Source organism: Sphingoaurantiacus capsulatus, assembly GCF_042648405.1.
Taxonomy (GTDB): Bacteria; Pseudomonadota; Alphaproteobacteria; order Sphingomonadales; family Sphingomonadaceae; genus Sphingoaurantiacus; species Sphingoaurantiacus capsulatus.
Genome location: NZ_JBHRXV010000010.1, coordinates 1 through 56,774 on the forward strand (window position 1 = coordinate 1; position 56,774 = coordinate 56,774).

The following is a 56,774-nucleotide window of genomic DNA, read 5'->3' on the forward strand; positions in this document are numbered from 1 at the left end:
ACAACAAGCCCACTGAGGGAATCCAAATTCGATTCAGAGGAAAATCATCCCGCTCTAGTCGAGGTGCTTCTTGAAGAAGTCGATCGTGCGCCGCCACGACTGCTCCGCCACCAGCTTGTTATACCGCGCCGGCGACGTGTCGTTGTGAAACGCGTGCTGCTGTTCCTGGTACATATGGAGCGCCCAGTCGACGCGCGCCTTGGTCAGCGCCTTCTTGTAGGCGGGCAGTCCGGCGTTGATGCGTTCGTCGTTGCCGGCATATTGCAGCAGCATCTTCGCGCGGATCTTACGCACGTTGCTGAGGTCACCCGGCACCGGGCCGTAATAGGGCACCGCCGCCTGCAGCTTCGATCCCGCCGCAATGGCGAGCGCGTTGACCATGCCGCCGCCCCAGCAGAAGCCGACCGCGCCGATCTTGCCCGTCGACCTCTTGTGCCGGTCGAGGAAGGCGATGCTGCGCAGCCCGTTGGCGATCGTCTCCTCGCGATCGAGCTTGCCGATCAGCTCGCGGGCCTGGTCCTCGTCGGTCGGCGTCCCGCACAGCGGCGACAGGAAGTCGGGCGCCAGCGCGCCGAAGCCGGCGACCGCCACCCGGCGCGCCACGTCGCGGATATGCTGGGTCAGTCCCCGGTTCTCGTGGATCACCATCACCATCGGCACCTCGGCCGGCGCGTCCTTCGGCAGCACGAAATAGCCGCGCATCTCGGTGTCGCCGGCGCCCTTCCAGAAGGTGTCGACATGGTCGATGCGCGGGTCGTCATGCTCAACGATCGCCGCGTGCGCCGGGTTGGCCTCGATCAGGGGCAGCACCGCATAGGCGGCGGCGCTCGACCCGGCGAGCGCGGTCAGCCGCGCCATCAGGCTGCGGCGGTCGAGCGAGACATGCGTGTAATCGTCATAGGCGTCGATCATCGCCTGGGTGACGGATGGCGTCGTGATCGGCGGCGTCGGGTCGGTCATGCGAACTCCCTCACAATCCTCGGCCCCCCGGCCTTGGCGCGCAGCATGGCGGGAAGGGCGGGGAGGGGCAAGACCAACGAAAAACCCCCGCCGGCCAGCAGCGGGGGTTCTCGGTTCAGGTCGCTGACGCCTCAGGCGTCGACAATGCTGTCGCCAACATTGCTGTCGTCGACCTTGCCGTTCTTCGGCGCCTTCTTGCGCTTTGGCTTGGGCGCCGCCGGCGTGACCTCGAAGGCCAGCACCTCGTCCTTCACATGGACGCGCACCTCGCCGCCGTGGACCAGCTTGCCGAACAGCAGTTCCTCGGCCAGCGGCTGCTTGATCTTCTCCTGGATCAGGCGGGCCAGCGGACGGGCGCCGTACAGCTTGTCGTAGCCGCGCTCGATCAGCCACTGCTTCGCTTCGTCGGTGAGCTGGATATGCACCTCGCGGTCTGCGAGCTGAAGTTCGAGCTGAAGCACGAACTTGTCGACGACCATGCTGATGACCGGGGTCGGCAGATAGTCGAACGGCACGATCGCATCGAGACGGTTGCGGAATTCCGGCGTGAACATCCGCTTGATCGCTTCCTCGTCCTCGCCCTCGCGGGACAGGGCGCCGAAGCCCACGCCCTCGCGCGCCATATCGGACGCGCCGGCGTTGGTCGTCATGATCAGGATGACGTTGCGGAAATCGACCGTCTTGCCGTGGTGGTCGGTCAGCTTCCCGTTGTCCATCACCTGCAGCAGGATGTTGAACAGGTCGGGGTGCGCCTTCTCGATCTCGTCGAGCAGCAGCACGCTGTGCGGCTGCTGGTCGACGGCATCGGTCAGGAGGCCGCCCTGGTCGAAGCCGACATAGCCCGGGGGGGCGCCGATCAGGCGGCTCACCGAATGCCGCTCCATATATTCCGACATGTCGAAACGCTGGAGCGGAATGCCGAGGATCGAGGCGAGCTGGCGCGCCACCTCGGTCTTGCCGACACCGGTCGGGCCGGAGAACAGATAGTTGCCGATCGGCTTGTTGGGCTCGCGAAGGCCGGCGCGCGACAGCTTGATCGCCGACGACAGCACTTCGATCGCCTTGTCCTGGCCGAACACCACGCGCTTCAGGTCGGGCTCCAGCGTTGCCAGCACCTGCTTGTCGTCGCTCGACACCGATTTCGGCGGAATGCGCGCCATCGTCGCGATGACCGCTTCCACTTCCTTGGCGGTGATCACCTTCTTGCGCTTGTTCAGCGGCACCAGCATCTGCGACGCGCCGACCTCGTCGATGACGTCGATCGCCTTGTCGGGCAGCTTGCGGTCGTTGATGTAGCGCGAGGACAGTTCCACCGCCGACTTGATCGCCTCGGAGGTGTAGCGGACCTTGTGATGGTCCTCATAATAGGGCTTCAGGCCCTGCATGATCTTGATCGTGTCCTCGACCGACGGCTCGTTGACGTCGATCTTCTGGAACCGGCGCAGCAGCGCCCGATCCTTCTCGAAGTGGTTGCGGAACTCCTTGTAGGTCGTCGAGCCGATGCAGCGGATGCTGCCCGACGACAGCGCCGGCTTGAGGAGGTTCGACGCATCCATCGCGCCGCCACTGGTGGCGCCGGCGCCGATCACCGTGTGGATCTCGTCGATGAACAGCACCGCGTGCGGCATCTTCTCGAGCTCGGTGACGACCGCCTTCAACCGCTCCTCGAAGTCGCCGCGATAGCGGGTGCCGGCCAGCAGCGCGCCCATGTCGAGCGAGTAGATGACCGCTTCCTTCAGCACGTCGGGGACGTTGCCCTCGACGATCTTGCGCGCGAGGCCTTCGGCGATCGCCGTCTTGCCGACGCCCGGATCGCCCACATACAGCGGGTTGTTCTTCGACCGGCGGCAGAGGATCTGGATCGTGCGGTCGACCTCGGCCATGCGGCCGATCAGCGGGTCGACCTTGCCGGCCTTCGACTTCTCGTTGAGGTCGACGCAGAACTGCTTCAGCGCGGATTCGCCGCCCTTGGCTTCCTTGGCGCCGCGCGCTTCCTTCTCGGGCTCGTCGGGCGCCTTGTCGGCGCCGCGCACCGAGCGGCCTTCGTTGAGGCCGGGCGCCTTGGCGATGCCGTGGCTGATGTAGGAAACCGCGTCGAGGCGAGTCATGTCCTGCTGCTGCAGGAAATAGACGGCATGGCTCTCGCGCTCGGAGAACAGCGCGACCAGCACGTTGGCGCCGGTCACTTCCTCGCGGCCCGACGACTGGACGTGCAGGATCGCGCGCTGGACGACGCGCTGGAAGCCGGCGGTCGGCTGCGGGTCGACGCCGCCCTCCGCCTTCAGCGAATTGAGCTCGGTATCGAGATAGAGGGTGACCTGATTTCCGAGTTCCTCGAGGTCGACGCCGCAGGCGCGCATCACCGCCGACGCATGCTGGTCGGCGACCAGCGCGAACAGCAGATGCTCCAGCGTCGCATATTCATGCGAACGGCGGCTGGCCTCGGCGAGCGCGTTGTGGAGCGTGTGCTCAAGTTCTCGGGCAAATGACGGCATGGTCAAGCTACTCCGATCATACAGACCAAGGGTGAACGAACGATTGAGGGAAATTGATCGCGCGTTCGAAACAAATTTCTGACCCCCGATCGGGGAACCGTTGGAACGCGAACGGTCCCGGTGGCGAAAGACTGTTGCGGAAAACGCCGCCTCAGTGCTCAGTTGAACATAGGCAAGATGGGGTTGGCAAATGCGTTCGGCAATCATCCTTAGGGTTATGCTCCTGGCGTGTGCCGCCGTGCCGCAGGCACTGGCCGCGCAAACGGCGGCAAATCCAGCCGCGCCAACCGCTTATCTGACGGCGGCCGAACTGCCCGATCCCAAGGCCTATCTCGCCGCCCCGCCCGCGCCCGGCACGCCGGCCTTCGTCGCCGACCGCGCCGCGCACGAGGCGGCGCTGAAGGAAAAGGACGGCGCCGGCTGGAATCGCGCCAAGGCGCAGCTGAGCTTCCGGCAGCCCGAAGTGCGCGCGCAGATCGCTTGCGCCCTCGGCGCGACGCTCGACCTCGCGCCGACGACGGCGTTCGGCCGGCTGATGGCGCGGTCGGGCGCGACGCTGTCGCTCGCCTCCGAACAGTCGAAGGCAGTGTGGAATCGCGACCGCCCCTATGCCGGTACCAAGTCGCCGGTCGCCTGCGATGCGAAGCTGGACTTCGGCGTGCATTCGCCGAGCTATCCGAGCGGCCACAGCGCCACGGGCTGGCTGTGGGGGTTGATGCTCGCCGAGATCGCACCGGCGCGCAGCGCGACGCTGCTCGGCTGGGGGGCCGGCGTCGGCGCCAACCGCATCGCGTGCGGCGTTCACTACCCGTCGGACATCGTCGCCGGCCGCGACGTGGGGGCGGCCGTCTATGCGCGCTTGCAGAGCGTCCCCGACTTCCGCGCCGACATCGAGGGTGCCAAGGCGGAATATGCCGCTGCGAAGGCGAAGGGCCCGGCGCCTGCTTGCGCGACGGAATGAATCGGGACGTTCGCTTCTTCGCGCGTTAAAGCCTCCCATCGATTGTCCGGGAGGGACGCCTGATCCGTTTCGCCATCTGTCTGCTGGCGCTGCTCGCCTTTGCGATCGCCACCTTGCTGTCGAGCGCGCCGAGCCTGCCGCCGGGCGTCGCGCCCTCGGCCGAAGCGGTGCGGCGCGCGCGTGACGGAGCGATAGAGCTGGCGATGGTGGCGGCGGCCAACGGCACGCCGCGCCGTACCGAACTGGGCATCCGTGACCTCCAGTCGGTGGCGATCCTCCTTGAACATGGTGTCGACGGCGTGCGGCTGCGGCCGACGCTCGCGGTTGGCCATGCCCGGCTCGAAGCCAGCCTGCAGGTCGCGCCGCGAAGCTGGCTCAATCTCGATGTCGGGGTTCGCCCGCGCGGCCCCGACTTCCCCGAGGTAAGTTCACGGATCGGCGCCTGGCGGGTGCCGCCGCCGCTGGTCGACGAGGCGCTGGCGCTGATCGACCGCTGGCTGGCCCGCCGCGGCGAGCAATTGCCGCCGCTCGCCTCGACGATGCGCGGGCTGGTGATCACCCGCGAGCGCGCCTCGGCGACGATGGCGATCCCGGCGCGGATGCTGCGCGCGGTACGCGAACTGGGCGGCGAATCGCCAGCGAAGGTCGACGAGCGGCTTCTGCGCTTCGTCTACGGCCGGCTGCTCGAATTTCAGGTTCGGCAGCCGAAGGCGAGCTTCGCCATGACCTTGCGCCGGACCTTCGGCGACCGCCCGGCCGATGCCGATCCGGTCGCCTGGAATCGCGCCGCCTTCATCGCGCTCGCCATGCACACCGTGGATACCGAGGCGCGGCGGCTCGCCGGCGCCGACGTGATGTATGGCGCGGTGGAGGAGGTGCAGCCACCTGACCTGCGCGTCGGCGGCCGCGCCGATCTCGCCAAGCATTTCGCGCTGTCGGCGGCGCTCACCGCCAGCTTCGACCCGCGCTTCACCCGCGCGATGGGGGAGTGGAAGGAACTCGACGACAGCCTGCCCGGCGGCAGCGGCTTCTCGTTCATCGACCTGACCGCCGACCGCGCCGGCCTGCACCTCGCCCGCGCCGCCGTCGATCCGGCGACCGCGTCAGCCGTGGCCGACGCGCTTGCCGACACCAACGATGTCGCGCTGTTCCCGACCGCCGCGCACGCGCTGTCGGAAGGGCTCGCGGAAAAGGAGTTCAACCGTCGCTACGGCGGCCTGACCGGTGCCAACTATACGGCGGCGGTGCAGCGCGTCGACCGGCTGCTCGAACGGCTGCCGCTCTATGCGCCGTTCGTCGAGCCTAATTGAGCCGTTCGACCGCCAGCGCGGTGGCCTCGCCGCCGCCGATGCACAGCGAACCCACGCCGATCGTACCGCCACGCCGCTTCAGTGCGTTGAGCAAGGTCACCAGGATGCGCGCGCCAGAGGCGCCGATCGGGTGGCCGAGCGCGGTGGCGCCGCCGTTGACGTTGACCTTGTCGGCATTGAGCTGAAGGTCGCGCATCGCCGCCATCGCGACGACGGCGAACGCCTCGTTGATCTCGTAGAGGTCGACCGACTTGGCATCGAGGCCAGTCTTCCGGAACAGCTTCTCCATCGCGCCGATCGGCGCGGTGGTGAACCAGGCCGGCGCCTGCGCGTGGACGCTGTGGCCGAGGATGCGGGCGAGGGGGGTGAGGCCCTGCGCCTTTGCCGTCGATTCGCGCATCAGCACCAGCGCCGCGGCGCCGTCGGAGATCGACGAAGCATTGGCGGCGGTCACCGTGCCGTCTTTGGCGAAGGCAGCCTTCAAGGTCGGGATCTTGTCGAGCCGCGCCTTGCCCGGCTGCTCGTCGATGGTCACCAGCGTCTCGCCGCCGCGGCCCTGTACGGTGACCGGCACTACTTCGTCGGCAAAGTCGCCGCCCTCGATCGCGGCCTGTGCGCGCTTCAGCGAGCGGATGGCATATTCGTCCTGCGCCTCGCGGGTGAACTGGTAATGGCGCGCGCATTCCTCGGCGAAGCTGCCCATCAGCCGGCCCTTGTCATAGGCATCCTCGAGGCCGTCGAGGAACATATGGTCCATCACCTGGCCATGGCCCATGCGATAGCCGCCGCGCGCCTTCGGCAGCAGATAGGGGGCGTTGGTCATGCTCTCCATGCCGCCCGCGATCATGATGTCGGCCGATCCGACGGTCAGCGCGTCGTGCGCGTCCATCACCGCCTTCATGCCGCTGCCGCACATCTTGTTGATCGTCGTCGCCGACACCGCTTCGGGCAGTCCCGCCTTCAATGTCGCCTGGCGCGCCGGCGCCTGGCCCTGGCCCGCGCCGAGCACGCAGCCCATCACGCTCTGGTCGACCGCCTCGCCGGCGACGCCGGCCTGGTCGAGCGCCGCGCGGATCGCCGCGCCACCCAGTTCGCTCGCGGTCAGCCCGGCGAGGTCGCCCTGGAAGCCGCCCATCGGGGTGCGCTTCGCGCCGACGATGACGATCGGATCTGCACTCACTTGTCGTCTCCCATGTCCTGCGGCAGCACATCCAGCCGCGACAGCGGACGGGCGCCCGAAATATTGTCGGCCCAGCCAGACACCCGCGGGTGGACCAGCGACCAGCGCACCGGCGTGAACAGCATGATCGCCGGCTGTTCGGCGGCGATCAGCGCCTCGGCGGATTGCAGCGTGTTCCGGCGCGGGTCGAGATCGGGCATCGTCCGCGTGGCGTCAAGCAAGCGGTCGGCTTCCTTGCTGCAATAGCCGGCGGTTTTCGCCGCGCAGCTGTAGGGCGACAGGAAGAAGAAGCCGCTGTCGACGGGTGACAACCGCTCGATCAGCGCCAACTGATAGTCGTTACCCGTAAGCGCCTTGGCATGCGCCGCCGCCGATCGCGTGACGGTGCGGGTGCGGACGCCGATAGCGGCCCAGTCCTGCGAGACGGCGGCGGCGATGGCGGCGTGCTCGCGCGCGGCGGGCAGGCTGATCTCGATATCGAGCGGCCGGTCGAGATTGTAGCCGGCCTCGGCGAGCAGCGCGCGCGCCTCGTTGCGGCGCGCCTCCACCGGCAGGTTGATCCACGACGGCGCCGGCGGCGCGCCATAGGAAGGCAAATTCGGCGGCACCAGCCCCTCGACCGGCACCACCGCGGGCAGGTCGAGCTGTTCGAGCACCAGCGCGGTGCGGTCGATGGCGATCGACAGCGCCCGGCGGACGCGCACGTCCTTGGTCGCGCCCTTGGCGACGTTCACCTGATAGCCATAGACGCCGTAGGTCGTCTCGATGCGCAGCGCCTGCGGTACCGGCACGCTTTGCGCCTCGGTCAGCCCGGCGATGGTGCCGCCGGTAACCACGTCGGTCGCGCCGCGCCGGAAGCGACCGACCGCCTCCACCGCCTCGGGCACCGGCGTCAGCTCGATCGCCGACAGCGCCACCGCGCTCGCGTCATAATAGAGCCGGTTGGCGGCAAGCCGGATCGGCACGCCCTCGCTGTCGGTCACGCGGAACGCGCCGGCGGCGGGCGGAAACTCGCCCTTGCGGATGATCGCCATGCTCGAATGCGCCAGCATCTGCAGGAACTGCGGCTGCGGCGACGACAGGCGGATCTCGACGATGTTGGGCAAGGGATCGTGGACGCCCAGCGCCTTCGGCGGCTTCTTGCCCGCCATCACCTCGGGCGCATTCTCGATGCGGCGGAGAATGGCTTTCAGCGGATGATGGCTGTCGGGCGCCACCACCCGGCGCAGCACCGCGACGATGTCACCCGAGGTGACGGCGCGGTCATCCTCCCAGCGCGCGTCGCGCAGGCGGAAGATATAGGACAGGCCGTCGTCGCTGACCCGCCACGAGGTGGCGAGGCCGGGGATGACGCGGCCGTCGGCGTCGAAATCGACGAGGCCGACCTGCGTCGCGTTCATCAGCACGTCGCGCGGCCCGCCGATGACGGTGCGCGACGCCTTGGCGTCGAACTCGCCGATCACGTCGATTTTCAGGGTGGCGCCGGGCGCGCGGGCATCGTCGTCGCCGTTGCACGCGGCGAGCAGCAGCAGCGCGGAGAGGGCGCTTACTCGCATCAGCAATTGCTGCTTTCGGTCTCGGTCGCTGCCATGCGCGCCTTCCATAGCCGCTGATGTGCCGCGCGCCCAGTCGCCACGGCGTCGCGAAATCGACGCGCGCGAAATCGCTCGTCAACGACCGCGGATTCAGGGATATTTAACGGATAAGCTAAATAGATAATTCGTTATGGACGCCATCTTCGACGCTCTGGCCTCGGCGCCGCGCCGCCGCATCCTCCTCTATCTTGCCGACGATGATCTGACGGCGGGCGAGATCGCGGCGCGCTTCGACATGAGCAAGCCGGCGATCTCGAAGCATCTGCAGATTCTCGAAAACGCCGGTCTCGTCGGCAGCCGCAAGCAGGGGCAGTTCGTGCGTTACTGGCTGGTGCGCGATGCGCTGGTGGCGACGCTCGAAGGCTTCCTGCGCCGCATCGACCCGCCCGCGGCGCCGCCTGCCGAGGCGAGCGTCAACGAACCGACGGCGGCGCAGGAATTGTTCGCGGAGCAGTTGCGGCGGGCGCGGGCGGCCTATGCCGCCGACCTCAACCTGCCGATCGATGAGGACTAGGCGCCGCTCTCGCCGAAGCGCCCGTCCTGAAACATCAACGTCGCACCCGGCCGCGACCCGAACTCGCCGACTTCGCCGATGAAGATATCATGGTCGCCGCCGGGGTGCTGCGCCCAGGTCGTGCAGTCGAACCAGACGATCGCATCGCGCAGCCGCGCATGGCCGCTGGCGGTATCGACGAGGTCGAGATTGTCAAGCTTCTCGCAATCGGCGCGGGCGCAGCGGCGGGCGATCTCCTCATGCTCGGCGCCGAGGATGCTCACCGTGAAGCCGCTCGCGGCACGAAACGCCTCGGCCGACGCGGTCCCTGACCGCATCGACCACAGCACCAGCGGCGGGTCGAGGCTGACGCTCGCGAAGCTGTTGATCGTCATGCCGGCGATGCCGCCGTCGGGCGTGCGCGCGATCACCAGCGCCACGCCGGTCGCATAGCGGCCGAGCGCGTCGCGAAAGCCGCGGGCGTCGAAATCGGGGGAGGAAGTCATCGCCTGCGCTTTTGAAGCGGCGCGCCGCCGCTGGCAAGCGCCCCGCGAAGCGGCTAAGCGAAGCGGCATGACACCTGCTGACGACGTCATCCGCCTGATCGGCAACACCCCGCTGGTGAAGCTGCGCCGCGCCTCCGAGGCGACCGGCTGCACCATCCTCGCCAAATGCGAGTTCATGAACCCCGGCGGGTCGGTGAAGGACCGCGCCGCCAAGTACATCGTCGAGGATGCGGAAGGCCGCGGCGTGCTGGCGCCCGGCGGCACCATCGTCGAGGGCACGGCGGGCAATACCGGCATCGGCCTTGCCGTTGTGGGCAACGCCAAGGGCTATCGCACCGTCATCGTGATGCCGGAGACCCAGTCGAAGGAGAAACAGGACGCGCTCCGCGCGCTCGGCGCCGAACTCGTGCTGGTCCCGGCCGCGCCCTACAGCAACCCCGGCCATTATGTGCACACCTCGCGGCGCCTTGCCGACGAGACGCCGAACGCCGTCTGGGCCGACCAGTTCGACAACATCGCCAACCGCTTCGCGCACATCAAGACGACCGCGCCCGAAATCTGGGCGCAGACCGACGGCCGCCTCGACGGCTTCACCTGCGCGGTGGGGACGGGCGGCACGCTCGCCGGCGTCGGGATGGGGCTGAAGGCGTTCGACGCGAACATCGCGGTCGCGCTCACCGATCCGGACGGCGCGGCGCTCTACAATTACTATGCGGAGGGCGAACTCTGTTCGTCGGGCAGCTCGGTGTCGGAAGGCATCGGTCAGAGCCGGATCACCGCCAATCTCGAAGGCTTTACGCCCGACGACCAGTTCCGCGTCTCGGATCTCGAGGCGCTGCCGATCGTCTACGACCTCATGCAATATGAAGGTCTATGTGTCGGGCTTTCCTCCGGAATCAACGTCGCCGGCGCGATGAAGCTCGCCCGCGCGCTCGGCCCCGGAAAGACGGTCGTGACAATGCTCTGCGACAGCGGCATGCGCTACCTGTCGACCATCTTCAATCCGGCCTGGCTGGCGGCGCGCGACCTGCCGCTGCCGCCCTGGATGCGGTGAAGCGGTGGACATCAGCGACCAAAATGCCTAATTAGGCTCTTTCGCCGTCGGCTGTTGTATCTTGGTGACAATCGCTTTCGGCCAAGGCATCGTGCGTAGAGATGGCTCCGAAGAGAGCCCTCCGGTTCCGGTACAGGCCGGATCGGAACAAGGACGAAGAGGGTCTATGCATCGCGTTCGTGTCGGTATGACCGGCCTGGCTTTCGTGTTCGTTCTTCTGCTCGTGGCGGCTGCCGGCATGCGGCCGAACCGCTCGGTGGCGCCGGCCAATGCCGAAGGCGAGACCTTGGCGCAGCTCGGCGTCGCGCCGGGGTCGAGCGACATGCTCCGCCGCGCCGCGCACAATGGCGTCGATCAGCCGAAGGCGCCCAAGAAAACGACCCCTAACATCTGACCCGCCAGCACCGACAGCTTCTGATCGCAGCGCTCGCCGTTCTCGCGGCGGGCGTTTTCGCTTTGGGGCTGTGGTGGGCCTTGCGCGACGAGCCGCCGCCACCGCATCCGCTGGCCGGCATCGAAGCCGCCGACATCGTCGCCGTCACCCGTCTGACCGCCGAGGGGCCGCAGGTTGTGGCCGGCGCGGAACTGACCCGCGCGGCTGCCGTGATCGCCGCCCTCAAGACGGCAACGCCGATCCGCGGCGACACCGTCGCCTGGGGCAGCGCCACCCTGCTGCGCGCCACCACCAAGGATGGCGTCCTCCTCTCGCTGCAGGCCAAGCCGATCACCGGTGGCGGCGCGGTGCGGGTAACCGCCGATCCCGACGGCGACGGCGATCCAGCCACGGGCGGCGCCAAGGCGATCCGCAATCTCCGCCTCGCTGCCTATCGCGTTGCACCGGAAGCACTTGCCGTCCTGCGCCCCGCGCCCGAACCGATCTCCGACATCGATCTCAACGCCGAATATATCCGCCAAGGGAAGCGCTAGCTGCTGACTCTCGACAGCCGGGCGATCGTGGATTCTAGTGGGTGGGCGCGCCGGATCGGCGTGGGCGGACATGGGCGAAAACGGGGAGTCGCCGGCATTTTCCGGTTTCCACCGACTTATCCACAGCTTGGACGGCGAGATCAAATCCAGAACAGAAGATTCCGGCTCCAAAACAAGTCCAATAATTTCTTGTATTTGGGTGATATTCCCGGATTTTCCCACAAAATCCCGTTGCTACCCATGAAATACCCATGTTATTCCTGTCCACAAGGGAAGGCGGGGCTTTAACGGCACCCACAAAGCTTCGAAGCACGCGAAAAGGCCTTTCGCGTGAACGGGAAAGCTTTGCGCTCCGACCCTTGGTGAGGGACAGGGACGCCACGCGTGACACGCGATTTCTTCCACGGCTATGCGATGAACGCGGTCGACGCGAAGAACCGGCTGTCGGTCCCCGCTGCCTATCGTGACGTCATCGAGCGTCGCACCCAGACCCGCACCGTCGTGCTTGCCCCTCATCCCCGCGGCCTTCCCTGCCTCGTGGGTTATGACATCGGCCGCACCGCACGCCTGCAGGACCAGATCGACGCGAAGTACGGCGCCGACTATGGCGAGGACCGCGAGAACGAGGCGCGCGCGCTGTTCGGTCTCTCGGAAGACGTCAATTATGACGAGAACGGCCGCTTCATCCTCTCCGCCGATCTGCGAGACTGGGCGGAGCTTGAGAAGCACGTCTTCTTCATCGCCACCGGCGACTATTTCGAGGTCTGGAACCCGCAGATCCTGCTGAAGGAGCGCGGCCAGGACCCGTTGATCGCCCGGCTGGTCAAGCGTCAGCTCGATGCGAAGGGGGCGGCATGACGGCGCCGCACATCCCCGTCCTCCTCGACGAGGTGATCGATGCGCTCGCCCTTCAGGCGGGCGATATCTACGTTGACGGCACCTTCGGCGCCGGCGGCTACACCCGCGCCGCGCTCGCGAAAGGCATCGGCCACGCTTATGGCTTCGATCGCGACCCGACCGCCATCGCCGCCGCCTTCGCCGATGCCAAAGCTTTTGAGGGGCGCCTGACCCTGATCGAGGAATGCTTCGGCCAGATGGACGCGGCGCTCGAAGCGCGGGGCGTGTCGACCGTCGATGCCATCACGCTCGATATCGGCGTGTCGTCGATGCAGCTCGACCGCGCCGAGCGCGGCTTTTCCTTCCAGTCGGACGGCCCGCTCGACATGCGCATGGGCGCCGATGGCCCCAGCGCCGCCGACTTTCTCAACTCCGCCGAAGAGGCCGAGATCGCCGACGTGCTCTATCGCTACGGCGAGGAGCCGAAGTCGCGCCGCATCGCGCGCGCCATTGTCGCCGCCCGCCCGCTGGAGCGCACCGCGCAGTTGGCCGAGATCGTGCGCCGCGCGGTCGGCTATCATCCCGGCGCCAAGGATCCGGCGACTCGCGCCTTTCAGGCGATCCGCATTCACATCAATGGGGAGCTCGACGAGCTCGATGCCGGCCTGCGCGCCGCCGAGCGGCTGCTGAAGCCCGGCGGGCGCCTCGCCGTCGTCACGTTCCACAGTCTCGAAGATCGGGTGGTGAAGCGCTTCTTGCGCGAGCGCAGCGGGAGCAATCCGCGCGAAAGCCGCTACCTGCCCGAGGCGCGGGGTCGGGGCCCCGCGCCAACTTTTCAGACGCCGGCAAAGGCGGTTCGCGCCAGCGACCCCGAGCTGGCGAGGAACCCGCGCGCGCGTTCGGCGACGCTGCGCAGCGGCATTCGTACCGACGCGCCGGCGTGGCAGTGAGGCGGGGGTAATCGCGATGGGTATGCGACTGGGATCGGTTTCGATGATGGCGGCGACGGCGGTGGCCATCCTCGCCTTCAACACGCTGTCGCTCCACGTCTCGGCGGAGCGCGCCAAGGTCGATCGCCTGCAGACGCGCATCGCCGCCGATCTGCGCGACATCCGCGCGCTGGAGGCGGAACTGCGCACCCGCGCCCGCCTGCCGGTGCTGCAGACCTGGAACGACAATGTCCTCGCGATGTCGGCGCCGACCGCGCGCCAGTTCGCTGACTCCCCGGTGCAGCTCGCCTCCTTCGCCTCGCCGATGCCGGCGGCGAAGCCCGCTGCGCCGACGATGCAGCTGGCGCTCGCGACGCCGGAGACCGAGGTGGCGCCGAAGCCGGGGATCGTGAAGGCCGCCTATGAAGCGCCGGCCCCGGTCGCGACCGTCGCTGCGACGGGCCCGCGCGAAATGGTCATCACCTACGGCGCCGCCGATCTCGGCGCCTCGCGCGCCGCGCCGGCCCGCCCGGTCGCGACGCCGGTGAAGGCCGCGAGCGTGACGCCGAAGGCCGAGCCGAAGAAGGCAGCACCCGAGGTCAAGAAGACGGAGAAGCCGGCCGAGCCCGTGAAGCTCGCCGAAGCGAAGCCCAAGCCGAAACCGCCGGCCGCGAAGGCGCCGGCGAAGCCGAGCGACCTCGATGCGCTGATGGGCGCGATCGACAACGCGGCGGCGACCAGCGGCGGCTTCCAGAAAGTCTCCATGCAATGAGCCCGATGGCGCTTCGCCAACAGCAGCGCATCCAGGTGGCGGGCCAGCGGCAGCTGGCCCTTGGTCGTTCACGCCAGCGGCTGATGGTTGGCGTTTTGCTTTTTGTCGCGATCTTGGCGGTGGTGGCGTTGCGTCTTTTCGACCTGTCGCTGCTTCAGGGCAGCAAGCGGGCCGGCGAGCGCGATCTGTTCGCGGCGCTGGTGCCGCCGCGTGCCGACATCGTCGATCGGCACGGCGCCGAGCTGGCGCGCACCTTCGACGCCTATTCGATCGCCATCCGCCCGCAGGACATCGTCGGCGACAAGCGCGAGCTGGCCGAGCGTATCGCCGCCGCCCTTCCCGGCATGACCTACGAGAAGGCGCTGAAGACGCTCAATCATCCGGGCAAGTACCGCTATTTGCAGCGCCGCGTGCTGCCGACCGACGCCAAGCGCGTCAACGCCATCGGTGAGCCCGGCATCCTGCTCGAGCGCGAGCCGGAGCGCCTCTACCCGAACCTCGGCCTCGGCGCGCACGTCATCGGCTACACCAACATCGACGGCCAGGGCGCCGCCGGTGTCGAGCGCGCGTTCGACGAGCGGCTGACCCGCCCGGACGTGCGCGGCAAACCGCTGGTGCTGTCGATCGACGGCCGCATCCAGCAGGCGCTGGAGCATGAGCTGTTCCTCGCCATGCAGAAATTCTCCGCCATCGGCGCGTCGGGCATCGTGATGGATGCCAAGACCGGCGAAGTGCTGGCGATGACCTCGCTGCCCGAACTCAATCCCAACGACGCCGGCCGCGGCTCGATGGAGGCACGCTTCAACCGCGCGACCTTGGGCGTCTACGAGCTGGGCTCGACCTTCAAGCCGTTCACCGTCGCGATGGGCATGGACGCCGGCACTGTCCGCTCGATGGGGCAGATGTACGACTGCCCGAAGGGGCTGAAGGTCGGCCGCTTCACCATCCGCGACACGCACCCGTTCAACCGGCGCTGCTCGGTCGCCGAGATCATGCAGGAATCCTCGAACATCGGCACCGCGCAGATCGCGCGGGAGCTGGGCGCGGCGCGCCAGAAGGAATTCCTGCAGAAGATGGGCTTCCTCGAGCCGGTGTCGATCGAGCTGAAGGAGCGCGGTCGCACGCTGTCGCCGGGCAATAACTGGGGTGAGATCGCCACCATGACCGTCGGCTATGGCCACGGCATCGCGGTAACGCCGCTGCATCTCGCCAGCGGCTATGCCGCGCTGTTCAACGGCGGCATCTGGCGGCCGGCGACAATCCTCAAGGTTGGCAAGGACCAGCCGCTCGCGCCGGGCCGCCGCGTCTTCACCGAGGACACGTCCTACAAGATGCGCGCGCTGCTGCGCGTCGTCGTCACCGAAGGCACTGGCCGCAAGGCCGATGCGCCCGGCTACCGCGTCGGCGGCAAGACCGGCACCGCCGAAAAGGCGATGAACGGCCGCTACGTGCGCAACGCCGTCATCACCACCTTCGCCGGGGTCTTCCCGATGGACGACCCGCGCTACGTCGTCGTCGCGATGCTCGACGAGCCGAAGCCGACCAAGGAGACCTATGGTTTCCGCACCGCCGGCTGGAACGTGGCGCCGGTGGTATCGAAGGTGGTCGGCCGCATCGGCCCCGTGCTCGGCGTCGTTCCCGACGAGAAGCGCGAGCCGAACATGTCGGAGGTGCTGCCCTACATCGAACCCAAGGCGAAGCCCTAAGCGATGCGGCTCGCTCAGCTCCTAGATTCGGAATCTGATTCGCCCGGCGAGGCCGTGACCGGCTTTGCCATCGATCATCGCAAGGTCGCGCCCGGCACCATCTTCGGCGCCTTCCAGGGCACGCAGGTCAACGGCGAGGATTTCATCGCCGCCGCGGTTGCCGCCGGCGCCATCGCCATCGTGACGCGGCCCGGTGTTACCGTCGACGGCGCGGTTCACATCGTGGACGCCGCGCCGCGCCGCCGCTTCGCGCAGCTCGCCGCCCGCTATTTCGCGCCGTTCCCCGGCATCACCGTCGCGGCGACCGGCACCAACGGCAAGACCTCGACCGTCGAGCTGACCCGCCAGCTGTGGCGGATGGCGGGCTTCCACGCCGCCAGCATCGGCACGCTCGGCGTCACCACCGCCGACGATCGTGTGACCACCGGGCTGACCACGCCCGATGTCGTCACCTTCCTGTCCAACATGGCCGGCCTGCAGCGTGAAGGCGTAACCCACGCCGCGTTCGAGGCATCGAGCCATGGGCTGGCGCAGTACCGCACCGAAGGGTTGCCGGTCGCTGCCGCCGCCTTCACCAACCTCAGCCGGGATCATCTCGACTACCATGGCACCATGGAGTCCTATCTGGACGCCAAGCTGCGGTTGTTCACCGAGGTGGTCGACGCCGGCGGCACCGCGGTCGTCTGGGTCGATGACTCGGCTTCGCGCGCTGTGCTCGACGTTGCGCGCTCGCGCGGGCTGAGGACCATTTCGGCGGGTACGCAGGGCGACGACCTCAAGCTCGTCAGCCGCACGCCGACGCAGCTCGGCCAGGCGCTCGAGATCGAGGCGGGCGGCAAGACCCACAAGGTCAACCTGCCGCTGATCGGCGCCTATCAGGCGGCCAACGCGCTCTGCGCCGCCGGCCTCGTCATCGCCACCGGCGGCGACCTCGCCACCACGCTCCAGAACCTCGGCCGCGTGCAGCCGGTGCGCGGGCGGCTGGAGCGGGCGGGGCTCACCAAGGCCGGCGCGCCGATCTACGTCGACTATGCCCACACCCCCAACGGCCTGCGCGCCGCGATCGAGGCACTGCGCCCGCACACTGGTGAGACGTTGCATGTTGTGTTCGGCGCCGGCGGCGACCGCGACACCGGCAAGCGACCGGAGATGGGCGCCATCACCGTTGAGCTCGGCGACAAGGTCTATGTGACCGACGACAATCCGCGCACCGAAGACCCCGCGTCGATCCGCGCCGCGATCATGGCGGCGGCGCCCGGCGCGGTCGAAATCGGCGGCCGTCGCGAGGCGATCCGTGCCGCGATCCAGGCCGCTGGCCCCAAGGACGTCGTGCTGATCGCCGGCAAGGGCCATGAGCAGGGCCAGATCGTTGGTGACCGCGTGCTGCCCTTCGACGACGTCACCGTCGCGCGCGAGGAGGCCGCCGCATGAGCGTGCTCTGGACCGCCGAGGAGATCGCCGCTGCGACAAACGGTATCGCAAGCGGAAACTTTTCTGTAACGGGCTTAACGTTCGATTCGCGCGAGATCATCGGCGGCGAGTTGTTCATCGCGTTGCGTGGCGAGAGCACCGACGGCCACAGGTTTATCGGACAGGCGACCCAAAGAGGCGCCGCCGGCTTCCTGACGAGCGAACTAGTCGAGGGTGCTCATGTACGCGTCGCGGATACGACGGCTGCGCTTGAGGCACTGGGGAGGGCCTCGCGCAGCCGGAGTTCCGCCAAGATCATCGGAGTCACCGGCAGCGTCGGGAAGACCAGTGTCAAGGAAGCGCTGAAGCTGGCGCTCGACCGCTTCGCGCCCGACCGCACCCACGCCTCGGTCAAATCCTACAACAACCATACCGGTGTGCCCTTGAGCCTCGCGCGCATGCCGGCGGACAGCCGCTTCGGCGTGTTCGAAATGGGCATGAACCACGCCGGCGAGCTGGCGGCGCTGACGCAGATGGTGCGCCCGCACGTCGCCGTCGTCACCTGGATCGCCAGCGCGCACCGCGAATTCTTCGCGACCGAAGAGGACATCGCCGATGCCAAGGGCGAGATCTTCGCCGGGCTTGAGGCGGGCGGCACCGCGATCATCCCCTTCGACAGCGTGCATCGCGACCGGTTGCTCGGCCACGCGAAGCCGCACGCGGCGAACATCCTGACCTTCGGCGAAGGCGAGGGCGCCGACGTGCGCGCCCGCCGTTTCTCGCTGCAGCCCGATTGTACGACGGTGACCGCCGACGTCGCGGGCGAGGTGCTGACCTACAAGGTCGGCATGGCCGGCCGCCACTGGCTCAACAATTCGCTGGCCGTGCTCGCCGCGGTGAAAGCCGCAGGCGGTGACCTTGGCCTTGCCGGCCTTGCGCTCGCCGGCCTCACCGGCTTGCCGGGCCGCGGCCGCCGTGTCCGCGTCACCCGCGAAGGCGGGCAGGCAGTGGTGATCGACGAGGCCTACAACGCCAACCCGGCCTCGATGGCCGCCGCGCTCGCCGTGCTCGGCGAAGTCGCGCCAAACGGGCAGGGGCGCCGCATCGCGGTGCTCGGCGCGATGAAGGAATTGGGCAGCCTGTCGGACGAGTTTCATGCCGGTCTCGCAGGCGCCGTCGAGGCGGCCAACGTGACGCATGCCATTCTGGTCGGGCGGGAGATAGAGCCGCTCGCCGACGCGCTGAGGCGTCGAATCAAGGTGGAGCATGTTGCCGACGCCGACGCCGCCATCCAGGCGGCGGAGCGCTCGCTGCGCGCTGACGACGTGCTCCTCGTCAAAGGGTCCAACTCGGTCGGCCTCGGCCGGCTGGTGACGCATTTCCAGGGGGCGGAAGGCTGATGCTGTACGAACTGGCCGAAGCTCTGGGCTTTCCGGGTCTTCTCAATCTCTTCCGCTACATCACCTTCCGCGCCGGTGCGGCGGTGATGACCGCGCTGATCCTGTCGCTGGTCTTCGGCCCCGCGCTCATCGCCTGGCTGCGCAAGAAGCAGGGCAAGGGCCAGCCGATCCGCGAGGACGGCCCGGCGTCGCACTTGCTCACCAAACGCGGCACGCCGACGATGGGCGGGCTGATGATCCTGCTGTCTCTCACTGTCTCGACCTTGCTCTGGGCGGAGATGAAGAACAGCTTCATCTGGCCCTGCCTCCTCGTGACCTTGGCCTTCGGCGCGATCGGCTTCCTCGATGACTATTCCAAGGTGACCAAGCAGGCGCACGCCGGCCTCTCCGGCAAGATCCGCCTGCTGCTCGAATTCGCCATCGCCGGCCTTGCCTGCTGGTGGATCGCGCAGACCACCGGCACCACCCTTTACCTGCCCTTCCTCAAGGACATGGGGCTGGAGCTCGGCTGGGTCTACATCGCCTTCGCCGCCTTCATCGTCGCCGGCTTCGGCAACGCGGTGAACCTCACCGACGGGCTCGACGGCCTCGCCTCGATGCCGGTGATCATCGCCGCGCTCACCTTCGGCGTGATCGCCTACCTCGTCGGCAACATCAAATTCGCCGAATATCTGGGCGTCCATTATGTCGAAGGCGCCGGCGATCTCGCGGTGTTCTGCGGCGCGCTGATCGGCGCCGGCCTCGGCTTCCTCTGGTTCAACGCCCCACCCGCCGCGGTCTTCATGGGCGACACCGGCAGCCTTGCCTTGGGCGGCGCGCTCGGCTCGATCGCCGTCGTCACCAACCATGAACTGGTGCTGCTCATCGTCGGCGGCCTGTTCGTGCTCGAAACGGTGTCGGTGATCGTGCAGGTGGTCAGCTTCAAGCTGACCGGCAAGCGCGTGTTCCGCATGGCGCCGATCCATCATCATTTCGAGCAGCTCGGCTGGGCGGAATCGACGGTGGTCGTGCGCTTCTGGATCGTCAGCCTCGTCCTCGCCCTCACGGGCCTCGCCACCCTGAAGCTGAGGTAGCGAAACGGTGATCACCGCGCGCGCCTTTGCTGGAAAACGCTACGCGGTGTTCGGCCTCGCGCGCACCGGGCTGTCCGTTGTCCGCGCGCTGAAGGCGAGCGGCGCCGAAGTCTATGCCTGGGACGACAATGCGGCGGCCCGCGCCGCCATCCACGACGTCGAGTTCATCGACCTCAACACCGCCTCGCTGCTCGGCTTCGATGCGCTGGTGGTCTCGCCCGGCGTCCCGCTCAACACCCATCCGCTCGCTGCCCGCGCCCGCGCGGCGGAGGTGCCGATCATCGGCGACATCGAGCTGTTCTCACAGGCGCGCGCCGAGCTGCCGCCGCACAAGGTCGTCGGCATCACCGGCACCAACGGCAAGTCGACGACGACCGCGCTGATCCATCACCTGATCACGGCGGCCGGTCGCCCCGCCACGCTCGGCGGCAACATCGGCCTGCCCATCCTTGGCCAGGACGCGCTGCCCGAAGGCGGCACCTACGTCCTCGAACTGTCGAGCTTCCAGATCGACCTCACGCAGACCCTCGACTGCGATGTGGCGGTGCTGCTCAACATCACCCCCGACCATCTCGACCGCTACGATGGCTTCGCCGGCTACGCCGCCTCGAAGGCCCGCCTGTTCGACATGCAGTCGCCCGGCCATGTCGCCGTGGTCTCGACCGCAACCGAGAACAGCAGCCGCATCGGCGAGACCACCCGCCGCGCCACCTTCATCGCCGCGACCGACATCGCCGATCAGTCCGCCTGGCCGTCGCTGCAGGGTCCGCACAACGCCGAGAACGTCGCCGCCGCCGCCGCCGCCGTCCGCGCGCTCGGCCTGACCGACGCCGAGATCGAAGCGGGTCTGCGCACCTACCCCGGCCTGCCGCACCGCATGGAGCGCGTCGCGGAGAAGCGCGGCGTGCTCTACGTCAACGACAGCAAGGCGACCAACCCGACCTCGACCGCGCCGGCGCTCGCTGCCTTTCCCGCCATCCACTGGATCGCCGGCGGCCGCGCCAAGACCGACGAGCTCGACGCCTGCCTGCCACACCTCGGCCATGTCCGCCGCGCCTACACCGTCGGCGAGGCGGAAAGCCTGTTCGCCGACATCCTGGCGCCGCACGTGCCCGTCACCCGCGCCGGCACCATCGACAACGCGGTGCGCCTCGCCGCCGACGCCGCGCAGGCCGGCGAGGTGGTGCTGCTGTCGCCCGCCTGCGCCAGCTACGACCAGTTCAAGGATTTCGAGGCGCGCGGCGCCGCGTTCCGCACCGCCGTGGGGGGATTACCGCAATGACCGCGCTGGGTCGCAACGATCGCACGCTGATTGGCCGTTGGTTCTGGACCATCGACCGCATGCTGCTGCTGATGGTGCTGATGCTGATCGGTATCGGCCTCGTCGCCGTCGCCGCCGCGTCGCCCGCCGCGTCGCACCGCTATTCGGGCGGCAGCCTGCAGCTCGGCGACCTCCACTATTTCAAGCGCCAGGTGTTCTGGGTGCTTGCCGGCCTGCCGGTGATGCTCGGCGTGTCGATGCTGACCATCGCCTGGGCGCGGCGCCTCGCCATCGTCGGCACCGTCGTGTTCCTCGCAGCACTCGCCGCGGTGCCGGTCCTGGGCTCGGAGGCGAACGGCGCCATGCGCTGGATCACCGTCGGCGGCTTCCAGTTCCAGCCGTCCGAGTTCCTCAAGCCTCTGTTCATCGTGTTCAGCGCCTGGCTGCTCGCCACCCGCTACGACGATAACAAGATCCCGGCGCTGCAGGTCTCCTTCGCCTTCCTCATCCTGATCGCCGCCTTGCTCATGAAGCAGCCCGATCTCGGCCAGACCGTGCTGTTCAGCGGCGTATGGCTGGCGCAGGCCTTCCTCGCCGGCATGGGCATCGGCACGCTCGCCGGCGCCCTTTGCCTCGCCATCGGTGGGCTCGGCATGGCCTATCTGTTCGTGCCGCACGTGACGAGCCGCATCGACCGCTTCCTCACCGGCGGCGGCGACACCTATCAGATCGATCGCGCGCTCGATTGCTTCAAGTCGGGCGGCCTGTTCGGCGCCGGCCCGGGCGAAGGCCAGATGAAGTTCAGCCTGCCCGAGCCGCACACCGACTACATCTTCTCGGTGATTGGCGAGGAGTTCGGCGCCATCGCCTGCCTCGGCGTCGCCGCCCTGTTCATCGCCATCGTCGTGCGCGTGCTGCTGCAGCTGCTCGAGGAGGACGATCCCTTCGTGTTCCTCGCCAGCGCCGGCCTTGTCACCCAGTTCGGCGCGCAGGCGATGATCAACATCATGGTCAACCTCAGCCTGCTGCCCTCGAAGGGCATGACCCTGCCGTTCATCAGCCACGGCGGCTCGTCCTTCCTCGCGCTGTCGATGGGCATGGGGCTGCTGCTGGCGCTCACCCGTCGCAACCGCTTCCTCAAGGCGTCTCCTTACGTCCAGCGCTGGCGGGCCGCCTGATGGCCAAGCGCCCGCACCTCGTCATCGCGGCCGGCGGCACCGGCGGGCACATGGTGCCCGGCCATGTGCTGGCCGAGACGATGACGGCGCGCGGCTATGACGTGTCGCTGATCACCGACGATCGCGGCGTCAAATATCCCGGCCTGTTCGACGGCTGCCCCCGCCATGTCGTGCCCAGCGGCTCGCTCGGCGGCCTCAACCCGATCGGCTGGGCGAAGGCGCTCCTCGCCATGGCCAAGGGCCGCGCGGCGGTGAAGGCCATCTATCGCCAGCGCTGCCCCGTCGCCGTCATCGGCTTCGGCGGCTATCCCACGGTGCCGGCGCTGCTGGGCGCCTTCGCGGCGAAGGTGCCGACGGTCATCCACGATTCGAACACCGTGCTCGGCCGCGTGAACCGGATGCTCGCCGGCCGCGTCGACGTCATCGCCACCGCCTTCCCGAACGTGCACCGCCTCGCGCCCAGGCACGCCGCCAAGGTCGCGCTGGTCGGCAACCCGGTGCGCGCCGATATCGTCGCGCTGCGCGACCTGCCGTTCCCCGACGCCACCGGTCCCCTCCACATCCTCGTCATCGGCGGCAGCCAGGGCGCGACCGTGCTGTCGAAGGTAGTGCCCGCCGCCATTGATCGCCTGCCCGCCGATTTGAAGGCGCGCCTCCGCGTCACGCAGCAATGCCGGCCCGAGGATATCGAGGGCGTGCGCGCCGCCTATGCCGCCGCCGGCGTCCCCGCCGACCTCGCGACCTTCCTGCAGGACATGCCGGAGCGGCTGGCGAGCGCGCATCTCGTCATCGCCCGCTCGGGCGCCTCGACGGTGTCGGAACTCGCTGTTGCCGGCCGCCCCGCGATCTTCGTGCCGCTGCCTACCGCGACCGACAACCATCAGGTCTACAACGCGCAGGAGATGGTCGACGCCGGCGGCGCGCGCATGATCCTGCAGTCCGATTTCACCGCCGAAACCGTATCGGCGGCGATCGCGCAATTCCTCGCCGATCCGGCCGCGCTGAACGCCGCCGCAACCGCTGCCCGCTCGACCGGGCGCCCGGATGCGGCGGAAAGGCTTGGCGACATCGTCGAGGGTCTTGGCAAGCGGGGCCGCATTCCGGCATCGGGCGGCGATTCCTCGTTGCAGAAAGCTTCCGCATGACCGGCCTCGCCCACGATATCGGCGTCATCCACTTCATCGGGATCGGCGGCATCGGCATGTCCGGCATCGCCGAGATCATGCACAACCTCGGTTACAAGGTGCAGGGCTCCGACGTGGCTGAGGGCTATGTGGTGGAAGGGCTGCGCGCCAAGGGTATCCCGGTCGCCATCGGCCACAGGGCAGAGAACCTCGGCGATGCCGCCGTCATCGTTACCTCGACCGCGATCAAGCGCGGCAATCCCGAGGTCGAACTGGCGATCGAGCGTCGCATCCCCGTCGTCCGCCGCGCCGAAATGCTCGCCGAGCTGATGCGGCTGAAGAATTGCGTCGCCATCGCCGGCACCCACGGCAAGACCACGACCACCTCGATGGTCGCCGCATTGCTCGACGCCGGCCGCCTCGACCCGACGGTGGTCAACGGCGGCATCATCAACACCTATGGCTCGAACGCCCGCCTCGGCGAGGGCGAGTGGATGGTGGTGGAGGCCGACGAGAGCGACGGCAGCTTCCTGCGCCTCGGCGGCACCATTGCGGTGGTCACCAACATCGATCCCGAGCATCTCGACCATTACGGCAGCTTCGATGCGGTGAAGGACGCCTTCGTCCAGTTTATCGAGCATGTGCCCTTCTACGGCGCCGCCATCCTCTGCCTCGATCATCCCGAAGTGCAGGCGATCATCCCGCGCATCCGCGACCGTCGCATCATCACCTACGGCTTCTCCGGCCAGGCCGACGTGCGCGGCGACAACGTCACCCCGGTGCCGGGCGGCAACGAATTCGACGTGACGCTCCATGACCGTCACGGCGCAGAGCGCCGCATCGAGAAGCTGATGCTGCCGATGCCCGGCCGCCACAATGTCCAGAACGCGCTGTCGGCGGTCGCCGTCGCGGTTCAGCTCGGCATCGGCGACGAGGACATCCGCGCCGGCTTCGCGCGCTTCGGCGGCGTCAAGCGCCGCTTCACCAAAGTGGGCGAGGTCGAGGGCGCGACGATCATCGACGATTACGGCCATCACCCGGTCGAAATCCGCGCCGTGCTCGCCGCCGCGCGCGAAGGCGCCAAGGGCCGCGTGATCGCGGTGGTGCAGCCGCACCGCTACACGCGCCTGCGCGACCTGATGGGCGATTTCCAGGCCGCGTTCAACGACGCTGACATCGTCATCGTCGCGCCGGTCTACACTGCCGGCGAAGCACCGATCGAGGGTGTCGACGCCGATGCGCTCGCCGCCGGCCTCAAGCGTTCGGGCCACCGCTTCGTGATGACCACCGAAGGCGCCGACGCGCTCGCCGGTCAGCTCGCCGACATCGTGCGCGCCGACGACATGGTCATCTGCCTCGGCGCCGGCGACATCACCAAATGGGCCGCCGGTCTCGCCGATGCCATCGCCGCGCAGCGCGGGGGCAAGGCCGCATGACCGCACTCGCCGCCTCGATCGCGGTGGACGCGTTGCCGCCGGTGCGCGGCAGCCTCGAGCCCAACGGCTCGATGGCCGATTTCATCTGGTTCCGCACCGGCGGGCCGGCGGAATGGATGTTCCGCCCCGCCGACATCGACGACCTCGCGGCCTTCCTGGAGGCGCTGCCCGGCGACGTGCCAGTGCTGGCGGTCGGCGTCGGTTCCAACCTCATCGTCCGCGACGGCGGCCTGCCCGGCGTGGTGGTGCGGCTGCCGAAGGCGATGGCGAAGGTGTCGGTTGATGGCGATCTCGTCCGCGCCGGCGGCGCCGCAATGGGCATCACCGTGGCCAGCGGTGCGCGCGATGCGTCGCTCGCCGGTCTGGAATTTCTGCGCGGCATTCCCGGCACCGTCGGCGGCGCTGTCCGCATGAACGCCGGCGCCTATGGTCGCGACTGCGCCGATATCTTGGTCGAAGCCACCGTCGTGACGCGCGACGGCACCGTCGAGGTCTGGCCGGCCGATCGCTTCGGCTTCACCTACCGCCATTCGGCGCTGCCCGACGGCTTCGTCGTCGTCGAGGCGCTGTTCCGGGGGACGCCCGGCGACAAGGTTGCGATCACCGCCGAGATGGACCGCATCGCCGCCGAGCGGGAGGCGTCGCAACCGCTGCGCTCGCGCACCGGCGGCTCGACCTTCAAGAACCCGCCGAACGGCAAGGCGTGGGAACTGGTCGATCGCGCCGGCTGCCGCGGCTTCAGGGTCGGTCAGGCGCAGGTCAGCGAGAAGCATACCAACTTCCTCATCAACACCGGCGGCGCGACCAGCGCCGACATCGAGGCGCTGGGCGAGGAAGTGAAGCGGCGGGTGAAGGCGAATTCGGGTGTCGATCTCGAATGGGAGATCGAACGGGTGGGAGTGGCGTCGTGAAGCATGTGGTGGTCCTGATGGGCGGCTGGTCCGCCGAGCGCGAGGTGTCGCTGACCTCGGGCCGCGGCATCGCCGAGGCGCTGCGCTCGCTCGGCCACCGCGTCACCGAGATCGACATGGGCCGCGACGTCGCGGCGCGCCTGCTCGAGGCAAAGCCCGACGTGGTGTTCAACGCCCTCCACGGCACCCCCGGCGAGGACGGCACCGTTCAGGGCATGCTCGACCTGATGGGTATTCCCTACACCCACTCGGGCCTCGCCACCTCGGTCGTCGCCATTGACAAGGAGCTGACCAAGCAGGTGCTGTCGCGCGCCGGTGTCCGCCTCCCCGGCGGCAAGGTGATCGAGTCAAAGAGCGTGCACGACGGCGACCCGCTGCCGCGCCCCTATGTGCTCAAACCCGTCAACGAGGGCTCATCGGTCGGCGTCGCGATCGTCACCGACAGCAGCAACTACGGCAACCCGATCTCGCGCGACGTGCCGGGGCCGTGGGCCGACTATGACCAGCTGATGGCCGAGCCGTTCATCGCGGGGCGCGAGCTGACCGTCGCCGTGCTCGACGACGAGCCGCTGGCGGTCACCGAGCTCCAGGCCAAGGGCGACTTCTACGACTATGAGGCGAAGTACACCGACGGCATCACCACCCACATCTGCCCGGCGGAGCTTCCCGCCGAGGTGACGAAGGCGGCGATGGAAATGGCGCTGAAGGCGCATCGCGTGCTCGGCTGCCGCGGCGCCTCGCGATCGGACTTCCGCTACGACGACCGGCTCGGCGTCGACGGGCTGTTCCTGCTGGAGGTGAACACCCAGCCGGGCATGACCCCGCTGAGCCTCGTTCCCGAGCAGGCGAAATATCGCGGCATCGACTACGCCACCTTGGTCGGCCGGATCCTGGAGAGTGCGGCATGAGCGAGCGCGTTTCCCTCCGTCGCGGCCAGGTGCCGAAGCCAGCCAAGAAGAAGGCCGTGCGCCGCCCGATGCGCAACGAGCCGTCGGTTCGCCTGCCGGTCGCGCCGCTGTCGCTGCGCCGCTGGGTCGGTGGTGCAGTGGTGGCGCTGGTCGCCGCCGGCGGCATTGCCACCCTGTGGCTGATGGAATTGCCGCAGCAGGCCTGGTTCGAAACCGCGCGCGGCGTCGGCGAGGCGGGGTTCGAGGTGCGCCATGTCGAGGTCACCGGCCTCAAGCATATGGCGAAGCTGCCGGTCTATGGCGCGGCGCTCGACGGCCCGACCAATTCGATGCTGCTCGTCGACCTCGACGATATCCGCACCCGGCTGCAGACGCTGCCGTGGGTGAAGGACGCGAGCGTCGGCCGCCGCCTGCCCGATACCCTGGTGATCGACATCGAGGAGCGGAAGCCCCTCGCGATCTGGCAGTATCGGCGCAAGCTCGCGGTGGTCGATCGCGAGGGCAAGGTGCTCGACACCGGCGGCATCGAGCGCTTCGCCGCGCTGCCGCTGATTGTCGGCCCGCGTGCCAACCTCCAGGCGCATCCGCTGATGGCGATGCTGGCCGAATTTCCGGAGGTGCAACAGCGCGTTGACAGCGCGATCTGGATCGGAGACAGGCGCTGGGACCTTCGCCTGAAATCGGGTGAAACGCTGGCGTTGCCGGAAGGCTATGCCGCGTCGAAGGGCGCGCTTCGGCAATTTGTGAAGATGGAGGAGGCCAACGGCCTTCTCGATCGGGGATTCGTACGTTTCGATTTGCGGCTGCCCGACAAGATGGTGGTCCGCGTGTCGAACGAACCGGGCGCGCAGGCGCTGCCCTTCGTGGGCACAGAGATCTAGTTGGTGGTGAGGGTGAGGAGAGGCTGATGGCTACGCAACGAGGGGAACGCATCGTCGCCGCGCTCGACGTCGGCACGTCGAAGGTCGCCGCGCTGATCGCCATGGTCGGCACCGACGGCGCGCCGCGCGTCATCGGCGTCGGTCAGCGCGTCTGCCAGGGCGTCCGCCAGGGTCTCGTCGCCGACATGGAACGCACCGAAAGTGCCATCCGCAACGCTGTCGAACAGGCCGAGCGCAACGCCAACGTGCAGGTCGAGGACGTGTTCGTGAACCTGTCGGCCGGCGGGCTCGACAGCGACATCGTCTCGGTCGAGGTCGACATCGCCGGTCATCGGATCGAGCGCGCCGATATCGATCATGTGCAGGCCGAAGGCCGCGCCGCGATCAACCCGGGCAACCGCACCGTGCTGCACGCGCAGCCGGCGCTCTACACGATCGACGGCCTCACCGGCGTGATGAACCCGCTGGGCTTCCACGCCGAGCGGCTGGGCGTCGACATCCACCTGATCACCGCCGACACGCCGCCGATCCGCAACCTCGACGTCTGCGTGCGGAACGCGCACCTCGGCGTCCAGACGATCGTCGCCTCGCCGGTGGCGGCGGGTCTCGCCTGCCTCGCGCCCGAAGAGCGCGAGCTCGGCGTCGCGTTGGTCGAGATCGGCGCCGGCATCACCAACGTCGCGGTCTATGCCCGCGGCATGCTGGTCGGCCTCGCCTCGATCGCGATGGGGTCGAACGACATCACCGACGATATCGCCTCGGCGTTTGCGACCAAGCGCAGCCATGCCGAGCGCATGAAGACGCTCTACGGCTCGGCGACGACCTCGCCGAAGGACAACCATGACATGATCGAGGTCATGCCGATCAACGACGACGACGGCGTCGAGCCGACGCGCTGCACGCGCGCCCAGCTCATCGCGGTCATTCGTCAGCGGCTCGACCTCCTGTTCACCGAGATCGCGGCGCGCCTCGCCGAGATCGGCTTTGTCGGCCCGTCGGGCCGGCAGGTGGTGCTGACCGGCGGCGGCGCCGAGCTGAAGTCGATCGCCGACTTCGCGCAAGGCGTGCTCGGCCGCTCGGTTCGGCTGGGGCGGCCGCGCGGGCTCACCGGCCTGCCGGAGGCACAGGGCAGCTGCGCATTCTCGACGCTGGCGGGGCTCGCGCTCTACGCGGCGAACGGGGCGGAAGACATCATGACGGCCACGTTCAACAGCCAGCAGAAGGTCGTCCGGGCGGCTGGCGGGACGTGGGGACGCATGGTGGCGTTGCTACGCGGAAGCATTTGATTCACAATGGCGAAGCGGGGGGCAACCCGCTTCAGGAACATCAACCGAAACGGCGCGGAAGCGCAGGGAATTCAGGAGGTTAAGATGGGTCTCGAACTGAAGCGGCCGGAACTCACTGAACTGAAGCCGCGCATCACCGTCATCGGTGTCGGCGGCGCGGGCGGCAATGCCGTCAACAACATGGTGGCCGCGGGCCTCCAGGGCGTCGATTTCGTTGTCGCCAACACCGACGCGCAGGCGCTTGCGGCGGCTAGCGCCGAGAACCGCATCCAGCTCGGCCTGAAGATCACGCAGGGCCTGGGGGCAGGCGCCCGGCCGGAGATCGGCCGCGCCGCTGCCGAGGAGACGATCGACCAGCTCGATACCAGCCTCGAAGGCAGCCACATGTGCTTCATCACCGCCGGCATGGGCGGTGGCACCGGCACCGGCGCGGCGCCCGTCGTCGCCCGCGCGGCGCGCGAGAAGGGCATCCTGACCGTCGGCGTCGTGACCAAGCCGTTCGCCTTCGAAGGCGCGCGCCGCATGCGCGCCGCGGAAGAGGGCATCGCCGAGCTGCAGAAGCACGTCGATACGCTGATCATCATTCCGAACCAGAATCTGTTCCTGATCGCCAACGCCAACACAACCTTCAAGGAAGCGTTCGCGATGGCCGACCAGGTGCTGCACCAGGGCGTGCGCGGCATCACCGACCTGATGATCATGCCGGGCCTCATCAACCTCGACTTCGCCGATATCCGCACGGTGATGTCGGAGATGGGCAAGGCGATGATGGGCACAGGCGAGGCCGCCGGCGACAACCGCGCCATCGAGGCGGCGGAAAAGGCGATCGCCAACCCGCTGCTCGATGAGGTGTCGATGCGCGGCGCCAAGGGTGTCATCATCAACATCACCGGCGGCGAGGACCTGCGCCTCATGGAGGTCGACGAGGCCGCCAACCACATCCGCGAGATGGTCGATCCCGACGCCAACATCATCGTCGGCTCGGCGTTCAACCCGAACCTCGACGGCATGATGCGCGTCTCGGTCGTCGCGACCGGCATCGACGCGCAGTCGGGCAACCAGGCCGCGCCGATGATCAGCCGCAACACGATGAGCTTCGGCGGCGTCGCCGGCTCGTTCCACGGTGCGCCGACCACCGCCCCGGCCCGCCCGACCACGTCGGTCGTCACTCCGCCGGTCGCCATCGAACCGCCGGCGCCCGTCGTCGCGGCGCCGCTGATCCTCGAAGAGCCGGTCGCCGAGGCGCCCGTCGTCGAGACCGAGGAGCTGCCCGTTGAGGAGCTGACGCTCGACATGGGTTCGGCGATCGAGGACGAGCCGACCACCAACGTCATGCCGCTGCTCCGCGCCGCGGAGCCGATGGTCGCCTCCCCGGTCGCTCCGGCGGTCGAGAGCGATCTGCGTCCCTATGTCGAGACCCCGACCACGACGACCCAAGCGGTTGCCGAGGAAGAGGAATCGGACGAGCGTCCGCTGACCTTGTTCGAGAAGATGATGAACCTCAGCCGCGGGCCGGCGAAGGCGAAGCCGGCGGCGGAGCCGATGGTGGCGCCGCCGTCCTACTCGACCGACAGCAGCGAAGACCCGCTGGAAATCCCGCGCTTCTTCAAGCGGCAGGTCAACGACTAGGGCCTGAACTCGCCAGGAATGACGTTCGGGACGGCGTCAGGAAGTCCATGGCAAGTAAGGTCGCGCAGACCAGCTAGCAGATGCTAGCTGGCAAGCGGGCGGCGCGTAGCCATGGTCTTCCTCACGCCGCGCGAAGCGTGGCAGCGAGAGGCTGACTGGCGTCGTCGACGCCGCTTGCCGGGGGCCTTCAGGCCCGGCTGCGCGACCTCTCCTCGCCAGTCAGCCTCTCGCTGCCATCCCGAATGCCATTCCTGGCGAGTTCAGGCCCTGTCGGTATTTTTACCCGGATAAAAATATAAGACCCGGGTTTTTACCCGGGTCTTATTCGTTCAGCTCTTGGCTTTCCGGTACGGCACGAACTCGCCGAGGTTCACGAACCCGGTCTGGATGCGCGAACTGGTATCGTACAGCCGCACCACGTCGATGCTGCACAGCTGGCTCGAATGGGTGTTCGTGACCAGCACGTCCCATTTGTCGAGCGACTGCGCGCCGCCCCGCGGCGTGTTGACGTAGATCACGCCGCCGTTGGTCTCGTAGAGGATCGCGGTGCCCTTGATGATCTGCGTCGAGCGGATGTCGCGCAGATTGAGGCACTTGACCGGTTCCCCGGCGGTTCGGCCTTCGAGCGCCTTCGCCATCTGGGCGGCGGCGGGCTCGGGCGCGGCGTTGACGGGGGCGAGCGCGAGCAGCGCGGCGCCGGCGAGGGCAGGAAGTGCGAAACGCATGACAGGGCCTCCTCTTCAGACTCCTAATATAGGGCAATTTCGCTCGGGTTTGGAGAGGAGGGTACGGTAGCGTGCAATTTAAGCGCTTTTGGTACGTTTAGCGCTTTCTCCGGCCCGCCATCATGCTAGCCATAGCCCGCATTGGATACGGGAAGGATTCGGGGATGGATCGTCGTCATTTTCTGAAGAGTGGCGCCGCCGCCACGAGCGTTGCGCTGCTGCCGGCCGCCACCCTGGCGCAGGGCAGGCTCAGCGGCGACGCCGCCGCGTCGGCGCTGTTCGAGCGCATTTTCACCGAAGCGGTCGCCCATTCGCCGGAGCTCGCCAGCTCATTGGGCCTCGACAAGGGCGCCAACGCCGCGGCGAAGGGCAAGCTGTCGCCGGCGACCGCGCAGCAGCGCAACGAAGACCTCGCCCGGCTGGAGGCGGCGCTCGCCGAACTGCGCCGGCTCGACCGCGCCAGCCTGTCGGCGGCGAACCAGAACAACCTCGATGTCGTCGTCTACATGCTGGAGAACCAGACGGTGGCGGCAAAGCGCTTCGGGCTCGACTCGACGGTGCGCCCCTACATGATCTTCCAGCAGGGCGGCGCCTATTTCTCGACGCCCGACTTCCTCAACACCGCCCACACCATCGCGACCAAGGACGATGCCGAGGCCTATCTGTTGCGCCTCGAAGCCTTCGCCCGCGTGCTCGACGAGGAGCGGGTCGAGCAGGAGGCGGAGGCCGCCAAGGGCTTCCTCGCGCCAGCCTGGTCGCTCGACCTGACGCTCGGCCAGATGGCCAAGCTGCGCTCGCAGGACGCCGCCACCTCGTCAATCGTCACGTCGCTCGCCGACCGCGCCAAGAAGGCGAACATCGAGGGCGACTGGCAGGGCCGCGCCGCGAAGATCGTCAGCGACAAGGTCTACCCGGCGCTCGACCGCCAGATCGCGATGATCGAGAAGCTGAAGCCGACCTCGCGGCCGGGCGACGGCGCGTGGCGCCTGACGCGCGGCAACGAGATCTACGCTGCGGCGCTGCGCCAGTCGACGACCACCGACATGTCGCCTGACGAGGTCCACAAGCTCGGCCTGGCGCAGGTGAAGGAAATCAGCGCCGAGCTCGACAAGATCCTGAAGGCGCAGGGGCTGACGCAGGGCAGCGTCGGCGCGCGGCTGGCGCAGCTCAACGCGCGGCCGGACCAGCTCTATGCCAACACCGACGCCGGCCGCGAAGAGCTGATCCGCGATCTCAACACCAGCCATGACGCGATGTACAAGAAGCTGCCGCCGCTGTTCGCGACGCTGCCGACGCAGCCGCTCGAGATCCGCCGCGTGCCGGTCGAGATCCAGGACGGCGCCTCGAACGGCTATTACAACCGCGCCACCCTCGATGGCTCGCGCCCGGCGATCTACTTCATCAACCTGAAGGACACGCGCGACTGGCCGAAATATTCGCTGCCGGCGCTGACCTATCACGAGGGCGTGCCGGGGCATCACCTTCAGATCAGCCTCGCGCAGGAATCGAAGGACATTCCGACGTTGCGCAAGGTCGGCGGCTTCGGCGCCTATTCGGAAGGCTGGGCGCTCTATGCCGAGCAGCTCGCCGACGAGGCCAAGGCCTATCACGGCGACCTCGAACGCGCCGGCTATCTCCAGTCCTTCCTGTTCCGCGCCGCGCGCCTTGTCGTCGACACCGGCATCCACACGCAGAAGTGGGACCGGGCGAAGGCGACCGCCTATCTGGTGGAGACCACCGGCTTTGCGCAGCCGCGCTCGCAGCGCGAGGTCGAGCGCTATTGCACCCAGATGGGCCAGGCCTGCAGCTACAAGGTCGGCCACATGGCGTGGACCCGCCTGCGCGCCGAGGTCGAGAAGGCGCAAGGCGCCAAGTTCGACGTGAAGCAGTTCCACGAAATCCTGAAGGAAGGCGCGATGCCGCTGACCATCCTCGAAAAGCGGGTGCGAGAGCGTTTCAAAGCCTAGCGGTCGCGTCAGCGGCGGATGGCCCCGCCCTCTTGCCAGCTTGTCCCTCCACCCTTCCGCATGGCAAGGGGAGGAGGGACACGGGGCAAACAGGGGTATAGCGGATGGCGGGGCCGTTGCAGGGCGTCCGGATCGTCGAGATCGCGGGCATCGGACCAGGACCTTTCTGCGGCATGATGCTCGCCGATCACGGCGCGGAGGTCATCCGCGTCGAACGGCCGGGCGGGACGAAGGCCGGGCCGGCGACCGAGGGCTCGCGCGACCCGCTGATGCGTTCGCGCAAGACCATCGTCGTCGACATGAAGAAGCCCGAAGGCATCGAGGTGGTGCGCGAGCTGTGCCGCACCGCCGACGGCCTGATCGAGGGCTTCCGCCCCGGCGTGATGGAGCGGCTCGGCCTTGGCCCCGACGTACTGCTCGCCGACAACCCGAAGCTCGTCTACGGGCGGATGACCGGCTGGGGGCAGACCGGCCCCTACGCGCACGCGGCCGGCCACGACATCAACTACATCGCGCTGACCGGCGCGCTCCACGCCTATGGCCGCGCCGGCGAGAAGCCGACGCCGCCGATCAACATGGTCGGCGATTTCGGCGGCGGCGGCATGATGCTGGCATTCGGCATGGTCTCGGCGATCCTCGCGGCGCGCGGCGGCGGCAAGGGCCAGGTGATCGACTGCGCGATGACCGACGGCGCGTCGGTGCTGATGTCGATGATCTGGGGCTTCCGCGCCATGGGCATCTGGCGCGACGAGCGCGGCGTGAACCTCCTCGATACCGGCGCGCATTTCTACGACACCTATGAGTGCGCCGATGGCGGCTATGTCTCGATCGGGTCGATCGAGCCGCAATTCTACGCCGAGCTGCGCCGCCTCGCCGGCCTGACCGACGACAAGGATTTCGACGCGCAGATGGATCAGCGCGCCTGGGGGCCGCTGAAGGACAAGCTGACCGCGCTGTTCAAATCGAAGACGCGCGACGAATGGTGTGCGCTGATGGAGCACACCGACGTGTGTTTCGCGCCGGTGCTGTCGATGGCCGAGGCGCCCGACCACCCCCACAACGCCGAGCGCGGCACCTTCGGCATGGTCGGCAAGGCGCTGCAGCCGATGCCGGCGCCGCGCTATTCGGGCACCGTCACCGACAGGCCGTTCCTGACGCCGCCGGCGGGCAGCGACGGCGAGGCGCTGCTGGCGTCGATCGGCTATGACACCGCGAAGATCGCCGCGCTCCGCGACGCAGGAGCGGTCGGGTGAGGCGGCTGGCGCTCGCCGCCGTCGCCGCGCTGGTCGCGCTGCCGGCGCTGGCGCAACCGGCAAGGACCGGGAACGAAGATCCCGCCCGGCTGGTCGCGCTTGGCGAACGGATGGAGCGGTCGGGCGAGCTGACCGGCGCGATGGTGTTCTACGAACGCGCCATCAACATCGACCCGGCCTATCCGCTGGCGCTGCGCGCCGCGGGTAACAACGCCATGACGCGCGGCGTCCCGGCGGAGGCCGCGCGCTTCTATTCGACATGGGCGAATACCGAGCCGCGCAATCCTGAGGCGCTGATCTCGCTCGCCAGCACCTTGATCGCACAGCAGAAGCCCGACGAGGCGCTGGCCTTGCTGGCACGCGCCGAGGATCTGAACGGCAACAAGGGCCGCATCTCGGCGCAGCGCGGCATCGCGCTCGACCTGCAGGGCAATACCGCCGGCGCGCAGGCGGCCTATGCCGCGGCGCTCGACCTCAATCCGGCCGACGCGGTGACGACGCAGCGCATGGCGCTGTCGCTGGCGCTCGGCGGGCAGAATGGCGCGGCGGTGACGTTGATGCAGCGCTTCGGCCCGGAGCCGGAAGCGGCCGAGGTGCGGCGCACGCTGGCGCTGATCCATGCGCTCGGCGGCCGTCAGGGCGACGCCGGCGAGGCCGCGGCGGCGCTGTTCCCGATCGCCGAGGCGCAGAAGATGCGCAATTTCTACGCGCAGTTGCCGCGAATGCCGCTGCGCGAGCGCGCCATCGCGGTGCATTTCGGCATCGTGCCGGGTGTCGGCCCAGTGTCGATGCTGCCGATGACCGGCCCGCCCGCGCGCGTTGTCACCACGCAGGCGCCGGCGCCGAAGCCGGCGCAGGAGACGATCCGCACGACGGCGGTGCCGCCCCCCGCACCGCGTCCGACCCCGACGCCGCCCGCACCGGCGCCGACGCCTGCCGCGCCCGTGGCCGCTGCGGAAGCGCCGTTGACCCCGGCGCTGCTCGCCTCGCGCCCCCGCATCTGGGTGCAGGTCAGCAGCCTCGCCGACGGCTCTCGCCTCGGCGTCGAATGGCGGCGCATCCGCGGCGCGGCGGGCGATACGCTCGCCGGGCAGCAGCCTTATGTGCAGCGCGCCGGCGCGACCAACCGGCTGCTCGTCGGCCCCTATGCCAGCGAGTGGGCGGCGCGGTCGGCGATCGCCAAGCTCAAGGCGCGGCGGGTCGACTCGATCATCAACCGCACGCCAAAGGGCGCGTCCCTCGCGCCGCTGACCCCATGACGCCTGCCGCCTATGCGACCGACCCCGCGCGTTCGCGTGGGCGGCAGTATCCCCAGCCCGACAGCAGCGTTCGCGACCCGTTCCAGCGCGACCGCGACCGCATCATCCATGCGACCGCGTTTCGTCGGCTGAAGCACAAGACGCAGGTGTTCGTGTCGCCCGACGGCGATCATTTCCGCACCCGGCTGACGCACAGCCTTGAAGTCGCGCAGATCGGCCGGGTGATCGCGCGGGCGCTCGGGCTGCACGAGGATTTGACCGAGGCGCTGTGCCTTGGCCACGACCTCGGCCATCCGCCGTTCGGTCATGTTGGCGAGGATGTGCTGACCGAGGCGATGGCGCCCTATGGCGGCTTCGACCATAATGCCAACACGCTGCGGATCGTGACGAAGTTCGAGCAGCGCTACGCCGACTTCGACGGGCTGAACCTGACCTGGGAGACGCTCGAAGGCCTGGCCAAGCACAATGGCCCGATCTACGAGCCGACCTGGGCGCTCGCCGAGATCGACGCGGCCTATTCCCTAGACCTGGGCAGCTATTCGAGCCTTGAGGCGCAGGTCGCGGCGCTGGCCGACGACATCGCCTATGACAATCACGACCTCGACGACGGCCTGCGCGCCGGGCTGTTCACCATCGAGGATGCGAAGGTCGTGCCGTTCATCGCCGAAAGCTGGGCAATGGTGACCGAGCGTTTCCCCAACGCCGCGTCCGACCGGCTGCCCGCCGAGCTGGTCCGCCACCAGATCGGCCGCATGGTCGCCGACGTGCTGGCGGAAACGCGCCGCCGGATCGCCGAGGTCAATCCGCAGTCGGTTGAGGATGTCCGCGCCGCCGGCCGCACCCTCGTCGGCTTCTCGTCCGCGATGGCGAAGTGCGAGCGGGATATGAAGCTCTTCCTGCGCGAGCGCATGTATTTCCACCCCTACAACCTAGGCATCCGCAAGCCGGCGCGGGAGATCGTGGCGGCGCTGTTCGAGCGCTTCCACAGCGATCCCGACGCGATGCCGGATGGGTGGGGGGCATCGACGCCGGCCGACGAGCCGGCACGGGCGCGGCATGTCGCCGACTTCATCGCCGGCATGACCGACCGCTACGCGATCCGGACGTATCGGCGGCTGATCGGCGATATTGAATTCCCCGGCGACGGCTTCATCTAGGTTTTGGGTGGAGATACTCGCGCGGAGGTAGGCAGGTGTCTAACTTTCTCAGGAAGGTGAACAAGACCAAGGTCGATCCCGAGCTTCTTGCTGATGTCCTCAATATGCACGCGGACATGCCGGCCGAAGATCGGGGCTCATTTGAAGCTCGTGCATTCGGGATATTTAGGTTGTTAGCCGATCGTGGCTACAGCCAAGAGGGTGGAGCACTAGCTACCGCCATAAGTTTACGGCTCACAGCGCTTGCCTTGCTTGCAAGGGAGAATGGTGGCCGCGGCTTCACTATGCCTGGCGATGAGGACGGCATGGATTGGGTTCACGCGGATTTGGTGCGATGTGCTGCAGAGGAGCCGCTTGTCGAAGGAGATGATGAGCAGGCTGTTTTCAACAGACGCAGCTTTGAACAGCGGCTCCTTTCGATATGCACCGCGCAAGGCAGAGCGTGACATTCGCGATCAGAACCTGATCACAAAGCGTGACGCCGGCGGCGAAGCCGGTTAGAGCCCGCCGCATGTCGAACCTTTTCGAAACTTTCTCCGCGCGGGTGCGCGAGGCGCTCGATGCGCTGGCGGCCGAGGGCGTGATCCCGGCTGGCCTCGACCTCAGGAACGTGACGGTCGAGCCGCCGCGCGATGCGAGCCATGGCGATCTGGCGACCAACGCCGCGATGGTGCTGGCGAAGCCGGCGGGCACCAACCCGCGCGCCATCGCCGGGCCGCTTGCCGAGAAGCTGGCGGCGCTGCCCGAGGTGGCGTCGGCGGAGGTGGCCGGCCCCGGCTTCCTCAACATCCGGCTGGTGCCCGGCACCTGGGTCGATGTGCTGCGCGCGATCGAGGCGGAGGGCGACGCCTATGGCCGCTCGGCGCTCGGCAACGGGCAGACGGTCAATGTCGAATATGTCTCGGCGAACCCGACCGGGCCGATGCACATGGGCCATTGCCGGGGTGCGGTGGTCGGCGACGCGCTGGCCAGCCTGCTCAAGTACGCGGGCTATGGCGTGATCCGCGAATATTACATCAACGACGCGGGCAGCCAGGTCGACACGCTCGCGCGGTCGGCGCACCTGCGCTACCGCGAGGCCCTCGGCGAGGACATCGGCGAGATTCCGGAAGGCTATTATCCGGGCGACTATCTGAAGCCGATCGGCGCGCTGCTCGCCGCGGACTATGGCGACACTTACGTCGGCAAGCCCGAGAGCGAATGGCTGGCGCTGTTCAAGACGCGCACGGCGGGCGCGATGATGGACCTGATCCGCGCCGATCTGGCGCTGCTTGGCATCCATCACGACAAATTCTCGTCGGAAGCCGAGCTGCAGGCGTCGGGCGCCATCGAGGCGGCGGTCGAGCGGCTGCGCGCCAAGGGCCTCGTCTATGAAGGCGTGCTCGAGGCGCCGAAGGGCGAGACGCCCGAGGATTGGGAGCCGGTCGAGCTGACCTTGTTCCGCGCCAGCCAGTTCGGCGACGACGTCGACCGGCCGATCCGCAAGTCGGACGGCAGCTGGACCTATTTCGGCGCCGACCTCGCCTATCACGCGCAGAAGGCGGAGAGTGCCGACCAGCTTGTCGACATCTGGGGCGCCGACCATGCCGGCACGGTGAAGCGCCAGCAGGCGGCAGTGACCGCGCTGACCGACGGCAAGGTCGAGCTCGACGTGAAGCTGGTGCAGATGGTGCGCCTGCTGCGCGCCGGCGAGCCGATCAAGATGTCGAAGCGGGCGGGCAATTTCGTCACGCTCGCCGATGTCGTCCGCGAGGTCGGCAAGGACGTGGTGCGCTACATCATGCTCACCCGGCGGTCGGACGCGCAGCTCGATTTCGACTTCGCCAAGGTGGTCGAGCAGTCGAAGGACAATCCGGTCTTCTACGTTCAGTACGCCCATGCGCGGATTCACTCGCTGCAGCGGCGGATGGCGGAGGCGGGAATTGCGGTCGTCGAACCGGCGCTCGACCGGCTCGACGACGAGGAGCTGGGGCTGATGCGGCTCGCCGCGCATTGGCCGCGCACGGTCGAGGCCGCGGCGCTGGCGCATGAGCCGCACCGCGTCGCCTTCTACCTCGGCGATCTCGCCGCCGCCTTCCACGCGCTGTGGAACCGCGGCAACGACGATCCGTCGCGGCGTTTCCTGCTGCCCGACGATCCGGCGCTCACCGCAGCGCGGCTGGCGCTGTCGCGCGCCATCGGGCAGGTTATCCGCAACGGGTTGTCGATCATGGGAGTGACGCCCGTCGAGGAGATGCACTGAGCATGTCGCGGCGCGGGCGGGACGAGGACGAGGACGACGCGCCCTGGCTGGCGCCGGCCGCGCCCGAATATCGCCGCCGCGCGAGCGGCGGGGGCGGCGGGACGGTGGTGCCCGGCAACCGCTTCATGCTGTGGGTGGTGCTGCTGCTCGGGCTTTTGGCGTTGGTCGTCGGCCTCATCTACGCACAGGTCGCCAAGCCCGATGACGACGCGCCGGTCTATGCCGATGCCGACGGGCAGGTGCCGCTGATCCGCGCCGCCGACGGGCCGTTCAAGATGCGCCCGAAGGATCCGGGCGGGCTCGACCTCGAAGGCAACAACCAGGCGGCGTTCGAAGCGGCCGGCGGCCTCGATCCGGGCGGCGACCTCAACTTCGACGCGCTGCCCGAGGAGCCGATCGACCGGGCGGAGATCGCCGCGAGAGCCGAGGCCCGGCCGGCGGCGCCGGCGTCCGGCCCACGTCAGCTGGTCGAGGAACCGGAAGAGGTTGCCGAGGCGCCGAAGCCCAAACCGGCGCCCAAGCCCGAGGTGAAGACGCCGCCGAAGAACGAGACGCGCGAGGCGATCGAGGAAGCGCTGAAACCGGCGGCGGGCGGCGGCAATTTCGCGCTGCAGCTCGGGGCGTTTTCGAGCGAGGCGAAGGCGAACGAGGCGTGGAAGCGTTTTTCGGGGCGCTATTCCTATCTCGCCGAACTGAACAAGTCGGTGCTCGCGATCGAGCGCGACGACACCAAGCTGTATCGGCTGCGGGCGACCGGAGTGGGATCGCGGGCGCAGGCGAACAATCTCTGTTCCCGGCTGCGGGCCGCCGGCGACCAGTGCTCGGTGGTTGATTGATGCTGCCGATCATCTTCGCATTCGCGGGGACGGTGCTGAGCGATGACGAACGGGCGCTCTTCAGGGCCTGCGACCCGGCGGGGTTCATCCTGTTCCGGCGGAATATCGAGACGCCCGATCAGGTGCGGGCGCTGACCGATTCGCTGCGGGAGCTGTCCGGGCGGAGCGATCTGCCGATCCTGATCGATCAGGAGGGCGGGCGCGTGGCGCGGCTGGAGCCGCCGCACTGGCCGGTGTTTCCGACGGGCGAGGCGTTCGGGCGGTTGTTCGAGACGGCGCCGTTGTCGGCGCTGGAGGCGGCGCGGGTCAACGCGCTCGCGATTGCGCTGACCCTTCGCGACATCGGGGTGACGGTCGACTGCCTGCCGCTGCTCGATGTGCCGGTGCCTAGCGCGCACGATGTGATCGGCGACCGGGCCTATGGGCGGGAGCCGCTGCGGGTGGCGGCGTTGGGCGACATGACGTTGCGTGGGCTGCGCGAGGGCGGCGTGGTCGGTATCGTCAAGCATATCCCCGGCCACGGACGGGCGGCAGCGGACAGCCATCTGGAGCTGCCGGTGGTGACGGCCTCGCGCGATGAGCTGGAGACGGATTTCGCGCCGTTCCGAAAGCTCAGCGGTGCGCCGATGGGGATGACGGCGCATGTCAAATACACCGCGCTCGATGCCGAGCGTTGCGCCTCGCTGTCGCCGACGGTGATCGAGGGCACGATCCGCGGCGACATCGGCTTCGACGGCTTCCTGATGGCCGACGACCTCGGGATGAAGGCGCTGGGCGGCAGCTTTGCCCAGCGGGCGCTGGGGACGATCGCGGCGGGCTGCGACGTGGCGCTGCATTGTTCGGGGGTGTTCGCCGAGATGGCGGAGATCGCCGAGGCGGCGCCGGCGATGAGCGACAAGGCGCAAGAGCGGCTGGCGCGGGCGATGGCGTGGGCGGACGGTGCCTCGCAGGCGGATATCGCCGAACTGGCGGCCAAGCGCGACGCGCTGCTGGCCCTGGCGGCATGATGGCGGCCCACACCGATCTTTCCCTCTCCCTTGAGGGGAGAGGAAGGGGCCCGCTTTGCAACGCAAAGTGGGAAGGTGAGGGTGATGCCCGAGCGCAAACGGCGTCGGCGCGTTTCGCCCGCACATCACCCTCACCCTCCCAGCTTCGCTGGGCCCCTCCCTCTCCCCTCAAGGGAGAGGGGTGCGGTGGCGCCCGTGGCTGAGAATTCCGACCTCTTCGAAGCGCCGGTTCGCGATCGGCCCGAGGAGGAGGTGCTGACGCTCGAGCTCGACGGGTGGGAAGGGCCGCTCGATCTGCTGCTGCAGCTGGCGCGCAACCAGCGGGTCGACCTGACCAAGATCTCGATCCTCGCGCTGGTCGAGCAATATCTGGAGTTCGTCGCCAAGGCGCGGCAGCTGCGGCTGGAGCTGGCGGCGGATTATCTCGTGATGGCGGCGTGGCTCGCCTATCTCAAATCCTGCCTGCTGCTGCCCAGGGAGGCGCAGGAGGAGCCGTCGGCGGAGGAACTGGCGCTGCGGCTGCAGATGCAGTTGCAGCGGCTCGACGCGATGCGCGAGGCGGGGGCGCGGCTGATGGCGCGCGACCAGCTGGGCCGCGATACGTTTCCGCGCGGGGCGCCCGAGGGGCTGCGGGTGCTGAAATCCTCGGCGTTCGAGGTGTCGCTGTACGAGCTGCTGCAGGCTTATGGTGCGCTCAGGGCGCGGGGCGAGCATCGCATCTACGAGGTAAAGCGGCGGCCGATAATGGCGCTGGAGGAGGCGCTGGAGCGGCTCGAGGGTCTGCTCGGCGTGACCTTCGAGTGGACCGAGCTGCTGCGCTTCCTGCCCGAAAGCGAGGATGCGGGGTTCCGGCGGTCGACGATCGCCAGCACGTTTGTGGCGGCGCTGGAACTGGCGCGGCAGGGGAGGGCCGACCTGCAGCAGGCGGAGGCGTTCGGGCCGCTGCACCTCAGGGGCAAAAGATGATCGACCCCGAGACGCTGCGCATGGTCGAGGCGATCCTGTTCGCCGCCGACAAGCCGCTGACGGTCGAAGAGATCGCGGCGTATTTGCCGGAAGGGGCGGAGGTGGGCGCGGTGCTGGTCGAGCTGGCCGAATCCTATGCGCCACGTGGGGTGAATCTGGTCGATCGCGGCGGGCGCTGGCTGTTCCAGACGGCGCCCGACCTGTCGCACATCCTCAGCCGCGAGCGGCAGGAGGCGCGGAAACTTAGCCGCGCGGCGCTCGAGACGCTGGCGATCATTGCCTATCACGAGCCGGCGACGCGGGCGCAGATCGAGGAGATCCGCGGCGTGTCGATCTCCAGGGGCACGCTCGACGTGCTGATGGAAGCGGGCTGGGTGCGCCCGGCGGGCCGTCGCGAATCGCCGGGGCGGCCGCTGCAGTACGCGACGACGCCTGCGTTCCTCGTGCAGTTCGGGCTGGAGAGCCGCCGCGACCTGCCGGGCATCGGCGAGCTGAAGGCGGCGGGGCTGCTCGATCCGATCGACCTGTCGCTGTTCGGCCAGCCGCAGCCCGAGAGCGAGGATGATTCCGACGCGGGCGAGCCGGACGAGGAATATGAAGGTATCGTCAGCGACGAAGAGTCCGAGGACGCCGACTAGCCGCCGTCACATCGCTGGGGTAGAAACCCGGCGACGCAAGACCCACCTTAGGGTCCGAGGAAATTCCAGGGAGCTTTCGCGATGGGTTCGTTCAGCATCTGGCACTGGCTGGTCGTGGGCGTGATCGTCCTGCTGCTGTTCGGCAAGGGCCGTATCTCCGATATCATGGGCGAGACGGCGAAGGGCATCAAAGCCTTCAAGAAGGGCATGACCGAGGACGACGCGCCGCCGCCGGCCCCCGCGCCCGCCCCGCGCCAGGTGACGACGGCGCCGCCGGCCGAGACGGCCGCGCCGGCGCGCGAGGAAGCGAACCGGCCGTAACGCCGGATGTTCGACGTCGGTTATTCAGAGCTGCTGCTCATCGCGATCGTGACCCTGCTGGTCGTCGGTCCCAAGGAGCTGCCCAACCTCCTGCGCAAGGTCGGCAAATGGACCGCGCAGGCGCGGGGCATGGCGCGCCATTTCCGCTCGGGCTTCGACACGATGGTGCGCGAGGCCGAGATCGACGAGATGAACCGGCAATGGGCGGCGCAGAACGAAGCGATCATGGCCGGGTCGAAGAGCTACACGCCCGACCCTGAGCGCGACGCCGATCTGGAAGCGATTGCCGATTTGCCGCCGCCGCCGGCCTCTGAGCCGGAAGCACCGCCCGCCAAGCCGAAGCGCACCCGCGCCAAGAAGCCGCCGGCGGTTCCGCCCGCGCCGTGAGGGACATCGACGACAGCAAGGCGCCGCTTCTCGACCATCTGATCGAGCTGCGGCAGCGCCTCCTGCGCAGCATCATCGCGCTGGCGGTGGCGTTCGGCATCGCCTTCTATTTCTCGTCCGACATCTTCCGCTTCCTCGCCCAGCCGTACATCGAGGCGTCGGGGCCGGGCGGTGAGAAGCAGCTGATCTACACCAAGCTCTACGAAGCGTTTTTCACCGAGATCAAGGTGGCGCTGTTCGCTGCCTTCTTCTTCGCCTTCCCGGTGATCGCCAACCAGGTGTGGGCGTTCGTGGCGCCCGGCCTCTACAAGCATGAAAAGCGGGCGTTCCTGCCGTTCATCCTGGCGACGCCGGTGCTGTTCACCCTGGGCGCGGCGCTTGCCTATTATGTGGTGATGCCGACGGCGTTCCGCTTCTTCCTCGGCTATCAGCAGTCCGACGGCGAGGTGTCAGTGAGCGCGCTTCCCGCCATCGCCGACTATCTGTCGCTGGTGATGAACTTCATCTTCGCGTTCGGCGTGTCGTTCCTGCTGCCGGTGCTGATGATGCTGCTCGAGCGCGCCGGCATCGTCACGCGCCAGCAACTGACCGCGGGCCGCCGCTACGCCATCGTCGCGGCGTTCGTCGTCGCGGCCGTGCTGACCCCGCCCGATGTCATCTCGCAGCTGATGCTCGCGATCCCGCTGGTCATCCTCTACGAACTGGCGCTGATCGGCATCTGGCTCACCGAGCGCGGCCGCGCCAAGAAGGCCATCGTCCCCACCGAACAGGAAGCCCCATGACCCGCGAGACCCTCGACCTGAAGCGCCCCGACCTGCTGCGCGAGCAGGCGTTCGTCGCGGGCGAATGGGTGTCGGGCGCGAGCAGCATCGAAGTGCGCAACCCGGCGACGGGCGGCCTGCTGGCCACCGTGCCGAAGCTGGGTGCCGCCGACACCAAGAAGGCGATCGACGCGGCGCAGGCAGCGATGAAAGGCTGGGCGAAGCTCACCGCCAAGGAGCGCGCGAACACGCTGCGCCGCTGGTTCGAGCTCATCATGGCGAACCAGGAAGACCTTGCGCGCATCATGACCGCCGAGCAGGGCAAACCCTTGGGCGAGGCGCGCGGCGAGATCGCCTATGCGGCGAGCTTCATCGAATGGTTCGCCGAAGAGGGCAAGCGCATCTACGGCGACATCATCCCCGCGCATGCGCCGGACAAGCGCATCATGGTGCTGAAGCAGCCGATCGGCGTCGCCGCGGCGATCACCCCGTGGAATTTCCCCGCCGCGATGATCACCCGCAAGGCCGGGCCGGCGCTCGCCGCCGGTTGCGGCATGGTGCTGAAGCCCGCCACCGCGACGCCGCTGTCGGCCTTCGCGCTGTGCGTGCTGGCGGAAGAGGCGGGGCTGCCCAAGGGGCTGCTGTCCTGCGTCACCGGCAGCGCGGGCGAGATCGCGGGGGCGATGACGTCCAACCCGCTGGTGCGCAAGCTGTCCTTCACCGGATCGACCGAGATCGGCCAGCAGCTGATGGTCGCCTGCGCCGAGAACGTCACCAAGATGAGCCTTGAACTGGGCGGCAACGCGCCGTTCATCGTGTTCGACGACGCCGACCTCGACGCGGCGGTGCAGGGCGCGATCCTGTCTAAGTTCCGCAACGCCGGGCAGACCTGCGTCTGCGCCAACCGCATCTATGCGCAGGCGGGCATCTATGACGAATTCGTGCAGCGGCTGGCCAAGGCCACCGAGGCGCTGAAGATCGGCAACGGCGCCGAGGCCGGCATCGACGTCGGCCCGCTGATCGACGAGGCGGCGGTGGCGAAGGTCGAGGAGCATATCGCCGACGCCGTCGCGCATGGCGGCCGCATCGTGTCCGGCGGCAAGCGCCACCCGCTCGGCCACAGCTTCTTCACCCCGACGGTGATCGCCGACGTCACGCCGAAGATGGCGGTGGCGCAGGAGGAGACCTTCGGCCCGGTGGCGCCGGTGTTCCGCTTCACCGACGAGGCGGACGTGGTGGCGCAGGCCAACGACACGCGCTTCGGGCTTGCGGCGTACTTCTATTCGCGCGACCTCGGCACGGTGTGGCGGGTCGCCGAGGACCTCGAATTCGGCATCGTCGGCGTCAACACCGGCATTATCTCGACCGAGGTCGCGCCGTTCGGCGGCGTCAAGCATTCGGGCTTCGGCCGCGAGGGCTCGAAATACGGCATCGAGGATTATCTCGAGGTCAAATATGTCTGCGTCGCCGGCATCTGATCGAGCCGTTTTCCGCGGTTTCTGAACGGCTGTTCAGACCCAATTTTCCGATTGCGACGAGCCGAAGCGGAAAGTCCGACATCCCGAACTTGGAAGTCCGTTGAGGCCTCCCTATCTCTGTGTTGCGAGCCGTGGTCATCCCCTTTCCGCGGCCTGCGCGCGCCGGTCGGCGCGTTTTCCTCCCTGAACCCTTGGCCGCCCTTCGGGGCGGCCTTTTTCTTTTGGGTGAGGGGGTTGGGGCCGGTGCTTCCGCCCCTGCGCGGTCGCGGTGGAGAAGCGCCGGAGCGTCCAACCACACCCAATCCGTCATACCGGCGAAAGCCGGTATCCAGTCGATGGCCGGTCTGGATACCGGCTTTCGCCGGTATGACGGTTGGTTTGTGATTATGACGGTTGGTTGGTGATGAGGCGACGGAAAGAGGGACGCGGCTATTCCGCCGCTTCCCGCCGCTCCGGCAACAATCCCAACCCCGGCGCGCGTTCCAGCAGCATCTCGACGATCCGCGCCAAGGTGGCCGCGACCAGCGCGAAGCCGCCGTGGCGGGCGAGGCGGGCGGGGTCCATGTAGAGGGCGCGGTCGACTTCGATCTGGACGACATGGACGCCGCGCAGGCGATCCGAATGATGGCGGGTGGTGTAGCCGCCGGCGTAGGGCGTGTTGCGCGCGACGCGGAAGCCCTGTGCAGCGATCTCGGCCTCGATGGCCTCGACCAGCGCCGGGGCGGCGGTGGTGCCGTGCAGGTCGCCGAGCACGAACTGCGGCGCGTTCGGCCCCGGCGGGGTCGGCATCGAATGGCAATCGAGCAGGATCGCAAAGCCGTGCCGGCGCAGCGCGCGGCCGACCAGCATGTCGAGCGCCGCATGATAGGGGCGATGGAGCGCCTTCACCCGCAATTCGACATCGGCAAGGCGCAGGCGGCTGGCGTAGATGTCGAGCCCGTGCGCGGCGATGCGCGGCAGGATGCCAAGACCGGCGGCGACGCGGTCGCTGGCCTGGCCGGGCGACGGCGGCAGCGGGTCGGCGACCATCGCCGGGTCGATCTCGTCGGCGTCGCGGTTGAGATCGAGATAGGCGCGGCCGTAGCGCGCGGCGATCATCGGCGCGCCGACCGCGACCGCGGCGGCCAGCAGCTCGTCGACATAAGCGTCCTCGGCACGGCGAAGCTGGCCGAGCGACAGGCGCGACTGGGCGAGGAAGGCGCCGGGATATTCACGGCCGCTGTGCGGGCTCGCCAGTACCAGCGGCGACGCGGGCTCGGTCGGGCCGGTGATGCGGTAGGGCAGGCCTTCGGCAGTCGTGAGGGGGGCGGGCAAGGTCATAGGGGCACGCACACTCTCGTGGCAAACGCGGGCGAATCGACGGTAGCGTGTGACGCGGCCAAGGGCCAGCGCGGGGGCGAGCAACGCTGTGCTCACGCCGATTTCGCTTCGCACTGGCGGTTTTTTAACGCTTTGGGGCTAGAAGCTTCCCGCCGCGAAGCGCAATATATCGACCATCCAACCAGAGCCGTAGCGACCCATGCCCCGCATCCTGCTTGCCGAAGACGATGAGTCGATGCGCACCTTCCTCGTGCGCGCCATCGAGCGTGCCGGATACGAAGTGACGGCGGTGGACCGCGGCACCTCGGCGCTGCCGCACATCGCCGGCGGCGACTATGATCTGCTGCTGACCGACATCGTCATGCCCGAGATGGACGGCATCGAGCTGGCGCAGCGCGCCGCCGCCCTCGCGCCGCGCATGCGGGTGATGTTCATCACCGGCTTCGCCGCGGTGGCGCTGAATGCCGGTTCGGGCGCGCCGGCGGGCGCCAAGGTACTGTCGAAGCCCTTCCACCTGCGCGACCTCGTCGCCGAGATCGACCGGCTGTTCGCCGAACCTGTCGTCAGCGCGTCATAAGCGCTTGCGCACCGGGCATCGCCCGACTATCTAGCCCTCCGCGTGGGCGCGTAGCTCAGTGGTAGAGCACTGTGTTGACATCGCAGGGGTCGCAAGTTCAATCCTTGCCGCGCCCACCATTTAATCCCCAGAGCGATGTCAAAGCGGCTAAGCGCCGCTATCTGTGGCACCGTGATGCCGCTGGCAGGACAAAGCCTACCCGAGGTTGTAATCGTCAAGCGCCGCGACAGGCGCTCCGAGCGCACTGGCCAGCTTTCGCCGGGTTTCGCGCGTGCCGTAGACAAGACCGCGCTCGATCTTGTTGACGAAGGCCGGTGACAGCCTGGCTTCTTGCGCCAGCGCGACAGTCGTCAGTTTCCGATATGTCCGCCATGCTTTCACCGCGCTCAGGCCTTCATCGAGCATGAGGTCGACGACCTCGGCCGGGATGGTGCCTTCCGCTTCGGCCTGGGCGGTGAGGGCAGGGACCGCTGCAGCGTCGGCGGCATCAAGGCGGGCCTCCGCAGCCTCTCCCAGCGAGACCAGGCTTTCATATTCGGCGATCGGAACAACGACCGCTATGCGGGTGCCGTCGGCGCCGGTTACATATTGCAGGTCGCGCATTGTGCCTCCCATCCGGTTGCTGGACTCAAGGTCGGTCAGTCGTAGATTTGCCGCCGGTGTCCAACCTTCAACACCGTCAGGACGATCAGGGTCTCCGTGAAGATCACGCGATAGTCGCCGACACGCAGTCGCAGCGCGTCAACGCCTTGCAGCCTCTTGACGTTGTTCGCCAGCGATGCCGGATCGACGGCATATTGCTTCACCTTCGCGCGGATCAGCCTTGAGGCGGGCACATCGATCGAACGGAGCGCCTTGACTGCGGCTCGGCTGTATTCGATGCGGCGTTCGCCAGTCATGAATCTCCATATTAGATAATTTATGGCTATTCAAGTCATAAATGGAGAGGGAGGTGGCGCCCGCCGCCCCCTCCAAGACCAGCTATCCGATCATAGCTCCGTTCCTCAGAACCACAGCCTGACGCCAGCGACGAACGCCCAGCCGCCGACATCCTCGCCCGCCGCACGGGCGAAGCGGGCGGTGTCGCCGAGACTGCGGGCATAGTCGATGCCGATGTAGGGTGCGACTTCGGGCGCCAGTTCATAGCGGAGCCGCAGCCCCGCCTCGACCGATGACAGACCCGAGCCCAGCCTGAGCGCCGGCACGTCCTGCGCTGACAGCTCCGCCTCGACCGAGGGTTGCAGGATGAGCTGGTTGGTCAGCCGCAGGTCATACTCCGCCTCGATCGCGGCGGTGAGGTCGCCCCGGTCGGAGACGAAGGCGAACGCCTCGACCTCGAACCAGTAGACCGCCAGCCCCTCGATACCGAACGCGAAATGCGTGCGGTCGGGGCCTTCGCCGAAATCATAGCGGATGCCGGCTTGCAGGTTGAACCAGGGGTCGATGGCGCGCGAGTAGAGCGCCTGCACCTGCGCGGCTTCGAGCGCATGGCCGAAGCTGCCTTCGCCCTCGCTCTTCAGCCACAGCCGGTCATAGTCGCCGCCGAACCAGGCCTCGCCGTCCCAGCCATAGCCGTCGCGGCCCTCGACCACGCGATATTCGAAGCGGTCGAGCAGGTATTTGCCGCCGAGGAAGCCGCCATGCTCGGCGTAGATGGCGCGGCGGACGTCGGCCATTTCCTTGGGGTCCCAGACGGTGTCGGCGGCATGCTCGGGGCCGGAGCGCGCGGCGGCCGAGGGTGGCGCGACCGGCGGTGGAGCGGCGGCGCCGGGCGCTGCCGGGGTGCAATGGCCCATCGCGGCGTGCTCCGCCGGGCAGGCAGGGTCTTCATCGACCGGCGGCGGCGGGGGCGTGAGCACCGACGGTGTGCAATGGCCCATCGCCGCATGTTCGGCGGGGCACGACGGGTCTTCCACAGCAGCCGGCGGAGAGGCCGGTACGGCGCCATGACCGGCATGCTGTGCCAGCGCCGGCGTCGCGGCGAATGCCGCCGCGAGGAGGAGGGCGCGGATCATTGGGCGCCTCCTGCCATCGGTCGGACCTTGACGACGTTCATCATCCCCGCGTGCATGTGGAACAGCAGGTGGCAGTGGAACGCCCAGTCGCCGGGCGCGTCGGCGGTGAGGTCGAAGCTCGCCTTGCCGCCGGGCATCACGTTGACGGTGTGCTTCACCGGATGGCCGTGCGCCTGCCCCGTCACCAGCTCGAAGAAATGGCCGTGGATGTGGATGGGGTGGTTCATCATCGAATTGTTGATGAGGTTCACCCGGACGCGCTCATTGAGCTCGAAGCGGATCGGCTCGACGCCCTCGTTCATCTTGCGGCCGTCGAACGACCACATGAACCGCTCCATGTTGCCGGTGAGGTGAATGTCCACCTGCCGGGCGGGCGGGCGCGTGTCGGGGAAGGGCACCAGCGGGGCGAGTTGGTGATAGGTCAGCACGCGGTGCGGCACCTTCTCGAGGCCCAAGGGCCGGTCGCCGGTGCGGTCGGCGGGCATCGGCGCGACCATGTCGACGCCGACGCCGACCTTCACGGTGTCGGGCAGCAACGACGTGTCGCGCATGCTGTGGTCCATCAGCGCGGCGGGCGCGCCGGGGGTGCAGTGGCCCATGGCGGCGTGCTCGGGGGCGCAGCTCTCGTCCTCGCCCGAACCGTGCGCCATGCCCATGTCGCGCATCGACAGGGTGGGGCGTTCGCGCAGGACGGGCACCGCGGCGGTCATGCCGAGCTGGGGCGCTAGCGTGCCGCGGACGTAGCCGGAGCGGTCGATCGCCTCGGCCATGAGGGTGTAAGCCTGATCGGCTGTCGGGGTGACGATCGCGTCATAGGTTTCGGCGACCGAGATCTGGAACTCGTCGGTCTCGACCGGGCGGACATGCGTGCCGTCGGCCTGCACGATGGTCATCGGCAGCCCGGGGATGCGAACGTTGAAGATGGTCATCGCCGAGGCGTTGATGAAGCGCAGCCGCACCCGCTCGCCGGGTTTGAACAGCCCGGTCCAGTTTTCCGCCGGGCCGTGGCCGTTCAGCAGGAAGCTGTAGGTGGTGCCGTTGATGTCGGCGATGTCGGTGGGGTCCATCCGCATCTCCCCCCACATCAGTTTCTCGGACGGGCTCATCGCGCCGTCGCCGAACACCTGCTTGCGGCGGTTGAAGTAGCCGCCCTTCTGCTTGACCTTCAGGAACAGCTTGTGCGGATGCTCGAACGTCCAGTCGGAAAGGACGATGACATGCTCGCGGTCATAGGGCGCGGGCTCGGCGCCGGCGGGGTCGATGACCAGCGGGCCGTAATGTCCCATCTGCTCCTGCAGCCCAGAATGCGAATGGTACCAGTAGGTGCCGAACTGTTTGATCGGGAACTCATAGGTGAAGCGGCTGTGTGGGCGGATGCCGGGGAAGCTGATGCCCGGCACCCCGTCCATATGGAAGGGCAGGATCAGCCCGTGCCAGTGGATCGAGGTATCCTCGTCGAGCGCGTTGTCGACGTGGATGCGGACGTTTTGCCCCTCGCGCAGGCGCACGAGCGGGGCGGGGAGGACGCCGTTCATGGTGATGGCGTGGGCGGAGCGGCCGCCGGTACTGAAATGCCCGTGCGCGACGCGCAGGGTGATTTCCTCGCCGGAGAGGACCGGCGGCAGGCCCGGCGTGCCGCTGCGCGCCCAGGCCGGGAACAGCCCGGCGGCGCCGAGCGCGGCGGCGCCCGAGAGGCCGGCGCGCAGCAGCGCCCGGCGGGGGAGGGGGTGGTTCATCGAGATATGTCCCGTCGCGGGCCACGCGTCAGCGCGGCCGGTTGATGTGCGAAGGGCAGGACCGGCCTGCCGTCAGACGGCGAGGCGCGGAGGGGGTGTGTCGTGGTCGGGAAGAAGGTCGGCGAGCGGGGCGGGGCCGGTGCGCGCCGGCAGCGCGGCGGCCTGCTCGATGCGGGCGATCGGGCGCGGGGCGGCGATCTCGACCGCGGCGCAGCTGCCGCAGCGCATCTGCTTGGCGGGCGTTTGCTCGTCGCTTTGCTCGCTGCCGCCGCTGCAGTGATCGGACGCAGCGGTGGCGCTGACCGTCATGGCAGCGGCCATCGTCGACTGGCCGAAGACCAACCCGATCGCCAATGCGCAGATGAGAAGCCAGCGGCTCAGCATGGCGCGGAAACTACGCCTGGGGCGGCTGGCGCGCAAGCAAGCAACGTCGGCGTTCCATTGCGGCACCGCCCGGCCTATCAAGAGGCATGAGCGGGGGAATTTGTTCATGAGCGATGCGCAGCCGGGTCTCGCAAGGCGGCTCGGGCGGTTCGACGCGACGATGCTCGTCATGGGCGGGATCGTCGGCGCGGGCATCTTCGTCAATCCGGCCGAGGTGGCGCGGCACGTCCAGACGCCGGGGCTGATCCTCGGGGCGTGGGCGGTCGGCGGGCTGGTCGCGCTGATCGGCGCCTTCGTCTACGCCGAGCTGGCGGCGCGGCGGCCGGATGTCGGCGGGCAGTACGCCTATCTGCGCGATGCCTATGGGCCGGGGACGGCTTTCCTCTATGGCTGGTCGTTGCTGCTGGTCATCCAGTCGGGCGGCATGGCGGCGGTGGCCATCACCTTCGCGCGCTATCTCGGTGAGCTGGTGGTGCTGCCGTGGTCGGACACGGTAGTGGCGGTCGGGACCCTGGCGCTGCTGGTGCTGATCAACTGCCTCGGCGTGCGCGCGGGCAGCAATGTGCAGAATGCGCTGATGCTGCTGAAGATCGCCGCGATCGCCGCGCTGGTGGCGGTCGGCTGGTCGGTGGCGCCGGCGGCGGTGCCCGCGGCGGGAAGCGCGAGCGCGCCGCTCGAGTTCATGCTGCCGGCATTCGGCGCCGCGCTGATCCCGGTGATGTTCTCCTACGGCGGCTGGCAGACGACGAGCTTTGTCGCGGGCGAGATGCGCAATCCGGGGCGCGATCTTGCCTGGGGGCTGATGCTCGGCGTGGTCGGCGTGGTCGTGCTGTATCTGTCGGTCGTTTATATCTGCGTGACGGCGCTCGGCGCGACCGGGCTGGCGGCGAGCACGACGCCGACGACCGACGTGATGCGCCTCGCGATGGGGCCGAAGGGCGCGGCGCTGATCGCGCTCGGCATCACCATCTCGACGCTCGGGTTCCTCAGCCAGAGCATGCTGACCGCGCCGCGCGTCTATTTCGCGATGGCGGAGGACGGGCTGTTCTTCAAGTCGATCGCCAAGGTGCATCCGAAGACGCGGGTGCCGGTGTTCGCCATCCTGCTGCAGGGCGCGGTGGCGATGGTGATCGCGATGTCGGGGCAGTTCGGCGCGATCCTCAGCTATGTCGTCTCGGTCGATTTCATCTGGTTCGGGCTGACCGGCTTCGCGCTGTTCATCTTCCGCAAGCGCGAGGCGGCACCGGCGGCGTTCAACGCGCCGTGGCATCCGTACAGCACCGGGCTGTTCGTCGCGGCTTGCTGGATCGTCGTCGCGGCGACGATCTACACGCATCTGCTCAACAGCCTGATCGGCTTCGGCATCCTGCTCGCGGGGCTGCCGGCCTATCTCTACTGGTCGCGCCGCACATGAGCGGGCGGGCGCTGAGCTCGGTCTACATGCACTGGGCGAAGAACCAGCAAGCGGTGACCTATCATCTAGCGTCGAGCGAGGTGCCGCACTTCGCGCTCGACCGGCTGCCGGTGACGATCGCCGACCTCGAGCTCGACGGCGCGAGCCGCCACCGCTTCGCCCCGCTGCGGCAGGCGATCGCGGCGCGGCAGGGGGTGGGGGTGGACACCGTCGTCATCGCCAACGGCACCTCGATGGCGAACTTCCTCGCGATGGCGACCCTGATCGCGCCGGGCGACGAGGTGCTGGTCGAGACGCCCAATTACGAGCCGATGGTGGCGGCGGCATCGTTCCTCGGCGCGCGGATCACGACGTTCGAGCGCAAGGCGGAAACTGGCTTCGCGCTCGATCCGTCGGCGGTGGCGACGGCGATCAGTTCGCGGACCCGGCTGGTGCTGATCACCAATTTGCACAACCCGACCAGCGCCTTTGCCGGCGAGGCGGAGCTGCGGGCGGTGGGGGCGATTGCGGCGCGGCACGGCGCGCGGGTGCTGGTCGATGAGGTATATCTCGACGCGGCGTTCGACGCCGCGCCGCGGTCGGCAGCGTTGTTGGGGGACACCTTTGTTACGACCAGCAGCCTGACCAAGGTCTACGGGATGAGCGGCATCCGCTGCGGCTGGATCCTCGCCGACAGCGAGCTGGCCGAGCGGATGTGGCGGCTCAATGAGCTGTTCGGGGTGGCGCAGCCGCATGCCGCCGAGCAGCTCGGCATCCTCGCGCTGGAGCATCTCGACACAGTGAAGGCGCCGCTGCCGGCGCATCTGGCGCGCAACCGGGCGCTTGCGCGCGACTTCCTCGCGTCGCGCGATGACCTGGAAGGCGAGATGCCGCCCTATGGCATCGTCGCCTTCCCGCGCTGGACGGGCGGCGATGTCGATGCGCTCAACGACCTGCTGCGCGGCCGCTACGACACCTCGATCGTGCCGGGACGCTTCTTCGGCGCGGCCGAGCATTTCCGCTTCGGCATCGGCGGTGACGCCGCGATGATCGAAGCGGGGCTCGCTCGCCTCGGCGATGCGATGGACGAGCTCACCCGCCGCTGACGTTCTGTACAATGCGGTCAGCAAGCGGTGCCGTGGCAGGCCTCACGCGCACAGGGATGTCGCCACCGCACTTTTTCCAGTAGCCCCCGATCACCTAATGGCACTGAATCATGTGCCTGCTGTCGGGCTGGTTCAGCGCGATCGGTGCGTAGAATCAGAAAGATAAGTCCTTTGATCGCGCCAAAGTGCCGATGCTTGCGGCAGTTTGACTAAGGCGTATTGCGAACATATAGCCGCTTAGCGAACATTTATCGGAAAAGCTTGTTCGGCGCGGTTACCCGGCACCCATGACGGTATCGACCGGTCGTTCCGCATCGGCGCCGAGCTGAGCCTCTGGGGGAGAGACCATGATCGACCGTCGCGCTGTGCTGCTGGGAGCCGCCGCCAGCGCAACGGTCGCCACTACGGGACTGGGGAGTGCGCCAGCCGGAGCTGCTCCCGCGCCCGCATCGGACCCGGCCCAGAGGGCCCGGCTCGACGCGCTCTATAACAAGATGTGGCAGGCCGAAATCCGGCACTCGCCGCAGAAGATGACCTCGCTCGGCCTCGACCGCGAAGCCGGTGGCGAATGGGCGAAATCGAAGCTCGACGACCGCTCGCCGGAAGCGTTCGAAACGCACATGAACGGCATGCGCGAGACGCGCGCCACGCTGAAGTCGATCGATCGCGGCAAGCTCAGCGGCCTCGATGCCGTCAACTATGATGTCGCCGACTTCCACACCGCGATCACGCTCGAAGGCTATGACCGCTTCAAGTTCGGCGAGCCCGGCTATCCGCGCGCCTATGCGGTCAACCAGCTCGACGGGGTGTTCAACAACACGCCCGACTTCCTCGAGAACAAGCATCGCATCGAGAGCAAGAGCGACGCCGACGCCTATCTGGCGCGGCTGAGCCAGTTCGCCACCGTGCTCGACCAGGAGACGGCGCGGGCGAAGGCGGGGGCTGCCGCCGGGGCGACGCCGCCCGACTTCATCCTCGACACCTGCATCCTGCAGCTGAGCAAGCTGAAGGCAGCGGCGCCGGCGGATGCGCGGCTGGCGAAATCGATCGGCGAGCGCGCGGCGGCGAAGAGCATCGCGGGCGACTGGCAAGGCCGCGCGACGACGATCGTCGAGCGCGCCGTCTATCCGGCGATCGAGCGGCAGATCGAGGAGCTGCGCCGCCAGCGTCGCACCGCCAATCACGATGCCGGCGCCTGGCGCCTGCCCGATGGCGAGGCCTATTACGACTGGGGCATCCACCTCTTCAACACGAAGAAGATGACCGGGCCGGAGATCCACAAGCTCGGCCTCGAGATGGTTGCCGAGAACACCGCCGAGATCGAGGTGATCCTGAAGGGCGCCGGCAAGACGCGAGGGTCGCTGGTCGAGCGGATCAACGCGCTCGCCGTCGAGCGTGGCGGCATGTACGAAAACTCGGACGCGGGCCGCGCCAAGGTGGTGGCCGACGCCAACCGCCAGATCGGCGAGATCGAGGCGCTGTTGCCGCGCTATTTCAACACGGTGCCGCGCGCCAAGGTGGTAGCGAAGCGCGTGCCGGTCGAGATCGAGGCGGGCAAGGCCGGCGGCTATTACAACCACGGCAGCATCGATGGCACGCTGCCCGGCACCTATTACGTCAACCTGCGCGACATGAGCGACCGGTCGGTGGTCGGCCTCGCCACCCTGACGCACCACGAGGCCATTCCCGGCCATCACATGCAGATCTCGCTGTCGCTGGAGAATGAGCGGGTGCCGCTGTGGCGCCGCAAGCTCGAATGCAGCGCCTTCGTCGAGGGCTGGGCGCTCTATTCGCAAACGATCGCCGACGAGATGGGCATCTTCGAGAAGGATCCGCTGGGTAAGCTCGGCTATCTGCAGAGCGAACTGTTTCGCGCCGCGCGGCTGGTGGTCGACAGCGGGCTCAACTGGAAGCGCTGGAGCCGCGAGCAGGCGATCGACTATATGGTCGGCGCGACGGGCAGCAGCCGCGACTCCGTGACCTCGGAAGTCGACCGCTATTGCCTGATCCCCGGCCAGGCGCCGAGCTACAAGATCGGCCAGCGCGAGTGGCTGCGGGTGCGCGAAAAGGCGCGGACGGCGCTCGGCGACAAGTTCGACATCCGCGCCTTCCATGACGCGGGGCTGCTCGCCGGCATCATGCAGCTCGGCGTGCTCGAAAAGCATATCGACGCCTGGGTGGTGCAGCAGGCGTAACACGGGTTCAACGACAAAAGCGGGGGTAGCGATGGTTCGGCAGGCAATGATGGTGGCGGCGCTTCTGATGGCCGCGCCGGCGGTGAGTGCGGCAACCCCCGAGGACTACAAGCGCTCGTTGGGCTTACGCGAAGCGCAGATGTACCTGACCGAGAATGTCGTCGACCAGGCGGCGTGGGCGCCCGACGGCGGCGCCTTCCACTATCGCAAGACCGTGCCGGGCGGCTTCCAGTTCGTCACGGTGCAGCCGGCGACGATGGCGAAGCAGCCGGCGTTCGACCAAGCGCGGATCGCGACGGCGATCGGCAAGCTGACCGGCCAGACCTATCAGCCGCTGCGCCTGCCGTTCGCGTCCTTCCGCTACGGCGCCGGCAACCAGAGCATCAGCTTCACCGCCGCCGGTACCCGGTATAGCTGCAACCTGACGAGCTACACCTGCGCCGAGCCTGCCGCGGCGCCGGGCCGCCCGCGCGCCTTCGGCATCACCCGCGACATGTCGGTGCCCGCCGACAACACGGCCCGCACCTCGCCCGACGGGCGCTGGCAAGCCTATACGCTCGATTCCAACCTGATGCTGCGCGAGGTCGCGACCGGCGCAGTGCGGCTCATCACCCGCAACGGGTCGGACGGCAATTTCTACGACCCCGAGACGATCGCTTGGGCGCCCGACAGCAGCCGCTTCGCCGCCTATCGCGTGGTGCCCGGCTATCAGCGGCAGGTCTATCGCGTGCAGTCGTCGCCGCCGGGCGGCGAGATCAAGGCGAAGCTCATCACGCAGCTGTATCCGCTGCCCGGCGACACCGTCGATCTGGAGCGGCCGGTGGTGGTC

53 protein-coding genes and 1 tRNA gene (1 of these 54 running past the window's edge) are annotated in these 56,774 nt (G+C 68.2%); 42 read left to right on the plus strand and 12 right to left on the minus strand.

What is annotated here, in order from left to right:
* Positions 1–54: 54 nt before the first annotated feature.
* Both ACFOMD_RS10595 and clpA read right to left on the minus strand, forming a co-directional pair.
* Complete coding sequence (locus ACFOMD_RS10595) at positions 55–960, minus strand: dienelactone hydrolase family protein (RefSeq protein ID WP_380861050.1); 906 nt, start codon at positions 958–960, stop codon at positions 55–57.
* Between the two features lie 131 nt (positions 961–1,091).
* Positions 1,092–3,455 (minus strand): ATP-dependent Clp protease ATP-binding subunit ClpA, encoded by a 2,364-nt coding sequence (gene clpA, locus ACFOMD_RS10600; RefSeq protein WP_380861053.1) that lies wholly within the window; start codon positions 3,453–3,455, stop codon positions 1,092–1,094.
* Positions 3,456–3,672: 217 nt separating this feature from the next.
* Here clpA and ACFOMD_RS10605 point away from each other — a divergent pair, with 217 nt between their 5' ends.
* On the plus strand, positions 3,673–4,416 hold the full coding sequence (locus tag ACFOMD_RS10605; protein WP_380861056.1) for a phosphatase PAP2 family protein: 744 nt from the start codon (positions 3,673–3,675) through the stop codon (positions 4,414–4,416).
* A gap of 113 nt (positions 4,417–4,529) precedes the next feature.
* Positions 4,530–5,726 (plus strand): hypothetical protein, encoded by a 1,197-nt coding sequence (locus ACFOMD_RS10610; RefSeq protein ID WP_380861059.1) that lies wholly within the window; start codon positions 4,530–4,532, stop codon positions 5,724–5,726.
* Here the strand turns inward: ACFOMD_RS10610 and ACFOMD_RS10615 are convergent.
* Entirely contained in the window at positions 5,719–6,906 is a 1,188-nt protein-coding gene (locus tag ACFOMD_RS10615) for an acetyl-CoA C-acyltransferase (RefSeq protein WP_380861062.1), read from the minus strand. The genes ACFOMD_RS10610 and ACFOMD_RS10615 overlap by 8 nt on opposite strands.
* Positions 6,903–8,462: a peptide ABC transporter substrate-binding protein gene (locus ACFOMD_RS10620; protein WP_380861065.1), complete on the minus strand. Its 1,560-nt coding sequence runs from the start codon at positions 8,460–8,462 to the stop codon at positions 6,903–6,905. The genes ACFOMD_RS10615 and ACFOMD_RS10620 overlap by 4 nt, the downstream gene beginning before the upstream one ends.
* Positions 8,463–8,631: 169 nt before the next feature.
* On the opposite strand from ACFOMD_RS10620, the gene ACFOMD_RS10625 reads away from it, so the two are divergent.
* Entirely contained in the window at positions 8,632–9,015 is a 384-nt protein-coding gene (locus ACFOMD_RS10625; RefSeq protein ID WP_380861068.1) for a metalloregulator ArsR/SmtB family transcription factor, read from the plus strand.
* On the opposite strand, the gene ACFOMD_RS10630 is transcribed toward ACFOMD_RS10625, so the two are convergent.
* The gene (locus ACFOMD_RS10630) at positions 9,012–9,500 is read right to left on the minus strand and encodes a flavin reductase family protein (RefSeq protein ID WP_380861071.1); all 489 of its coding nucleotides are present in this window, start codon (positions 9,498–9,500) and stop codon (positions 9,012–9,014) included. The genes ACFOMD_RS10625 and ACFOMD_RS10630 overlap by 4 nt on opposite strands.
* 67 nt (positions 9,501–9,567) lie before the next feature.
* Here ACFOMD_RS10630 and ACFOMD_RS10635 point away from each other — a divergent pair, with 67 nt between their 5' ends.
* The 19 genes from ACFOMD_RS10635 to ftsZ all read left to right on the plus strand — a co-directional run bounded on the left by ACFOMD_RS10635 (position 9,568) and on the right by ftsZ (position 30,222).
* Positions 9,568–10,554, plus strand: a complete 987-nt coding sequence (locus ACFOMD_RS10635) for a cysteine synthase A (protein ID WP_380861074.1) — start codon at positions 9,568–9,570, stop codon at positions 10,552–10,554.
* 187 nt (positions 10,555–10,741) lie between these two features.
* The gene (locus ACFOMD_RS10640; protein ID WP_380861077.1) at positions 10,742–10,948 is read left to right on the plus strand and encodes a hypothetical protein; all 207 of its coding nucleotides are present in this window, start codon (positions 10,742–10,744) and stop codon (positions 10,946–10,948) included.
* A gap of 80 nt (positions 10,949–11,028) precedes the next feature.
* Positions 11,029–11,481 carry a hypothetical protein gene (locus tag ACFOMD_RS10645; RefSeq protein WP_380861080.1) on the plus strand — a complete coding sequence of 151 codons (453 nt, stop codon included), beginning with the start codon at positions 11,029–11,031 and terminating at the stop codon, positions 11,479–11,481.
* A gap of 384 nt (positions 11,482–11,865) precedes the next feature.
* On the plus strand, positions 11,866–12,339 hold the full coding sequence (locus ACFOMD_RS10650) for a division/cell wall cluster transcriptional repressor MraZ (RefSeq protein ID WP_380861083.1): 474 nt from the start codon (positions 11,866–11,868) through the stop codon (positions 12,337–12,339).
* Positions 12,336–13,268, plus strand: a complete 933-nt coding sequence (rsmH, locus tag ACFOMD_RS10655; protein ID WP_380861086.1) for a 16S rRNA (cytosine(1402)-N(4))-methyltransferase RsmH — start codon at positions 12,336–12,338, stop codon at positions 13,266–13,268. The genes ACFOMD_RS10650 and rsmH overlap by 4 nt, the downstream gene beginning before the upstream one ends.
* Positions 13,269–13,284: 16 nt before the next feature.
* Positions 13,285–14,019 (plus strand): hypothetical protein, encoded by a 735-nt coding sequence (locus tag ACFOMD_RS10660; RefSeq protein ID WP_380861089.1) that lies wholly within the window; start codon positions 13,285–13,287, stop codon positions 14,017–14,019.
* Positions 14,020–14,024: 5 nt separating this feature from the next.
* Complete coding sequence (locus tag ACFOMD_RS10665) at positions 14,025–15,725, plus strand: peptidoglycan D,D-transpeptidase FtsI family protein (RefSeq protein WP_380861092.1); 1,701 nt, start codon at positions 14,025–14,027, stop codon at positions 15,723–15,725.
* A gap of 3 nt (positions 15,726–15,728) precedes the next feature.
* Complete coding sequence (locus ACFOMD_RS10670) at positions 15,729–17,156, plus strand: UDP-N-acetylmuramoyl-L-alanyl-D-glutamate--2,6-diaminopimelate ligase (protein WP_380861095.1); 1,428 nt, start codon at positions 15,729–15,731, stop codon at positions 17,154–17,156.
* Positions 17,153–18,535, plus strand: coding sequence for a UDP-N-acetylmuramoyl-tripeptide--D-alanyl-D-alanine ligase (locus ACFOMD_RS10675; RefSeq protein ID WP_380861098.1), 1,383 nt, complete (start codon positions 17,153–17,155; stop codon positions 18,533–18,535). The genes ACFOMD_RS10670 and ACFOMD_RS10675 overlap by 4 nt, the downstream gene beginning before the upstream one ends.
* On the plus strand, positions 18,535–19,608 hold the full coding sequence (gene mraY, locus ACFOMD_RS10680) for a phospho-N-acetylmuramoyl-pentapeptide-transferase (RefSeq protein WP_380861101.1): 1,074 nt from the start codon (positions 18,535–18,537) through the stop codon (positions 19,606–19,608). The genes ACFOMD_RS10675 and mraY overlap by 1 nt, the downstream gene beginning before the upstream one ends.
* 7 nt (positions 19,609–19,615) lie before the next feature.
* Positions 19,616–20,890, plus strand: a complete 1,275-nt coding sequence (gene murD / locus ACFOMD_RS10685) for a UDP-N-acetylmuramoyl-L-alanine--D-glutamate ligase (RefSeq protein WP_380861104.1) — start codon at positions 19,616–19,618, stop codon at positions 20,888–20,890.
* Positions 20,887–22,047 (plus strand): FtsW/RodA/SpoVE family cell cycle protein, encoded by a 1,161-nt coding sequence (locus ACFOMD_RS10690; RefSeq protein WP_380861107.1) that lies wholly within the window; start codon positions 20,887–20,889, stop codon positions 22,045–22,047. Before murD ends, ACFOMD_RS10690 begins: the two co-directional genes overlap by 4 nt.
* Entirely contained in the window at positions 22,047–23,192 is a 1,146-nt protein-coding gene (gene murG, locus ACFOMD_RS10695; RefSeq protein ID WP_380861110.1) for an undecaprenyldiphospho-muramoylpentapeptide beta-N-acetylglucosaminyltransferase, read from the plus strand. Before ACFOMD_RS10690 ends, murG begins: the two co-directional genes overlap by 1 nt.
* Entirely contained in the window at positions 23,189–24,607 is a 1,419-nt protein-coding gene (gene murC / locus ACFOMD_RS10700; RefSeq protein ID WP_380861113.1) for a UDP-N-acetylmuramate--L-alanine ligase, read from the plus strand. Before murG ends, murC begins: the two co-directional genes overlap by 4 nt.
* Positions 24,604–25,518 (plus strand): UDP-N-acetylmuramate dehydrogenase, encoded by a 915-nt coding sequence (gene murB / locus ACFOMD_RS10705; protein WP_380861116.1) that lies wholly within the window; start codon positions 24,604–24,606, stop codon positions 25,516–25,518. The genes murC and murB overlap by 4 nt, the downstream gene beginning before the upstream one ends.
* A complete protein-coding gene (locus ACFOMD_RS10710; protein WP_380861119.1) occupies positions 25,515–26,426 on the plus strand; it encodes a D-alanine--D-alanine ligase in 912 nt (303 codons plus the stop codon). Before murB ends, ACFOMD_RS10710 begins: the two co-directional genes overlap by 4 nt.
* The gene (locus ACFOMD_RS10715; RefSeq protein WP_380861122.1) at positions 26,423–27,307 is read left to right on the plus strand and encodes a cell division protein FtsQ/DivIB; all 885 of its coding nucleotides are present in this window, start codon (positions 26,423–26,425) and stop codon (positions 27,305–27,307) included. Before ACFOMD_RS10710 ends, ACFOMD_RS10715 begins: the two co-directional genes overlap by 4 nt.
* Before the next feature lie 26 nt (positions 27,308–27,333).
* Positions 27,334–28,593 (plus strand): cell division protein FtsA, encoded by a 1,260-nt coding sequence (gene ftsA, locus ACFOMD_RS10720; protein ID WP_380861125.1) that lies wholly within the window; start codon positions 27,334–27,336, stop codon positions 28,591–28,593.
* Positions 28,594–28,677: 84 nt separating this feature from the next.
* Positions 28,678–30,222, plus strand: a complete 1,545-nt coding sequence (gene ftsZ / locus ACFOMD_RS10725; RefSeq protein WP_380861128.1) for a cell division protein FtsZ — start codon at positions 28,678–28,680, stop codon at positions 30,220–30,222.
* Between the two features lie 329 nt (positions 30,223–30,551).
* Here ftsZ and ACFOMD_RS10730 read toward each other — a convergent pair whose 3' ends face one another.
* Complete coding sequence (locus ACFOMD_RS10730) at positions 30,552–30,947, minus strand: hypothetical protein (RefSeq protein ID WP_380861130.1); 396 nt, start codon at positions 30,945–30,947, stop codon at positions 30,552–30,554.
* A gap of 164 nt (positions 30,948–31,111) precedes the next feature.
* Here ACFOMD_RS10730 and ACFOMD_RS10735 point away from each other — a divergent pair, with 164 nt between their 5' ends.
* The 14 genes from ACFOMD_RS10735 to ACFOMD_RS10800 all read left to right on the plus strand — a co-directional run bounded on the left by ACFOMD_RS10735 (position 31,112) and on the right by ACFOMD_RS10800 (position 45,219).
* Entirely contained in the window at positions 31,112–32,914 is a 1,803-nt protein-coding gene (locus ACFOMD_RS10735) for a DUF885 domain-containing protein (RefSeq protein WP_380861133.1), read from the plus strand.
* Positions 32,915–33,018: 104 nt separating this feature from the next.
* Entirely contained in the window at positions 33,019–34,167 is a 1,149-nt protein-coding gene (locus ACFOMD_RS10740; RefSeq protein ID WP_380861136.1) for a CaiB/BaiF CoA transferase family protein, read from the plus strand.
* On the plus strand, positions 34,164–35,426 hold the full coding sequence (locus ACFOMD_RS10745; RefSeq protein WP_380861139.1) for an SPOR domain-containing protein: 1,263 nt from the start codon (positions 34,164–34,166) through the stop codon (positions 35,424–35,426). The genes ACFOMD_RS10740 and ACFOMD_RS10745 overlap by 4 nt, the downstream gene beginning before the upstream one ends.
* Positions 35,423–36,583, plus strand: a complete 1,161-nt coding sequence (locus ACFOMD_RS10750) for a deoxyguanosinetriphosphate triphosphohydrolase (protein WP_380861142.1) — start codon at positions 35,423–35,425, stop codon at positions 36,581–36,583. Before ACFOMD_RS10745 ends, ACFOMD_RS10750 begins: the two co-directional genes overlap by 4 nt.
* Positions 36,584–36,639: 56 nt before the next feature.
* A complete protein-coding gene (locus tag ACFOMD_RS10755; protein WP_380861145.1) occupies positions 36,640–37,029 on the plus strand; it encodes a hypothetical protein in 390 nt (129 codons plus the stop codon).
* Positions 37,030–37,094: 65 nt separating this feature from the next.
* Entirely contained in the window at positions 37,095–38,825 is a 1,731-nt protein-coding gene (gene argS, locus ACFOMD_RS10760; RefSeq protein WP_380861148.1) for an arginine--tRNA ligase, read from the plus strand.
* 2 nt (positions 38,826–38,827) lie between these two features.
* The gene (locus ACFOMD_RS10765; RefSeq protein ID WP_380861151.1) at positions 38,828–39,661 is read left to right on the plus strand and encodes an SPOR domain-containing protein; all 834 of its coding nucleotides are present in this window, start codon (positions 38,828–38,830) and stop codon (positions 39,659–39,661) included.
* Positions 39,661–40,668 (plus strand): beta-N-acetylhexosaminidase, encoded by a 1,008-nt coding sequence (gene nagZ / locus ACFOMD_RS10770; RefSeq protein WP_380861154.1) that lies wholly within the window; start codon positions 39,661–39,663, stop codon positions 40,666–40,668. The genes ACFOMD_RS10765 and nagZ overlap by 1 nt, the downstream gene beginning before the upstream one ends.
* Before the next feature lie 195 nt (positions 40,669–40,863).
* Positions 40,864–41,634, plus strand: a complete 771-nt coding sequence (locus ACFOMD_RS10775) for a segregation and condensation protein A (RefSeq protein ID WP_380861694.1) — start codon at positions 40,864–40,866, stop codon at positions 41,632–41,634.
* Entirely contained in the window at positions 41,631–42,272 is a 642-nt protein-coding gene (gene scpB, locus ACFOMD_RS10780) for an SMC-Scp complex subunit ScpB (protein WP_380861157.1), read from the plus strand. Before ACFOMD_RS10775 ends, scpB begins: the two co-directional genes overlap by 4 nt.
* Before the next feature lie 81 nt (positions 42,273–42,353).
* A complete protein-coding gene (locus ACFOMD_RS10785) occupies positions 42,354–42,593 on the plus strand; it encodes a twin-arginine translocase TatA/TatE family subunit (protein WP_380861160.1) in 240 nt (79 codons plus the stop codon).
* 6 nt (positions 42,594–42,599) lie between these two features.
* A complete protein-coding gene (gene tatB / locus ACFOMD_RS10790; protein WP_380861163.1) occupies positions 42,600–42,980 on the plus strand; it encodes a Sec-independent protein translocase protein TatB in 381 nt (126 codons plus the stop codon).
* Positions 42,977–43,762 carry a twin-arginine translocase subunit TatC gene (tatC, locus tag ACFOMD_RS10795; RefSeq protein WP_380861166.1) on the plus strand — a complete coding sequence of 262 codons (786 nt, stop codon included), beginning with the start codon at positions 42,977–42,979 and terminating at the stop codon, positions 43,760–43,762. Before tatB ends, tatC begins: the two co-directional genes overlap by 4 nt.
* Positions 43,759–45,219, plus strand: coding sequence for an NAD-dependent succinate-semialdehyde dehydrogenase (locus ACFOMD_RS10800; protein WP_380861169.1), 1,461 nt, complete (start codon positions 43,759–43,761; stop codon positions 45,217–45,219). The genes tatC and ACFOMD_RS10800 overlap by 4 nt, the downstream gene beginning before the upstream one ends.
* Positions 45,220–45,648: 429 nt before the next feature.
* On the opposite strand, the gene ACFOMD_RS10805 is transcribed toward ACFOMD_RS10800, so the two are convergent.
* Positions 45,649–46,533: an N-formylglutamate amidohydrolase gene (locus ACFOMD_RS10805; protein ID WP_380861172.1), complete on the minus strand. Its 885-nt coding sequence runs from the start codon at positions 46,531–46,533 to the stop codon at positions 45,649–45,651.
* A 205-nt stretch (positions 46,534–46,738) separates the two neighbouring features.
* On the opposite strand from ACFOMD_RS10805, the gene cpdR reads away from it, so the two are divergent.
* Together cpdR and ACFOMD_RS10815 are read left to right on the plus strand one after the other, a co-directional pair.
* On the plus strand, positions 46,739–47,116 hold the full coding sequence (gene cpdR, locus ACFOMD_RS10810) for a cell cycle two-component system response regulator CpdR (RefSeq protein WP_380861175.1): 378 nt from the start codon (positions 46,739–46,741) through the stop codon (positions 47,114–47,116).
* 44 nt (positions 47,117–47,160) lie between these two features.
* Positions 47,161–47,235, plus strand: a tRNA-Val gene (locus tag ACFOMD_RS10815).
* Positions 47,236–47,311: 76 nt separating this feature from the next.
* Here the strand turns inward: ACFOMD_RS10815 and ACFOMD_RS10820 are convergent.
* The 5 genes from ACFOMD_RS10820 to ACFOMD_RS10840 all read right to left on the minus strand — a co-directional run bounded on the left by ACFOMD_RS10820 (position 47,312) and on the right by ACFOMD_RS10840 (position 51,251).
* Complete coding sequence (locus ACFOMD_RS10820; protein WP_380861178.1) at positions 47,312–47,719, minus strand: helix-turn-helix domain-containing protein; 408 nt, start codon at positions 47,717–47,719, stop codon at positions 47,312–47,314.
* 35 nt (positions 47,720–47,754) lie between these two features.
* Entirely contained in the window at positions 47,755–48,015 is a 261-nt protein-coding gene (locus ACFOMD_RS10825) for a type II toxin-antitoxin system RelE family toxin (RefSeq protein ID WP_380861181.1), read from the minus strand.
* Between the two features lie 105 nt (positions 48,016–48,120).
* Positions 48,121–49,131 (minus strand): copper resistance protein B, encoded by a 1,011-nt coding sequence (locus tag ACFOMD_RS10830; protein WP_380861184.1) that lies wholly within the window; start codon positions 49,129–49,131, stop codon positions 48,121–48,123.
* Positions 49,128–50,867 carry a copper resistance system multicopper oxidase gene (locus ACFOMD_RS10835; protein ID WP_380861187.1) on the minus strand — a complete coding sequence of 580 codons (1,740 nt, stop codon included), beginning with the start codon at positions 50,865–50,867 and terminating at the stop codon, positions 49,128–49,130. Before ACFOMD_RS10835 ends, ACFOMD_RS10830 begins: the two co-directional genes overlap by 4 nt.
* A 72-nt stretch (positions 50,868–50,939) precedes the next feature.
* The gene (locus ACFOMD_RS10840; protein WP_380861190.1) at positions 50,940–51,251 is read right to left on the minus strand and encodes a hypothetical protein; all 312 of its coding nucleotides are present in this window, start codon (positions 51,249–51,251) and stop codon (positions 50,940–50,942) included.
* A 106-nt stretch (positions 51,252–51,357) separates the two neighbouring features.
* On the opposite strand from ACFOMD_RS10840, the gene ACFOMD_RS10845 reads away from it, so the two are divergent.
* The 4 genes from ACFOMD_RS10845 to ACFOMD_RS10860 all read left to right on the plus strand — a co-directional run.
* Entirely contained in the window at positions 51,358–52,665 is a 1,308-nt protein-coding gene (locus tag ACFOMD_RS10845; RefSeq protein WP_380861193.1) for an APC family permease, read from the plus strand.
* Positions 52,662–53,750 (plus strand): pyridoxal phosphate-dependent aminotransferase, encoded by a 1,089-nt coding sequence (locus tag ACFOMD_RS10850; RefSeq protein WP_380861196.1) that lies wholly within the window; start codon positions 52,662–52,664, stop codon positions 53,748–53,750. The genes ACFOMD_RS10845 and ACFOMD_RS10850 overlap by 4 nt, the downstream gene beginning before the upstream one ends.
* 347 nt (positions 53,751–54,097) lie before the next feature.
* Entirely contained in the window at positions 54,098–55,945 is a 1,848-nt protein-coding gene (locus ACFOMD_RS10855; RefSeq protein WP_380861199.1) for a DUF885 domain-containing protein, read from the plus strand.
* A gap of 31 nt (positions 55,946–55,976) precedes the next feature.
* Positions 55,977–56,774, plus strand: the beginning of a protein-coding gene (locus tag ACFOMD_RS10860) for a DPP IV N-terminal domain-containing protein (RefSeq protein WP_380861202.1). 1,509 nt of this gene lie beyond the right edge of the window; 798 of the gene's 2,307 nt are visible here — the first part of the coding sequence; it begins with the start codon at positions 55,977–55,979; its stop codon lies off the right edge, out of view.

Coding starts and splice junctions, on each gene's coding strand:
- ACFOMD_RS10595 (WP_380861050.1), bottom strand. CDS start 960: ATGACCGACCCGACGCCGCCGATCACGACGCCATCCGTCACCCAGGCG.
- clpA (WP_380861053.1), bottom strand. CDS start 3,455: ATGCCGTCATTTGCCCGAGAACTTGAGCACACGCTCCACAACGCGCTC.
- ACFOMD_RS10605 (WP_380861056.1), top strand. CDS start 3,673: ATGCTCCTGGCGTGTGCCGCCGTGCCGCAGGCACTGGCCGCGCAAACG.
- ACFOMD_RS10620 (WP_380861065.1), bottom strand. CDS start 8,462: ATGCGAGTAAGCGCCCTCTCCGCGCTGCTGCTGCTCGCCGCGTGCAAC.
- ACFOMD_RS10625 (WP_380861068.1), top strand. CDS start 8,632: ATGGACGCCATCTTCGACGCTCTGGCCTCGGCGCCGCGCCGCCGCATC.
- ACFOMD_RS10630 (WP_380861071.1), bottom strand. CDS start 9,500: ATGACTTCCTCCCCCGATTTCGACGCCCGCGGCTTTCGCGACGCGCTC.
- ACFOMD_RS10635 (WP_380861074.1), top strand. CDS start 9,568: ATGACACCTGCTGACGACGTCATCCGCCTGATCGGCAACACCCCGCTG.
- ACFOMD_RS10640 (WP_380861077.1), top strand. CDS start 10,742: ATGACCGGCCTGGCTTTCGTGTTCGTTCTTCTGCTCGTGGCGGCTGCC.
- rsmH (WP_380861086.1), top strand. CDS start 12,336: ATGACGGCGCCGCACATCCCCGTCCTCCTCGACGAGGTGATCGATGCG.
- ACFOMD_RS10660 (WP_380861089.1), top strand. CDS start 13,285: ATGGGTATGCGACTGGGATCGGTTTCGATGATGGCGGCGACGGCGGTG.
- ACFOMD_RS10665 (WP_380861092.1), top strand. CDS start 14,025: ATGGCGCTTCGCCAACAGCAGCGCATCCAGGTGGCGGGCCAGCGGCAG.
- ACFOMD_RS10670 (WP_380861095.1), top strand. CDS start 15,729: ATGCGGCTCGCTCAGCTCCTAGATTCGGAATCTGATTCGCCCGGCGAG.
- ACFOMD_RS10675 (WP_380861098.1), top strand. CDS start 17,153: ATGAGCGTGCTCTGGACCGCCGAGGAGATCGCCGCTGCGACAAACGGT.
- mraY (WP_380861101.1), top strand. CDS start 18,535: ATGCTGTACGAACTGGCCGAAGCTCTGGGCTTTCCGGGTCTTCTCAAT.
- ACFOMD_RS10690 (WP_380861107.1), top strand. CDS start 20,887: ATGACCGCGCTGGGTCGCAACGATCGCACGCTGATTGGCCGTTGGTTC.
- murG (WP_380861110.1), top strand. CDS start 22,047: ATGGCCAAGCGCCCGCACCTCGTCATCGCGGCCGGCGGCACCGGCGGG.
- murC (WP_380861113.1), top strand. CDS start 23,189: ATGACCGGCCTCGCCCACGATATCGGCGTCATCCACTTCATCGGGATC.
- murB (WP_380861116.1), top strand. CDS start 24,604: ATGACCGCACTCGCCGCCTCGATCGCGGTGGACGCGTTGCCGCCGGTG.
- ACFOMD_RS10715 (WP_380861122.1), top strand. CDS start 26,423: ATGAGCGAGCGCGTTTCCCTCCGTCGCGGCCAGGTGCCGAAGCCAGCC.
- ftsA (WP_380861125.1), top strand. CDS start 27,334: ATGGCTACGCAACGAGGGGAACGCATCGTCGCCGCGCTCGACGTCGGC.
- ftsZ (WP_380861128.1), top strand. CDS start 28,678: ATGGGTCTCGAACTGAAGCGGCCGGAACTCACTGAACTGAAGCCGCGC.
- ACFOMD_RS10730 (WP_380861130.1), bottom strand. CDS start 30,947: ATGCGTTTCGCACTTCCTGCCCTCGCCGGCGCCGCGCTGCTCGCGCTC.
- ACFOMD_RS10735 (WP_380861133.1), top strand. CDS start 31,112: ATGGATCGTCGTCATTTTCTGAAGAGTGGCGCCGCCGCCACGAGCGTT.
- ACFOMD_RS10740 (WP_380861136.1), top strand. CDS start 33,019: ATGGCGGGGCCGTTGCAGGGCGTCCGGATCGTCGAGATCGCGGGCATC.
- ACFOMD_RS10750 (WP_380861142.1), top strand. CDS start 35,423: ATGACGCCTGCCGCCTATGCGACCGACCCCGCGCGTTCGCGTGGGCGG.
- argS (WP_380861148.1), top strand. CDS start 37,095: ATGTCGAACCTTTTCGAAACTTTCTCCGCGCGGGTGCGCGAGGCGCTC.
- ACFOMD_RS10765 (WP_380861151.1), top strand. CDS start 38,828: ATGTCGCGGCGCGGGCGGGACGAGGACGAGGACGACGCGCCCTGGCTG.
- nagZ (WP_380861154.1), top strand. CDS start 39,661: ATGCTGCCGATCATCTTCGCATTCGCGGGGACGGTGCTGAGCGATGAC.
- scpB (WP_380861157.1), top strand. CDS start 41,631: ATGATCGACCCCGAGACGCTGCGCATGGTCGAGGCGATCCTGTTCGCC.
- ACFOMD_RS10785 (WP_380861160.1), top strand. CDS start 42,354: ATGGGTTCGTTCAGCATCTGGCACTGGCTGGTCGTGGGCGTGATCGTC.
- tatB (WP_380861163.1), top strand. CDS start 42,600: ATGTTCGACGTCGGTTATTCAGAGCTGCTGCTCATCGCGATCGTGACC.
- ACFOMD_RS10800 (WP_380861169.1), top strand. CDS start 43,759: ATGACCCGCGAGACCCTCGACCTGAAGCGCCCCGACCTGCTGCGCGAG.
- cpdR (WP_380861175.1), top strand. CDS start 46,739: ATGCCCCGCATCCTGCTTGCCGAAGACGATGAGTCGATGCGCACCTTC.
- ACFOMD_RS10820 (WP_380861178.1), bottom strand. CDS start 47,719: ATGCGCGACCTGCAATATGTAACCGGCGCCGACGGCACCCGCATAGCG.
- ACFOMD_RS10825 (WP_380861181.1), bottom strand. CDS start 48,015: ATGACTGGCGAACGCCGCATCGAATACAGCCGAGCCGCAGTCAAGGCG.
- ACFOMD_RS10830 (WP_380861184.1), bottom strand. CDS start 49,131: ATGATCCGCGCCCTCCTCCTCGCGGCGGCATTCGCCGCGACGCCGGCG.
- ACFOMD_RS10835 (WP_380861187.1), bottom strand. CDS start 50,867: ATGAACCACCCCCTCCCCCGCCGGGCGCTGCTGCGCGCCGGCCTCTCG.
- ACFOMD_RS10840 (WP_380861190.1), bottom strand. CDS start 51,251: ATGCTGAGCCGCTGGCTTCTCATCTGCGCATTGGCGATCGGGTTGGTC.
- ACFOMD_RS10845 (WP_380861193.1), top strand. CDS start 51,358: ATGAGCGATGCGCAGCCGGGTCTCGCAAGGCGGCTCGGGCGGTTCGAC.
- ACFOMD_RS10850 (WP_380861196.1), top strand. CDS start 52,662: ATGAGCGGGCGGGCGCTGAGCTCGGTCTACATGCACTGGGCGAAGAAC.
- ACFOMD_RS10855 (WP_380861199.1), top strand. CDS start 54,098: ATGATCGACCGTCGCGCTGTGCTGCTGGGAGCCGCCGCCAGCGCAACG.